Annotated in this window: 68 protein-coding genes and 11 pseudogenes (2 of these 79 cut by a window edge); 20 read left to right on the forward strand and 59 right to left on the reverse strand. The window is 41.7% G+C overall.

Annotated features, from left to right (window positions below):
* Nucleotides 1–744: pseudogene (locus JNUCC21_RS10515) on the forward strand (recombinase family protein); it begins 941 nt to the left of the window's first position.
* Nucleotides 720–1,340, forward strand: a pseudogene (locus JNUCC21_RS10520) (polysaccharide biosynthesis protein); the annotation flags it as partial. The pseudogenes JNUCC21_RS10515 and JNUCC21_RS10520, both read left to right, overlap by 25 nt.
* Nucleotides 1,341–1,380: 40 nt before the next feature.
* On the opposite strand, the gene msrB reads toward JNUCC21_RS10520, so the two are convergent.
* The gene (gene msrB / locus JNUCC21_RS10525; RefSeq protein ID WP_369878100.1) at nt 1,381–1,815 is read right to left on the reverse strand and encodes a peptide-methionine (R)-S-oxide reductase MsrB; all 435 of its coding nucleotides are present in this window, start codon (nt 1,813–1,815) and stop codon (nt 1,381–1,383) included.
* Between the two features lies 1 nt (nt 1,816).
* Nucleotides 1,817–2,350 carry a peptide-methionine (S)-S-oxide reductase MsrA gene (gene msrA / locus JNUCC21_RS10530; protein WP_003153641.1) on the reverse strand — a complete coding sequence of 178 codons (534 nt, stop codon included), beginning with the start codon at nt 2,348–2,350 and terminating at the stop codon, nt 1,817–1,819.
* A gap of 128 nt (nt 2,351–2,478) precedes the next feature.
* Here msrA and JNUCC21_RS10535 point away from each other — a divergent pair, with 128 nt between their 5' ends.
* Nucleotides 2,479–2,904, forward strand: a complete 426-nt coding sequence (locus JNUCC21_RS10535; RefSeq protein WP_012117803.1) for a MarR family transcriptional regulator — start codon at nt 2,479–2,481, stop codon at nt 2,902–2,904.
* 52 nt (nt 2,905–2,956) lie between these two features.
* Here JNUCC21_RS10535 and JNUCC21_RS10540 read toward each other — a convergent pair whose 3' ends face one another.
* The 5 genes from JNUCC21_RS10540 to ilvA form a co-directional block, all read right to left on the reverse strand.
* Entirely contained in the window at nt 2,957–3,520 is a 564-nt protein-coding gene (locus JNUCC21_RS10540; RefSeq protein WP_369878101.1) for a YpmS family protein, read from the reverse strand.
* A 9-nt stretch (nt 3,521–3,529) separates the two neighbouring features.
* Complete coding sequence (locus JNUCC21_RS10545; RefSeq protein WP_369878102.1) at nt 3,530–4,285, reverse strand: SGNH/GDSL hydrolase family protein; 756 nt, start codon at nt 4,283–4,285, stop codon at nt 3,530–3,532.
* 77 nt (nt 4,286–4,362) lie between these two features.
* On the reverse strand, nt 4,363–4,944 hold the full coding sequence (locus JNUCC21_RS10550) for an SCO family protein (RefSeq protein WP_369878103.1): 582 nt from the start codon (nt 4,942–4,944) through the stop codon (nt 4,363–4,365).
* Between the two features lie 98 nt (nt 4,945–5,042).
* Nucleotides 5,043–5,294 (reverse strand): DUF2535 family protein, encoded by a 252-nt coding sequence (locus JNUCC21_RS10555; protein WP_007409532.1) that lies wholly within the window; start codon nt 5,292–5,294, stop codon nt 5,043–5,045.
* Between the two features lie 91 nt (nt 5,295–5,385).
* On the reverse strand, nt 5,386–6,654 hold the full coding sequence (gene ilvA, locus JNUCC21_RS10560) for a threonine ammonia-lyase IlvA (protein WP_007612085.1): 1,269 nt from the start codon (nt 6,652–6,654) through the stop codon (nt 5,386–5,388).
* 184 nt (nt 6,655–6,838) lie between these two features.
* Here ilvA and JNUCC21_RS10565 point away from each other — a divergent pair, with 184 nt between their 5' ends.
* Both JNUCC21_RS10565 and JNUCC21_RS10570 read left to right on the forward strand, forming a co-directional pair.
* Complete coding sequence (locus JNUCC21_RS10565; RefSeq protein WP_369878104.1) at nt 6,839–7,831, forward strand: sigma-54-dependent transcriptional regulator; 993 nt, start codon at nt 6,839–6,841, stop codon at nt 7,829–7,831.
* A 16-nt stretch (nt 7,832–7,847) separates the two neighbouring features.
* Entirely contained in the window at nt 7,848–8,486 is a 639-nt protein-coding gene (locus tag JNUCC21_RS10570; protein WP_007409529.1) for a hemolysin III family protein, read from the forward strand.
* Between the two features lie 39 nt (nt 8,487–8,525).
* Here the strand turns inward: JNUCC21_RS10570 and JNUCC21_RS10575 are convergent, their stop codons facing one another.
* From JNUCC21_RS10575 to JNUCC21_RS10620, 10 genes are all read right to left on the reverse strand, one after another.
* On the reverse strand, nt 8,526–9,149 hold the full coding sequence (locus JNUCC21_RS10575; protein ID WP_369878105.1) for a lysophospholipid acyltransferase family protein: 624 nt from the start codon (nt 9,147–9,149) through the stop codon (nt 8,526–8,528).
* A 21-nt stretch (nt 9,150–9,170) separates the two neighbouring features.
* Nucleotides 9,171–9,656 carry a dihydrofolate reductase gene (locus JNUCC21_RS10580; protein ID WP_007409527.1) on the reverse strand — a complete coding sequence of 162 codons (486 nt, stop codon included), beginning with the start codon at nt 9,654–9,656 and terminating at the stop codon, nt 9,171–9,173.
* A complete protein-coding gene (locus JNUCC21_RS10585) occupies nt 9,653–10,447 on the reverse strand; it encodes a thymidylate synthase (RefSeq protein WP_003153622.1) in 795 nt (264 codons plus the stop codon). The genes JNUCC21_RS10580 and JNUCC21_RS10585 overlap by 4 nt, the downstream gene beginning before the upstream one ends.
* Before the next feature lie 99 nt (nt 10,448–10,546).
* Entirely contained in the window at nt 10,547–11,155 is a 609-nt protein-coding gene (locus JNUCC21_RS10590; RefSeq protein WP_007409526.1) for a YpjP family protein, read from the reverse strand.
* Nucleotides 11,156–11,417: 262 nt separating this feature from the next.
* A complete protein-coding gene (locus JNUCC21_RS10595; RefSeq protein WP_015417678.1) occupies nt 11,418–12,188 on the reverse strand; it encodes a class I SAM-dependent methyltransferase in 771 nt (256 codons plus the stop codon).
* A gap of 39 nt (nt 12,189–12,227) precedes the next feature.
* The gene (locus JNUCC21_RS10600; RefSeq protein WP_003153619.1) at nt 12,228–12,662 is read right to left on the reverse strand and encodes a BrxA/BrxB family bacilliredoxin; all 435 of its coding nucleotides are present in this window, start codon (nt 12,660–12,662) and stop codon (nt 12,228–12,230) included.
* An 81-nt stretch (nt 12,663–12,743) separates the two neighbouring features.
* Nucleotides 12,744–14,420 (reverse strand): dihydroxy-acid dehydratase, encoded by a 1,677-nt coding sequence (gene ilvD / locus JNUCC21_RS10605; protein ID WP_007409524.1) that lies wholly within the window; start codon nt 14,418–14,420, stop codon nt 12,744–12,746.
* 252 nt (nt 14,421–14,672) lie between these two features.
* Nucleotides 14,673–15,806, reverse strand: a complete 1,134-nt coding sequence (locus tag JNUCC21_RS10610) for a conserved virulence factor C family protein (RefSeq protein ID WP_015240059.1) — start codon at nt 15,804–15,806, stop codon at nt 14,673–14,675.
* Between the two features lie 68 nt (nt 15,807–15,874).
* The gene (locus tag JNUCC21_RS10615) at nt 15,875–16,483 is read right to left on the reverse strand and encodes an HD domain-containing protein (RefSeq protein ID WP_015240060.1); all 609 of its coding nucleotides are present in this window, start codon (nt 16,481–16,483) and stop codon (nt 15,875–15,877) included.
* A 4-nt stretch (nt 16,484–16,487) separates the two neighbouring features.
* Nucleotides 16,488–16,976 carry a glutathione peroxidase gene (locus JNUCC21_RS10620; RefSeq protein ID WP_012117811.1) on the reverse strand — a complete coding sequence of 163 codons (489 nt, stop codon included), beginning with the start codon at nt 16,974–16,976 and terminating at the stop codon, nt 16,488–16,490.
* Between the two features lie 283 nt (nt 16,977–17,259).
* Between JNUCC21_RS10620 and metA the strand changes: the two genes are divergently transcribed.
* From metA to cspD, 4 genes and pseudogenes are all read left to right on the forward strand, one after another.
* Nucleotides 17,260–18,165, forward strand: a complete 906-nt coding sequence (gene metA / locus JNUCC21_RS10625) for a homoserine O-succinyltransferase (protein WP_015417682.1) — start codon at nt 17,260–17,262, stop codon at nt 18,163–18,165.
* Between the two features lie 224 nt (nt 18,166–18,389).
* Nucleotides 18,390–19,532: a diglucosyl diacylglycerol synthase gene (locus tag JNUCC21_RS10630; RefSeq protein ID WP_015417683.1), complete on the forward strand. Its 1,143-nt coding sequence runs from the start codon at nt 18,390–18,392 to the stop codon at nt 19,530–19,532.
* Nucleotides 19,533–19,625: 93 nt separating this feature from the next.
* A pseudogene (locus tag JNUCC21_RS10635) lies at nt 19,626–19,737 on the forward strand (hypothetical protein); the annotation flags it as partial.
* Between the two features lie 15 nt (nt 19,738–19,752).
* Nucleotides 19,753–19,953 carry a cold-shock protein CspD gene (gene cspD, locus JNUCC21_RS10640; protein ID WP_003153604.1) on the forward strand — a complete coding sequence of 67 codons (201 nt, stop codon included), beginning with the start codon at nt 19,753–19,755 and terminating at the stop codon, nt 19,951–19,953.
* A 51-nt stretch (nt 19,954–20,004) separates the two neighbouring features.
* Here cspD and JNUCC21_RS10645 read toward each other — a convergent pair whose 3' ends face one another.
* Nucleotides 20,005–20,187, reverse strand: a complete 183-nt coding sequence (locus tag JNUCC21_RS10645; protein ID WP_012117812.1) for a hypothetical protein — start codon at nt 20,185–20,187, stop codon at nt 20,005–20,007.
* A gap of 161 nt (nt 20,188–20,348) precedes the next feature.
* Between JNUCC21_RS10645 and JNUCC21_RS10650 the strand changes: the two genes are divergently transcribed.
* Nucleotides 20,349–20,606 (forward strand): DUF2564 family protein, encoded by a 258-nt coding sequence (locus tag JNUCC21_RS10650; RefSeq protein ID WP_007409519.1) that lies wholly within the window; start codon nt 20,349–20,351, stop codon nt 20,604–20,606.
* Between the two features lie 26 nt (nt 20,607–20,632).
* On the opposite strand, the gene JNUCC21_RS10655 is transcribed toward JNUCC21_RS10650, so the two are convergent.
* Complete coding sequence (locus tag JNUCC21_RS10655; RefSeq protein WP_003153581.1) at nt 20,633–20,815, reverse strand: zinc-finger domain-containing protein; 183 nt, start codon at nt 20,813–20,815, stop codon at nt 20,633–20,635.
* Between the two features lie 2 nt (nt 20,816–20,817).
* Complete coding sequence (locus tag JNUCC21_RS10660) at nt 20,818–21,489, reverse strand: ribonuclease H family protein (RefSeq protein WP_094032304.1); 672 nt, start codon at nt 21,487–21,489, stop codon at nt 20,818–20,820.
* 81 nt (nt 21,490–21,570) lie between these two features.
* Here JNUCC21_RS10660 and JNUCC21_RS10665 point away from each other — a divergent pair, with 81 nt between their 5' ends.
* Genes JNUCC21_RS10665 through sspL form a run of 3 tightly spaced genes read left to right on the forward strand, consistent with a single transcriptional unit; the run spans nt 21,571 to nt 22,830 of the window.
* Complete coding sequence (locus JNUCC21_RS10665) at nt 21,571–22,251, forward strand: queuosine precursor transporter (protein WP_369878106.1); 681 nt, start codon at nt 21,571–21,573, stop codon at nt 22,249–22,251.
* 6 nt (nt 22,252–22,257) lie between these two features.
* Nucleotides 22,258–22,650, forward strand: a complete 393-nt coding sequence (locus JNUCC21_RS10670; RefSeq protein WP_039255083.1) for a reverse transcriptase-like protein — start codon at nt 22,258–22,260, stop codon at nt 22,648–22,650.
* Between the two features lie 51 nt (nt 22,651–22,701).
* On the forward strand, nt 22,702–22,830 hold the full coding sequence (gene sspL, locus JNUCC21_RS10675; RefSeq protein ID WP_003153575.1) for a small, acid-soluble spore protein L: 129 nt from the start codon (nt 22,702–22,704) through the stop codon (nt 22,828–22,830).
* 5 nt (nt 22,831–22,835) lie between these two features.
* On the opposite strand, the gene JNUCC21_RS10680 is transcribed toward sspL, so the two are convergent.
* From JNUCC21_RS10680 to JNUCC21_RS10710, 7 genes are all read right to left on the reverse strand, one after another.
* The gene (locus JNUCC21_RS10680) at nt 22,836–23,723 is read right to left on the reverse strand and encodes a 5'-3' exonuclease (protein ID WP_025284902.1); all 888 of its coding nucleotides are present in this window, start codon (nt 23,721–23,723) and stop codon (nt 22,836–22,838) included.
* 93 nt (nt 23,724–23,816) lie between these two features.
* On the reverse strand, nt 23,817–23,960 hold the full coding sequence (locus JNUCC21_RS10685) for a hypothetical protein (RefSeq protein ID WP_003153570.1): 144 nt from the start codon (nt 23,958–23,960) through the stop codon (nt 23,817–23,819).
* Between the two features lie 76 nt (nt 23,961–24,036).
* The gene (locus tag JNUCC21_RS10690) at nt 24,037–24,294 is read right to left on the reverse strand and encodes a YpbS family protein (protein ID WP_012117818.1); all 258 of its coding nucleotides are present in this window, start codon (nt 24,292–24,294) and stop codon (nt 24,037–24,039) included.
* 68 nt (nt 24,295–24,362) lie between these two features.
* The gene (locus JNUCC21_RS10695) at nt 24,363–27,941 is read right to left on the reverse strand and encodes a dynamin family protein (RefSeq protein ID WP_072589188.1); all 3,579 of its coding nucleotides are present in this window, start codon (nt 27,939–27,941) and stop codon (nt 24,363–24,365) included.
* 183 nt (nt 27,942–28,124) lie between these two features.
* The gene (gene fbpC / locus JNUCC21_RS10700) at nt 28,125–28,220 is read right to left on the reverse strand and encodes a Fur-regulated basic protein FbpC (protein WP_025284905.1); all 96 of its coding nucleotides are present in this window, start codon (nt 28,218–28,220) and stop codon (nt 28,125–28,127) included.
* 72 nt (nt 28,221–28,292) lie between these two features.
* A complete protein-coding gene (locus tag JNUCC21_RS10705) occupies nt 28,293–28,799 on the reverse strand; it encodes an isoprenylcysteine carboxyl methyltransferase family protein (protein WP_060562806.1) in 507 nt (168 codons plus the stop codon).
* Complete coding sequence (locus JNUCC21_RS10710; protein WP_369878107.1) at nt 28,799–29,899, reverse strand: type III polyketide synthase; 1,101 nt, start codon at nt 29,897–29,899, stop codon at nt 28,799–28,801. Before JNUCC21_RS10710 ends, JNUCC21_RS10705 begins: the two co-directional genes overlap by 1 nt.
* A 165-nt stretch (nt 29,900–30,064) precedes the next feature.
* Here JNUCC21_RS10710 and JNUCC21_RS10715 point away from each other — a divergent pair, with 165 nt between their 5' ends.
* On the forward strand, nt 30,065–30,673 hold the full coding sequence (locus tag JNUCC21_RS10715; RefSeq protein WP_015240071.1) for a GNAT family N-acetyltransferase: 609 nt from the start codon (nt 30,065–30,067) through the stop codon (nt 30,671–30,673).
* Nucleotides 30,674–30,701: 28 nt separating this feature from the next.
* Here the strand turns inward: JNUCC21_RS10715 and JNUCC21_RS10720 are convergent, their stop codons facing one another.
* Nucleotides 30,702–31,010, reverse strand: coding sequence for an MGMT family protein (locus JNUCC21_RS10720; RefSeq protein WP_369878108.1), 309 nt, complete (start codon nt 31,008–31,010; stop codon nt 30,702–30,704).
* A 231-nt stretch (nt 31,011–31,241) separates the two neighbouring features.
* Here JNUCC21_RS10720 and JNUCC21_RS10725 point away from each other — a divergent pair, with 231 nt between their 5' ends.
* Nucleotides 31,242–31,511 carry a hypothetical protein gene (locus JNUCC21_RS10725; RefSeq protein WP_015240073.1) on the forward strand — a complete coding sequence of 90 codons (270 nt, stop codon included), beginning with the start codon at nt 31,242–31,244 and terminating at the stop codon, nt 31,509–31,511.
* 513 nt (nt 31,512–32,024) lie between these two features.
* Nucleotides 32,025–32,609 carry a DUF421 domain-containing protein gene (locus JNUCC21_RS10730; RefSeq protein ID WP_025284908.1) on the forward strand — a complete coding sequence of 195 codons (585 nt, stop codon included), beginning with the start codon at nt 32,025–32,027 and terminating at the stop codon, nt 32,607–32,609.
* A 245-nt stretch (nt 32,610–32,854) separates the two neighbouring features.
* Here JNUCC21_RS10730 and JNUCC21_RS10735 read toward each other — a convergent pair whose 3' ends face one another.
* Complete coding sequence (locus JNUCC21_RS10735) at nt 32,855–33,421, reverse strand: cysteine hydrolase family protein (protein WP_012117823.1); 567 nt, start codon at nt 33,419–33,421, stop codon at nt 32,855–32,857.
* Between the two features lie 348 nt (nt 33,422–33,769).
* On the opposite strand from JNUCC21_RS10735, the gene JNUCC21_RS10740 reads away from it, so the two are divergent.
* Nucleotides 33,770–34,045, forward strand: coding sequence for a hypothetical protein (locus tag JNUCC21_RS10740; RefSeq protein WP_015417694.1), 276 nt, complete (start codon nt 33,770–33,772; stop codon nt 34,043–34,045).
* 246 nt (nt 34,046–34,291) lie between these two features.
* Here JNUCC21_RS10740 and JNUCC21_RS10745 read toward each other — a convergent pair.
* The 8 genes and pseudogenes from JNUCC21_RS10745 to JNUCC21_RS10780 form a co-directional block, all read right to left on the reverse strand.
* Nucleotides 34,292–35,212 (reverse strand): annotated as a pseudogene (locus JNUCC21_RS10745) (nucleobase:cation symporter-2 family protein); the annotation flags it as partial.
* A 196-nt stretch (nt 35,213–35,408) separates the two neighbouring features.
* Nucleotides 35,409–35,963 (reverse strand): Holliday junction resolvase RecU, encoded by a 555-nt coding sequence (locus tag JNUCC21_RS10750; protein ID WP_125122771.1) that lies wholly within the window; start codon nt 35,961–35,963, stop codon nt 35,409–35,411.
* 366 nt (nt 35,964–36,329) lie between these two features.
* Nucleotides 36,330–36,761 carry a hypothetical protein gene (locus JNUCC21_RS10755; RefSeq protein ID WP_160342484.1) on the reverse strand — a complete coding sequence of 144 codons (432 nt, stop codon included), beginning with the start codon at nt 36,759–36,761 and terminating at the stop codon, nt 36,330–36,332.
* Nucleotides 36,762–36,929: 168 nt separating this feature from the next.
* Nucleotides 36,930–37,349, reverse strand: coding sequence for a hypothetical protein (locus JNUCC21_RS10760; RefSeq protein ID WP_197200288.1), 420 nt, complete (start codon nt 37,347–37,349; stop codon nt 36,930–36,932).
* On the reverse strand, nt 37,324–37,875 hold the full coding sequence (locus JNUCC21_RS10765) for a hypothetical protein (protein WP_197200289.1): 552 nt from the start codon (nt 37,873–37,875) through the stop codon (nt 37,324–37,326). The genes JNUCC21_RS10760 and JNUCC21_RS10765 overlap by 26 nt, the downstream gene beginning before the upstream one ends.
* Nucleotides 37,872–38,018, reverse strand: a complete 147-nt coding sequence (locus JNUCC21_RS10770) for a hypothetical protein (RefSeq protein ID WP_094246823.1) — start codon at nt 38,016–38,018, stop codon at nt 37,872–37,874. The genes JNUCC21_RS10765 and JNUCC21_RS10770 overlap by 4 nt, the downstream gene beginning before the upstream one ends.
* Before the next feature lie 33 nt (nt 38,019–38,051).
* Entirely contained in the window at nt 38,052–38,225 is a 174-nt protein-coding gene (locus JNUCC21_RS10775) for a hypothetical protein (RefSeq protein WP_181816560.1), read from the reverse strand.
* A gap of 205 nt (nt 38,226–38,430) precedes the next feature.
* Nucleotides 38,431–38,766 carry a hypothetical protein gene (locus JNUCC21_RS10780; protein ID WP_068947578.1) on the reverse strand — a complete coding sequence of 112 codons (336 nt, stop codon included), beginning with the start codon at nt 38,764–38,766 and terminating at the stop codon, nt 38,431–38,433.
* A 167-nt stretch (nt 38,767–38,933) separates the two neighbouring features.
* On the opposite strand from JNUCC21_RS10780, the gene JNUCC21_RS10785 reads away from it, so the two are divergent.
* Nucleotides 38,934–39,146, forward strand: a complete 213-nt coding sequence (locus JNUCC21_RS10785) for an alpha/beta-type small acid-soluble spore protein (protein ID WP_042976081.1) — start codon at nt 38,934–38,936, stop codon at nt 39,144–39,146.
* An 82-nt stretch (nt 39,147–39,228) separates the two neighbouring features.
* On the opposite strand, the gene JNUCC21_RS10790 is transcribed toward JNUCC21_RS10785, so the two are convergent.
* The 10 genes and pseudogenes from JNUCC21_RS10790 to JNUCC21_RS10835 form a co-directional block, all read right to left on the reverse strand.
* On the reverse strand, nt 39,229–39,417 hold the full coding sequence (locus JNUCC21_RS10790) for a hypothetical protein (RefSeq protein WP_038458499.1): 189 nt from the start codon (nt 39,415–39,417) through the stop codon (nt 39,229–39,231).
* Nucleotide 39,418: 1 nt separating this feature from the next.
* Entirely contained in the window at nt 39,419–39,541 is a 123-nt protein-coding gene (locus JNUCC21_RS10795; protein WP_257784844.1) for a hypothetical protein, read from the reverse strand.
* A 388-nt stretch (nt 39,542–39,929) separates the two neighbouring features.
* Nucleotides 39,930–40,067 (reverse strand): hypothetical protein, encoded by a 138-nt coding sequence (locus tag JNUCC21_RS10800; protein WP_369878109.1) that lies wholly within the window; start codon nt 40,065–40,067, stop codon nt 39,930–39,932.
* 277 nt (nt 40,068–40,344) lie between these two features.
* Nucleotides 40,345–41,079, reverse strand: a complete 735-nt coding sequence (locus tag JNUCC21_RS10805; protein ID WP_369878110.1) for a hypothetical protein — start codon at nt 41,077–41,079, stop codon at nt 40,345–40,347.
* Nucleotides 41,080–41,096: 17 nt separating this feature from the next.
* On the reverse strand, nt 41,097–41,423 hold the full coding sequence (locus JNUCC21_RS10810) for a hypothetical protein (RefSeq protein ID WP_369878111.1): 327 nt from the start codon (nt 41,421–41,423) through the stop codon (nt 41,097–41,099).
* 59 nt (nt 41,424–41,482) lie between these two features.
* Nucleotides 41,483–41,848, reverse strand: a complete 366-nt coding sequence (locus JNUCC21_RS10815) for a hypothetical protein (protein WP_369878112.1) — start codon at nt 41,846–41,848, stop codon at nt 41,483–41,485.
* A gap of 128 nt (nt 41,849–41,976) precedes the next feature.
* Nucleotides 41,977–42,483, reverse strand: coding sequence for a dihydrofolate reductase (locus JNUCC21_RS10820; RefSeq protein WP_369878113.1), 507 nt, complete (start codon nt 42,481–42,483; stop codon nt 41,977–41,979).
* Nucleotides 42,483–42,779: pseudogene (locus JNUCC21_RS10825) on the reverse strand (thymidylate synthase); the annotation flags it as partial. The pseudogene JNUCC21_RS10825 and the gene JNUCC21_RS10820, both read right to left, overlap by 1 nt.
* An 82-nt stretch (nt 42,780–42,861) precedes the next feature.
* Nucleotides 42,862–43,662 (reverse strand): NUMOD3 domain-containing DNA-binding protein, encoded by an 801-nt coding sequence (locus tag JNUCC21_RS10830; RefSeq protein WP_261801496.1) that lies wholly within the window; start codon nt 43,660–43,662, stop codon nt 42,862–42,864.
* Between the two features lie 237 nt (nt 43,663–43,899).
* Nucleotides 43,900–44,442: pseudogene (locus JNUCC21_RS10835) on the reverse strand (thymidylate synthase); the annotation flags it as partial.
* Between the two features lie 70 nt (nt 44,443–44,512).
* Here JNUCC21_RS10835 and JNUCC21_RS10840 point away from each other — a divergent pair.
* A complete protein-coding gene (locus JNUCC21_RS10840) occupies nt 44,513–45,121 on the forward strand; it encodes a DUF1643 domain-containing protein (RefSeq protein ID WP_369878114.1) in 609 nt (202 codons plus the stop codon).
* A 453-nt stretch (nt 45,122–45,574) separates the two neighbouring features.
* Here the strand turns inward: JNUCC21_RS10840 and JNUCC21_RS10845 are convergent, their stop codons facing one another.
* From JNUCC21_RS10845 to JNUCC21_RS10885, 9 genes and pseudogenes are all read right to left on the reverse strand, one after another.
* A complete protein-coding gene (locus JNUCC21_RS10845) occupies nt 45,575–45,874 on the reverse strand; it encodes a hypothetical protein (RefSeq protein WP_046559727.1) in 300 nt (99 codons plus the stop codon).
* Nucleotides 45,867–46,175, reverse strand: coding sequence for a hypothetical protein (locus JNUCC21_RS10850; RefSeq protein WP_369878115.1), 309 nt, complete (start codon nt 46,173–46,175; stop codon nt 45,867–45,869). The genes JNUCC21_RS10845 and JNUCC21_RS10850 overlap by 8 nt, the downstream gene beginning before the upstream one ends.
* 374 nt (nt 46,176–46,549) lie before the next feature.
* The gene (locus JNUCC21_RS10855) at nt 46,550–46,714 is read right to left on the reverse strand and encodes a hypothetical protein (protein ID WP_162992616.1); all 165 of its coding nucleotides are present in this window, start codon (nt 46,712–46,714) and stop codon (nt 46,550–46,552) included.
* Between the two features lie 109 nt (nt 46,715–46,823).
* Nucleotides 46,824–47,252, reverse strand: a complete 429-nt coding sequence (locus JNUCC21_RS10860) for a dUTP diphosphatase (RefSeq protein WP_072589209.1) — start codon at nt 47,250–47,252, stop codon at nt 46,824–46,826.
* 243 nt (nt 47,253–47,495) lie between these two features.
* On the reverse strand, nt 47,496–47,732 hold the full coding sequence (locus JNUCC21_RS10865; protein ID WP_072589210.1) for a co-chaperone YbbN: 237 nt from the start codon (nt 47,730–47,732) through the stop codon (nt 47,496–47,498).
* Nucleotides 47,733–48,452, reverse strand: coding sequence for a hypothetical protein (locus JNUCC21_RS10870; protein ID WP_072589211.1), 720 nt, complete (start codon nt 48,450–48,452; stop codon nt 47,733–47,735).
* Nucleotides 48,445–48,834: pseudogene (locus JNUCC21_RS10875) on the reverse strand (ribonucleotide-diphosphate reductase subunit beta); the annotation flags it as partial. The pseudogene JNUCC21_RS10875 and the gene JNUCC21_RS10870, both read right to left, overlap by 8 nt.
* A gap of 176 nt (nt 48,835–49,010) precedes the next feature.
* Nucleotides 49,011–49,532: an HNH endonuclease signature motif containing protein gene (locus JNUCC21_RS10880; protein ID WP_072589213.1), complete on the reverse strand. Its 522-nt coding sequence runs from the start codon at nt 49,530–49,532 to the stop codon at nt 49,011–49,013.
* Nucleotides 49,533–49,639: 107 nt separating this feature from the next.
* Nucleotides 49,640–50,239, reverse strand: a pseudogene (locus tag JNUCC21_RS10885) (ribonucleotide-diphosphate reductase subunit beta); the annotation flags it as partial.
* Between the two features lie 116 nt (nt 50,240–50,355).
* Here JNUCC21_RS10885 and JNUCC21_RS10890 point away from each other — a divergent pair.
* A complete protein-coding gene (locus JNUCC21_RS10890; RefSeq protein WP_072589214.1) occupies nt 50,356–50,790 on the forward strand; it encodes a hypothetical protein in 435 nt (144 codons plus the stop codon).
* A 42-nt stretch (nt 50,791–50,832) separates the two neighbouring features.
* Here JNUCC21_RS10890 and JNUCC21_RS10895 read toward each other — a convergent pair.
* From JNUCC21_RS10895 to JNUCC21_RS10905, 3 pseudogenes are all read right to left on the reverse strand, one after another.
* A pseudogene (locus JNUCC21_RS10895) lies at nt 50,833–51,789 on the reverse strand (ribonucleotide-diphosphate reductase subunit alpha); the annotation flags it as partial.
* Nucleotides 51,790–52,069: 280 nt separating this feature from the next.
* Nucleotides 52,070–52,492, reverse strand: a pseudogene (locus JNUCC21_RS10900) (ribonucleotide-diphosphate reductase subunit alpha); the annotation flags it as partial.
* Between the two features lie 253 nt (nt 52,493–52,745).
* Nucleotides 52,746–53,137: pseudogene (locus JNUCC21_RS10905) on the reverse strand (ribonucleotide reductase N-terminal alpha domain-containing protein) (its annotated part continues 328 nt past the right edge of the window); the annotation flags it as partial.

Genomic DNA, 53,137 nt, shown 5'->3' on the forward strand with positions numbered 1-53,137 from the left:
GGCAGGCGTATGCACTTGTTCTAAGTGCGGTGAACCATTATCTAAATACGAAACTAGACGAACGCGAGAAAACAAAAACGGCACGAAAAGTGTGTATCACGTTAAATCACTCACTTGCAAAAAGAATAAATGCACTTATGTAAGATATAACGATGTTGAAAATGCCATTTTGGATTACCTCTCTTCTTTAAGCAACTTAGATAATAAGACTTTAACAAAACATATCACTTCAATGATTTCTAAATACGAAGACGTAAATAGTAATGTGAAAACAAAAAAGCAAATGTCTGAACATCTTTCACAAAAAGAACAAGAGTTAATAAATAAAGAGAATTTTATCTTCGAGAAATATGAGAGCGGCATTTACACTGATGAACTTTTTTTGAAAAGAAAAGCTGTTTTAGATGAAGAATTTAAAGAACTCCAGATTGCCAAGCATGAGCTCAATGGAACTCAAGAAGCGCAATCAGAAATAGACAGTAATACAGTCAGAAACAACATAAATAGGATAATTGATCAATATCACATTGAATCAAGCACAGAGAAAAAGAACGCGCTATTAAGAATGGTCTTCAAAGAAGTTATCGTTACGATGACACAAAAAAGAAAAGGGCCAATTCCGGCTCAGTTTGAAATTACCCCTATCCTAAGGTTTAATTTTTCGTTTTCGACCTCACCGTCACTGATAGTCCCTCAAAATGCAGTACATATCTTAAAAAACCGATAAAGCTGTTTCCCCGGTAAACACAATGGGAGCTACGAAGCTGTTGTCCGAAAAGCTGTTTCATCAGGCGAATCATCATGTTCAAAACCGCGGTACGGTATTTTGTTCGGTCCGCTTCGGCAATGTTCTAGGTTCACGCGGTTCCGTTATTCCTATTTTATTTGAGCAGTTGATGGCAGGCGGTCCGCTCACCATTACGGATAAAAACATGACGAGGTTTTTTATGTCGATTGATGATGCCGCAACGCTCACCCTGCAATCTGCGGCGATTACAAAGGGCGGAGAAACATTTATTTTTAAAATGGAGTCCCTGAGGCTTGAAGAACTGCTTCACGGATTTGAAGAATATGCGTTCAGGCACGGACTGCCTCGCCCCGCCGCTGTTGAAGTAGGAAAACGCCCCGGTGAAAAGCTTCATGAAGAACTGACCTCTCCGCATGAGACGGAATCTTTATATGAATGGGGCAATCTTTACGCAATATTGCCGGAACCCGCCAAACATCCGGAATTTCGGAAGGTCAATCTCCCCAGATATCAATCCGATCAGGCGCCGCTCATCACAAAAGACACAATCGTAAAGATTATTGAACGATTACATGAAGAAAAAAAAACATAGAAAAAAGGCCTGTCTGATAGGCAGGCCTCATTGCTGAGCTCTATTTTTCAAATAAATGCAGACAGGCTTCATAGCCCTCTACCTTCAGCTTGTCTTTCGGAATAAACCGGAGTGCCGCAGAGTTAATGCAATAACGAAGACCGCTTGGCCCCGGACCGTCATTAAATACGTGGCCTAAGTGGGAATCAGCTGTTTTGCTTCTCACTTCCGTCCGGATCATCCCGTGGCTTGTGTCCAGTTTTTCGTCAACCTCTTCTTCCTCAATCGGTTTTGTAAAACTGGGCCAGCCGCAATGAGAATCGAATTTATCCAGAGAAGTAAACAAGGGCTTTCCCGATACGATATCAACATACAGCCCCTCTTCTTTGTGATCCCAGAATTCATTTTGAAACGGCGGCTCCGTTCCGTTATTTTGTGTGACTTCGTATTGCATGCGGTTTAATGATTTGATTTTTTCTTCTTTATTAAAAGCCATCTTATCTGTCCCTCCAATGCTCATCCAGAAAGCCTTGACGTCCGGAACCTACACGGTAGCGCCCGTAGTGATCAGGATTTTTCTTATAAAAGTGCTGATGATAGCCTTCCGCTTCATAAAAAGGCTCAGCCTTCAAGATGTCTGTCACGATCGGCTTTTTAAATATGCCGCTTTCTTCAAGCTGTTTTTTTGAGGCTTCAGCGATTTGTTTTTGTTCATCATTATGGTAATATATCGCCGCCCGATATGAACTTCCGCGGTCTGCAAACTGGCCGCCTGCATCAGTCGGGTCAATCTGCTGCCAAAACAGCTCGACAAGCTTTTCATACGGATAAATGTCAGGTTGAAATGTGATTTGAACGGCTTCTCTGTGTCCGGTCGTTTCACTGCACACTTCTTCGTAAGTCGGATTCTCAGTATGACCTCCTGTATAGCCGGACACCACCTTTTCAATCCCGGGCTGTTCGTCAAACGGCTTCACCATGCACCAAAAACAGCCGCCTGCAAATGTGGCGATTTCTTTTTTTTCTGACATACGGGTGCCCTCCTTTGTTCATACGTGGTATTATTATATTATAGCATGTATAAACAGAATAAAAATAATTCTGCTTTCAGGGGAAGCTGAACGAATGCCACGCTGACTACATATTGGAGGTTCATGATTTGAAAGTAAGGACACAAATGATGTATGATATGGAAGCTTTGCTTCGAAAAGTGTTTAAACAAATCAGAAATGAAGTTAATGAAATTCTAGATAAAGAGCTGTCCAGGAATGAATTTATCATTTTGCGGATTCTCAGTGAACAAGGACCTAAAAAAGTAACGGAATTCGCCCCCATTCTTGAGGTCTCCGCAAGCCACATTACCGCAGTGACCGACGCTTTAGTAGAAAAGGAATGGATCACCCGCATCCGTTCCAAAGAGGACAGACGAATTATCAGAATCCATATTACGGAAGCCGGGGAGAAAATTGTCGATCATTTCAACCAGAAAAAAACAGAATACTTTTTTAAACGGTTTGACTGCTACTCTGATGAAGAGCTCGCAACGTTAATCAAACTGTTCAGCAAGCTGGACAAAAAACGCTGACACGAAAAAACACAAATCCCTGAAAGGATCTGTGTTTTTTTTTTATGAAAACTTATTGTTTCGGATGATAATAGGAAAATTCAATTTCATCCGTGTCGAGATTGATTTTATCCGCTTTTACATACATGCCGTTGTCTAAAGGCATTTCCGACAGACGGATCTCGATGCTTTTATCCCCGGGATGAACGTGCACAAATGACGGGAGTTCATAAAAGCTGTCCATATAATTCAGCACAAAGCTGATCGGCAGGCTTAATTCGCCTAAGGAAAACTTCGTCACTTTCAAAACCACATCTCCGTTCTCCTCTACGGACGGTTCAAATGTGACGACCGCATTAATGGAGGTTGAGAATGCTTTGATTTTACCTGCCACGTGCACATCGTTATTGATGTCCACTTTGTAGTCAAGCTGATTCGATGCCTTCTCATTTAAGTACGCATTCACAAACCTGGCAAGAGATTCTTTGGAGCTTGTGATATGAAAGCCGTACTCACTTTTTGTCTGATCTTGTATTTTCGCCTGCTCTCCCGACATAACCAATAATGTCACAATTACCGCGGCGGCAATCACATTGAGTGCGAGAAGAACAAAAAACAGCGATTTCCACTTTTTCATCATTTCACCCTATTCTGCTGGTAACCCTTGTTTTTCAATGATGCCGTACAATCGATCGGCGATGAGTGCATACCCTTTTGCGTTCGGATGAAAATCATCATCCTTTGAAATCCGTCTGCTGCCGCTTTTTTGACTGAACAAGTCTTCAACATTCACCGCGGCGGTGTGAGGATCTTTTTCCAGCTCTTTTGCGGCGATCTTGTTCCAATCCGTTACAACCCCATTAATTTCTTTTAATTCAGGCAGCGTAAACGTGAATGGATTATACATGCTGACATACACCAGCTCTGCGTTTTCATTATATTTGCGGATTTTTGAAACGATCGCCTTGAATCGTTTTTCAAAAGGTTTCTCTTCCTTTTGGAACGGCTGAACCGTCAGCTGCATCATATTCTGGCGGAGCACCTTCATTAAGTCATTACCGCCGATGGTAAAAAAGATATAGTCGGCGCTCTTTAATGATTTCTGCACTTTTTTATTATCAAGCTTTTCCAGCAGGTCCGACGTTTTGTCACCCTGCACCGCATAATTTTTAATATCTACCGTTTTCACATGTCCCTTTTTCTTAAGAGACTCCGCTGTCCTGCCGACGTATCCTGAACCGTCAGGATCTCCTACTCCTTCAGTCAATGAATCACCGACCGCAGCTATGACAATATGATCTTTCGTTTTCGGTTCTTCAGCGTCAGAACCGGTGCGCTGGACAGAACAAGCTGATAAAAGCAAAGCCAGTCCGGCGATCAATGAGAACATTCGCAGCTTCAATCTGGTTGCTCCTTCCCCGTCTACTAGTGGAAAGTGTAACATGTTTTTTCAGATTTGAAAATGTCTAATCTGCCAGTTTACTTGAGCTCCTCAGCCGCTCTGACATCTGAGAGGATGTCATCATACGGAACCTTCTGCACGCCGTCATAATCTTTAAGCACCGTCCCGTCAGGTCCGACTAAATAAAAAGAGGTTTGATGTATGACCTGGTCCTCTCCCTCCGGCTTTTTGACGATTGCTTTAAAGCTGTTCAGGGCAAAATCTTCAATGTCCTTTTGGCTGTAACCGGTCAGAAAATCCCAGTTGCGAAGCGAAAGCGGATATTTGGAAGCAAATGCTTTCAGCTGTTTCGGCGTATCCTTTTCAGGATCTACACTGAACGACACAATCCGCACGTCCAGATTCTCAGCCTTCAGTTTTTTTTGCAGTTCGGTCATGTGGGCCGTCATCGGCGGACAGACCGTATTACAATTTGTAAACATAAAGTCGGCAATCCAGACATGCCCCTTCAGGCTTTTCAGTGACACTGTTTTTCCATCTTGGTTTTGATATGAAAACGGTTCAATCTGATAGTTCAGCGGGTCTTTTATCGTTTTCCCCCCGCAGGCGCACAAGAGCAGCAAACAAAAGACGGCAGCGAAGATTTTCATTTTTTTCATTTCCATTCCCCCCATGGATAAAACGCTTACAGCATTCATCATAAAAAAATTCCCGCACCCTCCCTTATCAAAAGGAAGGCGCTAAGGAATATGCACCGTTATGCGTTATGTTTTAAAATCTCTTGGTTGAAAACGGCCTCGTAATCTTTCCACTTCATACGGCGCTTGACATATTGTCGGAATGAATACACTGTTCTCACACTTTGTGAAGCAAAAACCTCTCTCAAATAAAGCTCAAGGTGCTGATGAATTTGAAAAAAATAATGTTCACCTTCCGTGACAACCGGTATTTCTGTCACTTTTACCTGAATCCCGTCCTGTCGTTTGAACTCTAGGCTTTTGAGTAACAAGATATCAATCCTTCTTTTTCGATTGTTTTCTTTTTATTATATACAATCTGAGAAAGCGTGTCTGTCATTTTGCGCGTCGTTCTAAAAAAAGTCAGATTAACAGGTGGAACAGATCCTGATCTTTATTCACCTCTACGTAATGAAATCCTTTTTGATTCATCCGGGCAATGAGCGCGCCGTAATCTTCCCGATGCTTAAGCTCAATGCCGACCAATGCGGGGCCGCTGCTTTTGTTATTTTTTTTCGTGTATTCAAACCGGGTGATGTCATCATCAGGCCCAAGCACTTCATCTAGGTATTCGCGAAGCGCTCCCGCCCTTTGCGGGAAATTAACGATAAAATAATGCTGCAGCCCCTCATAAATCATGGAGCGTTCCTTCATCTCCTGCATTCTGCCGATGTCGTTATTCCCTCCGCTGACCATGCAGATGACGTTTTTCCCTTTAATCTCTTCCTTATACAAATCAAGTGCTGACACGGACAATGCCCCCGCCGGCTCCGCTACGATGGCGCATTGATTATATAATTCGAGAATCGTGCTGCACACTTTTCCTTCCGGGACAAGCACAACGTCATCGACGACGGTTTCGAGCGTTTGAAAGGTTTCCGCGCCGATTTTTTTTACGGCCGCCCCATCGACAAATTTATCGATTTTCTCAAGTTCAACCACTTGTCCGGCTTTTTTCGATTCAAAATAGGAGGCTGCGCCCTTCGGCTCTACCGCTATGATTTTTGTATCCGGCGATATGTTTTTCATGTACGTGCCGAGCCCGGACAGGAGTCCTCCTCCCCCTACGCTTGCAAAAAGAAAATGCGGTTCAACGTCAATGTCATTTAAAATTTCGATGGCAGCCGTTCCCTGTCCGGCCATGACATCGGGATCGTCAAACGGATGAATAAACGTGCGGTTTTCTTTTTCACAGCATTCCGCAGAACTCTTATACGCATCATCGAAAGTGTCACCCGTCAATATGATTTCAACAAATTCTTTTCCGAACAGTTCCACTTGGGATACTTTCTGTCTCGGTGTAGTTGACGGCATAAAAATCTTGCCGTGAATGCCGAGGTGTTTGCATGAAAACGCAACCCCCTGCGCATGGTTTCCCGCACTTGCGCATACAATTCCGTTTTCAGTCTGCTCTTTTGAGAGCTGCCTCATTTTATTATAAGCCCCTCTGAGCTTAAATGATCTGACCACCTGCAGGTCTTCCCTTTTCAAATAGATGTTGCAGCCATACCTCTCAGAAAGTCTGTCATTCCTCTGCAAAGGCGTATGTATCACAACGTCCTTTACATTTTGGTGCGCTTTTAAAATGTCTTTTACCTGGATGAGAGAGTCTTCTTTAAGCAACGGTTTCATTTACAGAGTCCTTTCTTATTTAAATCCCTATTTAATATGCCATTATAACATGAATATTCAAATAATAAGACAATTATTTTAATTTTGTAAATAAAATTAAATGAACCGATACAAGAGAAAAAGATATTTTCGATCGCATAAACGTGTTATACTTAAACCAATTAGAACCAAAAGGAGCCAATTCATGAGTGTAATTGAACAAACTGATCCTTTTTATCAGCTGGCCGGCGAACATCACACCTTTTCAGAAGCGAAACGATTGGCCTCGCAATTTGCCTTATCTGATTTGCCGGTCTTCATAACGGGTGAAGTCGGAACCGGAAAAAAACAAATGGCCAAAGCGATCCACCATAAATCCCGCAGAAACAGCGAACTATTTATTACCGTTCACTGCAGCCAAAGCGAAGAGCGGCTCGAATATGAACTGTTCGGCGCTGAAGGCGCATTAAACAGGGCCCGCCGCGGAACATTATTCTTATATGAAATCGGAGACATGCCGCTCTCGGTACAGGCCCGCCTTCTTTACGAGCTGGATGCCGGGCTTTCCGCCCGCATCATTGCAAGCAGCACGGCGGATCTTGGTGATACCGGCGCAGAAAATACGTTCAGCCAAGATTTATTTTACAGGCTTCACGTGTTATGCCTTCCGCTCCCTGCTTTATCTGAACGAAAAAGCGATATACCGCTTCTTCTGCAGCATATGCTGACAGCCTCGGGGCAGCATGTTCATATCGATCCGTCCGTTTATCCGCTGTTTGAGCGGCACACCTTTAACGGCAACATCAGAGAACTTCAAAATGCGGCGTACTATATGGCCGCGGCAGCATCCGGCAACACGATTTATCCCGATGATGTCCCGCTGTATATCAAAAACAGCCAGAAAGCGAAAACAACTAAGAAAAAAGAAAAACGGCTGACATTGATGGAGAAAGAAGAGTTTTTGTTTATTTTGGAATCAATTAAAGACTTAAATACAAAAGGCGAACCCGCCAGCAGACGGAGCATATCCGAATTAAGCGAAAACAGCACAATGACATTATCGCCCCAGCAGGTCAGAAACAGGCTTGATTACTTAGAAAAGATGAACTATGTGACAAAAGGCCGTGGACGCGCTGGAACAAAAATTACATTAGAAGGGTTGAGCTTTTTGCAGTCACTGCAAAAACAAATCCTTTAAAAAGGAGGACATTTGATTGTTCACAATAAAAGAAGAAATCGCAAATGCCGTCACACACGGAATCGGTGTATTGCTGTCGATTCCGGCGCTTATTTTTCTCATTATCTTCGCGGTGAAATACGGCTCGCCGACAGACATCGTCAGCTTTTCAATCTTCGGCGCTTCAATGCTGCTGCTGTATCTCAGCTCGACTCTTTTGCACAGCATTCAGCATAAAAAAACGAAAGACATTCTTGAAATTGTGGATCATTCCGCGATATACGTATTAATAGCCGGAACATATACGCCATTTTTATTAGGACCCCTTAAAGGGGCGCTCGGTCTGACCCTTTTAATTATTGTTTGGTCGCTTGCCATCGGAGGCATCGTGTTTAAAATCTTTTTCGTGAAGCGGTTTATCATTTTTTCAACGCTTGTCTATTTAATGATGGGCTGGCTGATCATCGTCGCCATTAAACCGCTGTACGCTTCGCTGTCAGGCCCCGGTTTCGGCCTTCTTCTTTTCGGCGGCTTATTGTATTCCGCCGGCACAATATTTTATATTTGGAGAAAGGTTCCGTATCATCACGCCATTTGGCACAGTTTTGTTTTAGGCGGCAGCGCCTCGATGTTTTTCTGTATTTTATTTTATTGCGTCAAAGTCCCCTTTATCTGAAATAAAAAGCACAGCCTCTCTATAGAGACTGTGCTTTTTTTATGCACGGAGCCGTTTCTGACCGGCCGGATAATAAGCGGGCTTTATATGTAATTCAATGTCAGCCGGTTTCAGCCGTTTCAGTAATCTGCCCCGCAGCAGCCGGTCTGTTCCCGAAGTGCTGACAGGCACAATCGGGAGATCGAAACGAAGGGCCAGTTCCTCCGGATTGATTTTGCCGTCTTCGGACAGAATCAGACTTTGCCCTTTTTGCAGACGGACTTCTGCCTCCTGCAACACGGCATCCCGGCTGTCTCCGTCACAAATGACACCCATCAGCCGCAGCCAATTTCCGAGAAACGGCATCCGGAAAGCTTTCTCGCCAGCGATAAAACCAGCCGGCGCTTCAAGATGTCCCGCAAGCAGCAGAAGATCAGCCGGGCGCAATCTGGGATGCACATACAATACGGGGCCGTCCGGTATCGGCTGATCATGATGAATGCCGATTGCCGATCCCGACACGTCAATGCAGCCTCTCATAAAGGCTTTCGGCCGCTCATACACCAGCCTCATCTGTTTTTGAAAAGAAAGCCGCGGGTCAAGCTCTTTTTGATTGATATATTCCTGAATATTTTTCATGAACATAAATACAACGTACATCACAAGGCAGCCGTAACGAATCAATTCTTGTCCCCCTGCTTAAACTCAATTCTTTTTCTCGTATACAAGGTACTCATAATCGTAAGGGTTTTTTTCATCTTTTACTCCCTGTTTGCGGGATGTCAATTCCCATTCAGCTTCATTAAATTCCGGAAAAAAACGGTCTCCTTCAAAGACATGGTGAATTTTTGTCATGTAGAGTCTGTCCGCGTAAGGAAAGAGCGCACTGTACAGCTGGGCGCCGCCGATCACAAAGCATTCTTCATCCGCCGGGATCAGCTTGAGCACTTCCTCAGCCGAGTCGGCGGTAATACAGCCCGGGAATAAAGATTCGTCCCGTGAGGTTACAACGATGTTACGCCGGTTCGGAAGCGGGCGTCCGATTGATTCAAATGTTTTCCGCCCCATTACAATGGTGTGGCCCGTCGTCACTTTTTTGAAATATGCGAGATCATCGGGAAGGTGCCAAGGCAGATCGTTATCTTTTCCGATCAGCCGGTTTTCATCCATCGCAAAAATAAACGAAATCATACGCTGACAGCTCCTTTTATGTGCGGATGCGGGTCATAATCCTCAATGATAAAGTCTTCAAACGTAAAATCAAAAATAGAATCAACATTTCGCGCAAACCGCAGTTTCGGCAGCGGACGGACATCCCTTGTCAGCTGCAAATTCACCTGCTCCACATGGTTTTGGTAAATGTGGACGTCTCCGAATGTATGAACAAACTCACCCGGTTCAAGCCCCGTCACATGCGCGATCATCATTGTTAAAAGCGCATAAGACGCAATATTAAACGGCACGCCGAGAAAGACATCCGCTGAGCGCTGATAAAGCTGACACGACAGTTTTCCGTCCGCGACATAAAACTGAAACAGGCAGTGGCAAGGCGGAAGCGCCATATGATCAATTTCGCCGACATTCCAGGCGCTGACGATTAAACGTCTGGAATTCGGGTTTGTCTTGATGTCATGAATCAGCCGGGAGATTTGATCGATGGTCTCGCCGTCCGCTCCGCGCCATGAACGCCATTGAGAACCGTAAACCGGTCCGAGCTCTCCGTTTTCATCCGCCCATTCGTTCCAGATGCGGACTCCGTTTTCCTGAAGGTAGCGGACATTCGTATCTCCTTTTAAAAACCAAAGCAGCTCATGCGCGATGGATTTAAAATGGAGCTTTTTCGTCGTAAGCATCGGGAAACCTTCCTGAAGGTTAAACCGCATTTGGTAGCCGAACGTGCTGATCGTACCCGTTCCCGTACGGTCTCCTTTTTTTTCTCCGTTTTCTAACACATGACGGCACAAATCTTTATATTGTTTCATTTTTTTCATCCTTTTAAAGTAGTCTTTTAGTAGTGTAACACAATAAAAAATCATTTCTGCAAAATTTCTCAGAAATGATTTTTTTATTTCTTCTCGCTATTACACGCTCATCCAGTCAGGCGGCGTATTGCGGTCCCAGTAAATGCTGCCGAGCTCATGATGTGACTGAAATCCGTCTTCAGCGGTATGGTAATGAAAATTAAACCAGTAGCCGTCTTGCGGGGGATGATCCCGGCGGACGTGGAACCTTAAAAGATCTTCACCCGTCAGCCTGTTATACACATGAAAAATTTTTTCAGTTTTTCCGGCCGACGGTTTGCTGGAAATAACCACATCCTGATACGCTTCATCATCTTGAAACTTGGCTAAATGTCCTGTGATCACATCTTCGATTTTCGGCAGAATTTCACTTCTGTAATCATCTTCAATGACCGGAGAAATTTTGCTGCCGAATTTTAAAAATGATTGATTTTCAGCATCACCGAGAAGCTGCTGCTGATACGATTGAAACAGTAATTCAGGCTCCCGCCCTGCCTTCTCTTCTCCCGGCAGGGCGTGTTCATCATAAAAAGCGGTGTAATCATTCTGCTCAAGACTGCTCGACTGTCCTGAAGGCTTGTCTGTCATCAAAGCAGCCGGAGGAGACACGAGTCCGAATGTTACAATGGTAAACAGAACCACAAGGGTCTTTTTCATCCACAATTTCATGACAGATTGTTCCCCTCTGTTTTATTGTCCTCTTTTCCTTTATTTTAGCATAGATGAAAGCGCGGCGTCATGTCCGGCAGCGTATTATCATGCAATATGGGAAATTGGTAACTGTGACCGAGCGGATAAACCGCTTACAATAAGAAGGAGAAAAAGGAGGGGATGAGATGATTAACGCTTTATTTGCGACAGTATCACTTCTCACGCTGCTTTATTTTGTCGTTATGGAAATCACTGATTAACGAAAAAGAAGCCCATGATATCATGAGCTTACATGGATGACACCGAAGTGGAAAAGCGCCGTCTTTCTTTTCAGCACCTTGAAGCCGTATCGTTCAAACCGCGGGCTTTTCCAATGGTCTTTAAGCACTACGCATTTTTTCGCCGCCCGGACGGCTTGCGTGATGCACTCTTCGTTAAAACCCTCTTCTGCCAGCGCGCGGAGCGGTGCAATGCCGTCTGACGTTTCAACAGGTTCGTGAAACATCGGGTCAAAATAAATGACATCTACCGATGAATCAGGAAGCTCCCGCAAATAATCGGCGCAGTCGGCATGTTTGACCTGAATGCGTTTCATGGCGATTTGGAGCTGCTCCATTCCGGTTTCCCACGTTTGAAGTCCTGTTTCAACAAGCAATGAGACAAGCTTGTTTTTCTCCAGGCCGATGACTTGTCCGCTTTTTCCGACTGCCAGGCTTGCCAAAATCGCATCGGATGCCAGGCCGAGCGTACAATCTAAAAAGGAATCCCCTTCGCGTAATCCGGCTGCTTTTAACAACGGCTCGGCTTCCCCTCTCAAAAACCGCTTTGCGCGGAACATCGCTGTATTCGGGTGAAAAAAGAACTTCTCCCCTTGCTTCGTGTAAAGTTCGAACCGTTCCTTTCCGATGACTAAAAGATCGCCAGCCGCTCGTTCCAGCATTTTTTCAATTGGCTGTTTATTGCGGCTGCAGTAAGTGTCACCCAGCCTGACACTGAGTGACTGCGCTGTGTGTATCGTATATTCGCTTGGTCGGTAACTCGTTGTGATCATCTTTTTCTCCAAAAAGAAAATGCCCGGAATTCGGGCATTTCAGCAGTGCGCATCGAAGGCATCCGTCAGATTTTTCATAATTTCCTCCATGTCATGCCCTTCGATTTCGTGACGGGGAATAAAATGAACGACCTCTTTACCTTTTAACAGCGCCATTGATGGCGAGGAAGGTTCCTGCCCTGTAAAGTATTCACGCATTTTTGCAGTTGCGTCTTTATCTTGACCGGCAAATACGGTAACCGTATGATCAGGCGCTTTTTCATGCTGTAAAACAGCCTGAGTCGCAGCCGGACGGGCAAGACCGGCTGCACAGCCGCACACGGAGTTGACAACGACCAATGTCGTGCCCTCTGCCTGTTCCATAAAGCTTTCTACTTCTTCAGCAGTCGTTAATTCCTGAAAACCCGCACCCGTCAGCTCACGGCGCATCGGCACGACCAGCTGGCGCATATATTCTTCATAAGCCATTGACATAAAAAAGCCCCCTCTAAAATCCTTATATGAAGTCAAGGATACTATAGAGGGGTCCGGAATTCAATTGTTCAGGCCTCTGTTTTATATTTTCATGATTCCGCCCGTATTGGCGCTTGTTACGAGTTTGGAATACCGGGCCAGATATCCTGTTTTTACTTTCGGCTCGAAGCCTTTCCATTCGGCCTTGCGTTTTTCCCATTCTTCTTCAGGCACTTGTACGTCCAAAATCCGTTTTTCTATGTCAACGATGACATGGTCGCCGTTTTCTACGAATGCGAGCGGGCCGCCTTCAGCCGCTTCAGGCGATACGTGCCCGATTGAAAGGCCCCGGGACGCTCCTGAAAAACGGCCGTCTGTAATAAGCGCCACTTTCGGGCCAAGCCCCATTCCGACAATCTGAGACGTCGGAGCGAGCATCTCCGGCATGCCCGGGCCGCCCTTTGGCCCTTCATAACGGATAATGACAACATCTCCTTCTTTTACTTTGCGGTTTATAATGCCTTCAAGCGCGGCATCCTGGGAATCAAAGACGACAGCGGGACCTTCATGTCTTGTAATCCCGTCCTGTACGCCGCCTGTTTTGATAATGGCGCCGTCCGGAGCCAGATTCCCAAACAGGACGGCCAAACCGCCTTTTTCGGTAAACGGATTGTCAAGCGGATGAATCACGTCATAATCCTTTACTTCATGACCCGCAATTGTTTCTCCGAGTGTGCGGCCTGTTACAGTCAGCGCGTCAAGATGAAGCGCCCCTTCTTTTTTCGCTAATTCATTAAGGGCCGCCGAGACTCCGCCCGCTTCGTGCAGATCTTCAATGAAGACGTCCGAGGCCGGCGCCAATTTCGATAAGTGAGGCACTCGTTCAGCCACTTCGTTAATGCGTTCTAAAGAGTACTCAACCCCAGCTTCATTGGCAAGCGCAAGCGTATGTAGCACTGTGTTGGTTGAGCCGCCGAGAGCCATGTCTAACGCAAATGCGTTGTCAATCGCTTTTTCGGTGACGATATCGCGCGGCTTAATGTCTTTTTTGATGGTCTCCATCAATTGGGCCGCTGATTTTCTCACAAACTCTCTTCTTTCCGGTGAAGTTGCAAGAATTGTTCCGTTGCCCGGAAGCGCCAGACCGAGCGCTTCAGACAGACAGTTCATGGAGTTTGCCGTAAACATGCCCGAACAAGATCCGCACGTCGGGCAGCCGAACTGTTCCAGCTCCTGCAGGTCGCTTTCACCGATTTTCCCGGCTTGATATGCGCCGACGCCTTCAAATACTGAAGAAAGCGAAATTTTGCGGCCGTCGCTTGTGCGGCCGGCTGCCATCGGCCCCCCGCTGACAAAAATGGTCGGAATATTAATCCGCATAGCCGCCATCAGCATTCCCGGCGTAATTTTGTCGCAGTTCGGAATGCAGACCATTCCGTCAAACCAGTGCGCCGAGACGACCGTTTCAACTGAATCGGCAATGATTTCGCGGCTCGGCAGCGAATATCTCATGCCGATATGCCCCATTGCGATTCCGTCATCTACTCCGATCGTGTTAAATTCAAAAGGCACACCGCCCGCTTCCCTGATTGCTTCTTTTACGATTTTTCCAAATTCCTGCAGGTGAACATGCCCGGGAACGATATCGATGTATGAATTACAGACCGCGATAAACGGCTTGCCGAAGTCCTCTTCTTTTACGCCGGCAGCGCGAAGAAGGCTGCGGTGCGGCGCTCTGTCAATTCCCTGTGTGATCATGTTGCTGCGTAATTCTGCCATGGTGATCCCCCTACTGTTTTTAGACTGTGCACTATTTTTAAAATTTTCAGTTTATTCTAGGGCGCGTTCTGCAAATTTTACAGTGTCTTTGCCCTGTCTCGCTTTTCTATTCTTTCTGTATTTCGATAAAAACCCTCCAACAATTAATATTGTACTTACTATATAGAGTTTTGAATCATTTTTCAACAATATTCTAAATAATTTTTATAAAAAGTGAATTCAAATAAAAAAGGTGCATGGCGCACCTTTTTGTTATAACTGTTCTTTTTTTCTGCTTTCAGTCATCTGTTTCCAGACTGAACCTTTCGCCTCTTCTCCGTGCTCAATCCGTTCAATCGCCATTTTGACTTGCAGGCTGACTTCGAATTCCGGATCGTCTTCCGCCGCTTTTAATGCTTCCAGCGCGCTTTCATCGCCGACTTCATATAAAAACATGGCCGCGCGCCAGCGCACAAGCTTACTTGAGTCACTGAGCGATTTCATCATGGCCGGGATGGCGCTCGCGTCGCCGAGATCCGACAGACAGTCACCCGCCGTCCTTCTGACCGTCACCGTTTTGTCTTCAAGCGCTTTGTATAACAGCGGAAGCACAGACGGATTTTCGATCATTCCCAAATAAACGACGGCTTGTCTTCTGATCGAAGTCTTCGGATCATGCAGCGCCTTTTCCAATACTGGTAAATCGTCTTCATCCGGATCCATTTGCTCAAGATGGGCATAGCGCTGTTTCCAGTCTTCATCATCAAGCATGTCCAGTGTCACTTTATAAGCTTTCCGCTGCACTGCCGGTCTGGCCTCACCCTTTTGCTGTGCGGCTGCTTCTGTCAGACGTTTGAGCCGCTCATCACTGTAGGCGGCCTGAAGCTCTTCTGTGACATCGTGTCCGATTTCGGTAAAATCCCCGAAGCGCACGCCTTGTTCTTTCCAAGTCCGCTCAAATACAACATTTGAAGCTTCGGAACGCAGCTTTAAAATGGCTTCTTGGAAACGTTCCGGAAGGCCGAAGCGCTCTTCACGTTCGCCGTCCGTCAATTTGACCTGCATCGGGATTCCGCTGAACATTTGTACGAAAACCTTCACTTCACCGAACGATTCCTGTTCAGAACGGCTCTCAGACTGCTCCGTATGTTCCATTCCGAAAGCGGAACGGACCTGAGGCAGAATTTCCTTCCAGTCAAAACGTGCGTTTCTCTCCACAGCCAGGAAATCGGCAACGTGATAAACGCCCTTTACTCCTTCAATGTTTAAAATATCACGTACGACAACCGGAGCATCATCTGCCTGATCGGGCTTGTAATTGTTGCTTTTCCCTGCCGGAAGCTCTTCAGTCAAAATCACTTTCATCGTGTTCGGACTCGGCGTCGGTTCTATTGATTTAATCTTCATATTGGTCCTCCTATGCGCAATCTGACACTTATTCTAACATAGTCGGCACAAGCGTTCTATTGCGCCGCTTAGCTTTTGCAAATGCCGGCCTCTTTTTGGATACGGGCGGCGAACTGCAAAAGAAATTGATGCCGCTCCTCTGCTAAACCGGCCCCCGCTTTTGTATTCATTAAGCCTTTAAGCTTGATTAATTTATCCTCTATATGGGCCAGCACACTTGTTTGAGTTCCGTACATCGGGTGCCCCTTCGCCCCGGCAAACATAAAAGCCCTGCCGATGCCCGCTGCGCCGATCGCATCAAGCATGTCTGCATCCTGAACAACTTTCCCCTCCAATGAAAGCGGCCGCTTTATCAGCAGTTCCCTGTGTCTGAATGACATTCTCGTGATAATATCCGCGATCTCCTGAATGGAGCCAGCCGCAATGTTGAAAGCAGCCAGCCGTTCTGTCACTTCGCCTGCCGTCAGCCTTTCGCTTTTTTCGAGCTTGGCGTCAATCAGATCATGAACCAGCGCGGCCGTCTCAGTGATAAATAAGTCGGCGCCTTCTTCTTTTGCCATATAAACAGAAAGTGTTGCGACCCGGGAAATATGAAGCCAGTCATGGCCCGTTCGTTCATTGATAAGCTTTTCTTTGACCCAATTCCTGACGCTTTCCAGCTGCTCTTTTTCGTTCACCGTATCACCTCTTATCGGCCAAAAGCCTCTGTACCGTATCTTCAAGCTCTTTTGGGTTGACGTTCGGTGAAAAACGCCCGGTGACTTTACCGTTTCGGTCCACGATAAACTTAGTGAAATTCCATTTGACCGCTTTTGTGCCGAGCATCCCCTTCGCCTGTTCCGTCAGATATGTGAAGAGAGGATGAGCGTCTGCTCCATTGACATCAACTTTCGCAAACATCGGGAATGTGACTCCGTAGTTTTTCACACAGAACTCTTGAATTTCCGCTTCGTTTCCAGGTTCTTGGTTCATGAATTGGTTGCAGGGAAATCCCAATATTTCAAGACCTTCCTCCCGATATGTATCATAGAGCTCCTGAAGCTGCTTGAGCTGGGATGTGAATCCGCATTTGCTTGCTGTATTCACAATGATCATCACCTTGCCTCTGTAAGCCGATAGCGTCATGTCTTCGCCTGTTATGGTCCGTACGTTTATATCGTAAATTGTCATCTGCGGCCCTCCTTTTTACATTCTTCATTTATTTTACCTGTTTTACACTGCAAAACAAACGGCAACCGCTTTTTCCTTCCACTTAACGGAAAACGTTTTTTTCGAGGAACCAAACGGCTCTTTACCCGTCATAATAAAGAGCCGCTCCGAATTTATGCCCATTTGCCGCTTTTATCCCTGTCATTATGCGTTAAATGCGGTTTATTACGCCGGGATGGATTGAAAAATGGCTTAAAAATTTCTATAATGAAGAAAATTAACGGGGAATAACGGAGGTGGCATGTTGCCTATTAATATACCAAATCACCTGCCCGCTAAGCAGGTGCTTGAAAGTGAACACATCTTTGTAATGGATGAAAGCCGGGCTTTTCATCAGGATATCCGGCCGCAGAAGATCGTGATTTTAAATCTGATGCCGAAAAAAATCCAAACGGAAACCCAGCTCCTCAGGATGCTTGGGAATTCACCTTTACAAGTTCACTTTACGTTCTTAATTCCGAGCACACATACTCCAAAAAATACGGCAAGGCAGCATCTGGATGAATTTTATACGGATTTTTCCAGCATCCGCCACAAACGGTTTGACGGAATGATTATTACCGGGGCTCCGATTGAGCACCTGCCGTTTGAAGATGTTTCTTACTGGGAAGAATTGAAGGAAATCATGGAATGGAGCAAAACGAATGTCACTTCAACCCTCCATATCTGCTGGGGCGCTCAAGCCGGTTTATACTATCATTACGGCATTGAGAAAGTGGAGCTGCCGAAAAAAATCTTCGGTGTGTTTGAGCATACCGTTCTTAAAAAACATGAGAGATTGGTAAGAGGATTTGACGAGCTATACTATGTGCCCCACTCACGGCATACAGATATTAATAAGGAGCAGCTGCAATCGGCTTCGGATCTGGATGTGCTCAGCGTTTCAGAGGAAGCGGGGGTCTGTTTAATCGTTTCAAAAGACGAAAAACAGATTTTCTTAACGGGTCATCCGGAATATGATACCGATACGCTACTTCAGGAGTATGAGAGAGACATAGAGAGAAATCTTTCAAACGTAGAAGCTCCTAAGCACTATTTTGCGCCCGGCGGGAAAGAACCTGTTAACCGCTGGAAAGCTCATGCAACGTTATTGTTTATGAATTGGCTGAATTATTACGTATATCAGGAAACCCCGTATGAATGGGATTAATTTTTGTTTTGAGTGATACGGTGACAAAAATATGATAAAATACTCTTGATTCAGTATGCGTATAACAAAACTTTAAAATAATGGAACATATCAATTAAATTTAGTTTAAATATGTTGCCGCGCTTATTATAAAATGATGCACTTGTGTTATGTTTATCTATAGACAATAACTCCTTACGATGCATGAAGCTTGCTTGTTGTTGATTACATTGAGGTGAATTTACTTGAATACCAATAAAAAAGTATTAATTTTGACTGCAAATTACGGAAACGGGCATGTTCAAGTGGCCAAAACGCTCTACGAACAATGTCTGCGTCTCGGCTTAGATGTGACGGTTTCCAATTTGTATCAAGAGTCAAATCCGATTGTTTCAGAGGTTACTCAATACCTTTATTTAAAAAGCTTCTCAATCGGGAAACAGTTTTATCGTTTGTTTTATTACGGAGTTGACAAAATCTATAATAAACGCAAATTCAATATTTATTTTAAAATGGGAAATAAACGTTTAGGCCAGCTCGTCGAAGAGCATAAGCCGGACATTATTATCAATACATTTCCGATGATTGTCGTACCGGAATACAGACGGAGAACCGGAAAAGTGATCCCGACGTTCAACGTTATGACCGATTTCTGCCTTCACAAAATCTGGGTTCATGAAAATGTTGATAAATATTATGTCGCCACAGATTACGTGAAGGAAAAACTGATTGAAATCGGCACTCACCCGAACAACGTAAAGATCACGGGCATTCCCATCAGGCCTCAATTCGAGGAATCGATGCCGAAAGAGCCGATTTATAAAAAATACAATCTCTCTCCCGACAAAAAAGTTCTTCTTATTATGGCGGGAGCGCATGGTGTGCTGAAAAACGTAAAAGAACTGTGCGAAAATCTCGTTCATGACGATCAGGTGCAGGTTGTGGTGGTATGCGGCAAAAACAGCTCGCTGAAAGAATCCCTCAGCAGCTTGGAAGGTGACAATGCCGACCGGCTGAAAGTTCTGGGCTATGTAGAAAGAATTGACGAGCTGTTCCGTATTACGGACTGTATGATCACGAAACCGGGCGGCATCACACTGACGGAAGCGACGGCGATCGGAGTACCCGTTATTTTGTACAAACCGGTTCCCGGGCAGGAAAAAGAAAATGCCATTTTCTTTGAAGATCGCGGTGCGGCTGTCGTGGTCAACCGCCACGAAGAAATTTTAGAGTCTGTCACCTCCCTTCTCGCGGATGAGGAGAAGCTGAACCGGATGAAGGACAATATTAAAAGCCTGCACCTCCCTAACTCCTCTGAAGTCATTTTGCAGGACATTATAAAAGAATCTGAAATGATGGCCGAAAAGGCGGATATGGCATTATCGTAAGAGAAAAGCACACGAACGATTCGTGTGCTTTTTGTTTTTTTCGGTTAAGCTTTGTGACTGGAAAAATAAAGATAAAAAATAGGGAGCGGCCGCTTGACGTCCGCTCCCATATGGTGTATAGTTGAACCATCATTTAACAACGTTTACATACGTACGGTTGGATGATGACAAAATTTTTTTTAGCACGAAGGTGCTACAGTACTAGGAGGAATTAAGCAATATGCAAAACGGTAAAGTAAAATGGTTCAATAACGAAAAAGGATTCGGCTTCATCGAAGTTGAAGGCGGAGACGACGTATTTGTTCACTTCACTGCTATCGAAGGAGAAGGATACAAATCATTAGAAGAAGGACAAGAAGTTTCTTTTGAAATTGTCGAAGGTAATCGTGGACCTCAAGCTTCTAATGTTGTAAAACTCTAAACTCAATACATGTTGATCAGATGACAAATAGAGGAGAGGCGTATGCCTCTCCTATTTGATTGCCGTCTGAATCTCAATTGCGACAAGATTCTGCTTGCAGCGCTGCTCAATTTCTTCAATTTGTTTCTCCATTGACGGCATTCCTTTTTTTGCCATTTCCGCTAAACTTCCCAAATCACCGTATATTTCTTTAAATGTCTGCTGAAGGATTGTTTTTAAATCTTTATCATTCACGGCTGGTTTTTCCCTTCTCTCCCAAGATACCCTGAATAATAGTAAATAAGCCCTAATTAATCAGGTTCAATAGTTATATCGGCTTATTTTCTATATTTTTTTCTATTTTCCGTACATATTTCTAAAAAAAATCTCCAAACTATTTGCGGAGGTGTTTTTTAATGGACTCTGAATTTTTCCCAAACGGACTGACGGATAAACGCCAGCTTGAATTAGCGGTGGAAACGGCCCAGAAAACAACGGGAGCGGCTACCCGGGGCCAAAATTCAACTTTGGTGGAATCTGCTTACCAGGCGATTCAGGATGCCAGAACAATGTCACAATCCAGTGAACTGCAAGCTCTCGACCAGGATTTTCTGCAAAAGCAGCGAATGCTTCTCGACGATTGCCAGCATCAGCTCGATGAATTCGAAAAATAAAACCGCAGAAGCTGCGGTTTTATTTTTTATTGATTTGTCAGCACCTTGCCGTAGGCTTTCAGCTTCTCCCCCACTGTGCATTGGTTGATGCAGAAAGAATGAGCGTGCGTTTTTCCAAACTCTTTGCGGAAATGCTTTTTTACGAAACAGTCTTTGCAATATTCATCCTGAAGCTCTGTCAATTCTTTATAAATGCTTTTTTTATCCAATATCAGTCATCTCCGTTACCTTCTAATGTTATGCGGCTTTCAATCTGCCGGTCCGAGAGAATTTTTCTGGCAAGGTCATCCGCTTCTTGATTTTCCTTTCGGTTTACGGCTTCATATGTCGGTGTCAGCTTTAAGGATTCGAGCAGCGCTTCAATTTTATCCAGCCATTCGTTTTGCGTTTCATCATAACACGGCCAGCTGCCGTCAAGCTGATGCAAAACGACGAGGGAATCCCCTCTTATCGTGATTGAATTTCTGCTTGCGCCAAGTTCCTGCACTTCCTTAAGCGCTTCGTATAAAGCGGCATATTCCGCCTCATTGTTCGTCTGAAGCGTTAAGCTTTTGTTTTTTCGTATGCGGTGCCGCTTGCCGCCGAGAGAATAATACACGACAATTCCGAGTCCGGCGCGTCCGCTTGTTTTGTCAAAGCCGCCGTCGAAATACACTGTAATGTCGTCAGGTTCGTGCGCAAGCTCTTCAGTAAGCTTTTCTAATTCTTTAAGCGTCCAGCTCGCGCCTTTTTCATCCTCAAAATGAATGTCTTTTATATAAGGAAAGCGGCTGACTTCTCTTGCAAGCATGCGCGCTTTCGGAACGGTCAGCCAATCTTCGGAAAAAAACGCGACAGGGCCTGTTCCTTTTGCTTCTATTTCGATATACGGCTTAAGATTCATTGAAATCACCTTACCATTCATTAGTTGACGGGCGTGTGCTATAATCAAACCATTCTCAAATTGAAAGGAAGTCAGCAGGTTTTGTTTAACGATGTGTTATGGATCTTATTTGCGGTCATTCATTTTATCATTGTTCTTCTGTTTTATAAAGGATTTGGCAAAACGGGCCTATTCGTATGGATCGGTTTCGCCACGGTGTGCGCCAACTTGCAGGTTGTCAAAACAGTCGAGCTGTTCGGGCTTACGGCGACACTGGGAAATATCATGTACGGCACCGTTTTCTTCGCAACGGATGTGCTGAATGAAAAATACGGTCCCAAGGAAGCGCGCAAAGCCGTCTGGCTCGGGTTTTCCACTCTGCTCGCTTTGACATGCGCCATGCAGGGGGCTCTTTTATATAAACCGGCTGCGTCAGATATCGCACAGCCTGCCCTTGAGACGATTTTCGGTTTTCTGCCGCGTGTTGCGCTCGGGAGCCTCTTGGCTTTTATTTTCAGCCAAACGATAGATGTTTATGTATATTCAGCCATTCGGAGAATCTTTCCTTCAGACAGGCTTCTCTGGCTCAGAAACAGCGGAAGCACGGCGCTCAGCCAGCTGCTGGATACATTTATCTTCACTGCCGTGGCCTTTATCGGCGTTTATTCCGCGGGAGTATGGTTCAGCATCTTCATTTCAACTTACCTGATTAAATTTGCGGTATCACTCATTTCTGTCCCTTATGCGTATGCGGCAAAACGAATGACACCGAATGGAGAGTGACGGATGATGCCCGCTGAAATTTATGTAGACGGTGCAAGCGCCGGAAACCCGGGCCCGTCCGGTATCGGTATTTTTATTAAACATGACGGGAAAACAGAATCTTTCTCAATTCCGATCGGCGACCAATCAAATCAGGAAGCTGAATTTCTCGCTTTAATTGAAGGAATGAAGCTGTGTGCCGCCCGCGGATTTGAGTCCGTGTCATTCCGGACGGATTCGGATATCGTGGAGCGGGCCGCAGATCTTGAAGCGGTTAAAAACAAGGCTTTCCAGCCGTTTGTTGACGAAATCATCCGCTTAAAGGCCGAATTTCCATTGTTTTTCATTAAGTGGATTCCCGGCAGACAAAACCAAACAGCCGATCAGCTCGCAAAAAAAGCGATTCGGCTGAATAAATAACCGGAATGAAATTGCGTCTCACTGTTCATCCTACAAATGAGGTGAACAGCTATGAGAAAGGAAAATAAAGGCCGGCTGACCGGGGGCGTGAATCCTCAGGGAAATATGGAAGGAAATGCGCATAAAGACCCGAAATCAGCCCTTGAAAACAACGCAAAAAAAAGCAATACAAAACGCTAGAGGGATCAGCTGATCTCTCTGGCGTTCAGCTTTTCGAGCATCCTTTCAATTCCTTTTATCTGATGACGTCTGAGCATTAATGCCGCCTCTTCCATCTTTAATGAAAAAAGCGCTTCTTCAAGCGTACAGACTAACGGCACCTCGCAATGTATTTCAGCAAGCTGCCTTGACAGCTCCAATTCTTTCAAGCTTTGCTGAATTTTCGTTTGCTGGCCCTTCGGCAAGAGAGCGAGGCTTTCTAATAACCGGTCTATGTTTTGGTATTCACGGATCAGCTTGTACGCCGTTTTTTCCCCTATCCCTTTAACGCCGGGATAGTTATCGCTCGTGTCTCCCATCAGCGCCTTAATGTCAATCAGCGCTTTTGGCGGAACTCCCGTTTCTTCTCTAAATATCTCATCTGTATATACCTTATAATTGCCGATACCCTTTTGCAGCAGCGCTACTCGAACTTGATGATTCAGCAATTGAAGCAGATCTTTATCACCCGTTACAATCGTAATTTCCGCTTCCCCGGAAAATAGGGCAGAAAGCGTACCGATACAGTCATCCGCCTCATAGCCTTTTATGCCGATGTTTAAAAAACCGAGCTCTCGCGCTGCTTCTTTCGCTAGATCAAATTGCGGAATCAGCTCTAGCGGCGGTTCACTTCTGTTGGCCTTATAATCTTGAAACAAATCATTGCGGTACGTTTTGCTTCCCATATCCCAGCAGCAGACGACATGTGTGGGCTGAAACGTATCAACCGCCGTAATAAGATGCTTTAAAAAACCGTTGACGCCGTTTGTGGGAATTCCGTTTTCATTTATCATAAAATTGCGATGAACGGCCGTCGCGAAAAACGAGCGGAACAAAAGCGCCATGCCGTCAACGAGCAGTAATTTGTTATTCATATATCGAAACTCCTTTTTATTCAATGTTCCTATTTTACCAAAGAAGGCGGTAAAAAAACAGCATCCCCCCATTTGGAAGATGCTGCCGTCACGTTATTCACCGTGTCTTTTATTGCTTGCCATCAGCTTTTCAGCTTCACGGCCGGCATAAGAATCAAATTTCTGTCCGAAGCCGTTTTTCTTTTTGGCATTGTTATTCTGCTGAGCATTTCTGTTTCCCAGTTTTGTTCTGCCCATGGTCATATCCCCCTTTAGAGAAGATACGGATAGTATGTACAGCAAGCGCTGATGACACACGCGGCAGGTTCATCCATTACTGTCTGCTGACGAATTCTTTCACCATCTCTTCACTTACGAATCGTCTTTGCGGCACGATGCCCTTTTTCGCCAGCTGGTTCATTTTTGCGGTGATGCCATTGATGGCATCTGTCGTGAACGGTTTATTCTGTCTGCATTTTACAATGGCTTCTTCAATGGCCTGTTCACGCTCATAATCAAGCTGTACAAATGTTTTGACGTGCTGATGCTGTTTTGCGGAATGTGCTGAAATTGCTTTATGGACTTCTGACATAAAAGGTTTCATCTCGCTTTTTTTCATTTTAGTCTACCATGACTGTTATCTGCCCGCCAACCGGATTTTTAAATTTTCAGCATTTCATCTTTCTTTTTCCATGCTTTTTCGGCTTCGTAAAGGTGTTCAATTTCCCTTGCACTCGTATTTTCCGCAAGACCTTGTAAATAAGTGTCCCGCTGCTCGCGGATCTGGGACAGGCTTTTATCCGCCATGTCTTCTTGCAGACGGCGCACCTGCTCAGCATATCGCTCTGAAAGGCTTTCTTTCTCCTGCTCAAGCCACTTTTCTGTCACTTTTTGCAGGCTGAGCCTTAGCCCTTCTACAAACGCTGCTTTTCCGTTCTGTTCAAAAAACTGCTTCGGTGATTTAACTTCCTTTACGTGATGTGAGAATGCCGAGACGTCAATGACCGGAGCGACCTCTTTCAGCTGAACGGCAAATTCGTTTTCACCGCTCACATAAATGGAGAAATCTCCGTCTTCCATAAGCTTCTTCTGACAGTTTTCCATCCATTCCTCAGTCATATGGCGCTCAATAAAACCGGTCATCCGGATATCGAGCGTTTTCAGCTCTTGAATATATTCAAAACGGAATTCCTTGAGCGCCTCATTCAGCGCCGCTGATATATTTCGTTTCCAATCACCGTTTTGAAGACCCGGATGGAAGGCGTTTTTCAGCATATCATTCGCATAAAACGTCAGGCGGTGTTTAATGTGATAGAGCTGTTCTTCCGTATCTTTCATCACTTTTCGAATGATGACCTCAGACGTACGGCGCTTTGAAATGTCAGCGAGAGCTTTTTCATAGGAAGACTCCAGACGCTGTTTCTTTTTCTCTTTTTCTTCTGCCGACTGGTGAAGAGATTCGTGAAGCTGTTCCACCATATCGCACAATTTGTCCGCTTCTGTTTTCAGCTGGGCGCAGCTGGCCCTCATTACATCTTCCTCAATAAAGTGCTCAAGCCCGGTTCTTACATCAGAGAACCTGTTATAAAAAGTTGCTTTTTTGCCCGCAAGCTCTTCTTTACTTGAGACATGATATAATTTCGGCCGGTTAATTCCCTCTTTTGAGAGTTCTGAGCGGACATAGTCTTTGACGGTTTCCAGCTCGCTTTCGGTTTTGGCCAGATCGGCGGCGTTAATGACAAAAAACATTTTATCCATGCCGAATGATTCTTTGACGAGGCCGAGTTTCTTCAGAAAAGACCTGTCTCCTTTTGAAAAAGAATGCTGATAGTACGTCATATAAAAGAACGCGTCAGCATCTTTTATATATTGAAAGGCAAGCTCCGTATGGCGCTTGTTTATACTGCTTGCTCCTGGCGTATCAACAATGGTGATGCCTTTTTGCGTGAGAGGCGAATCATAATACACGGTGACTTCTTTTACGCAGCAGGCCGTTTTTTCTTCGGCTGCGTACGGTTTTAAATCTTCAACCGGCACCGTCAGTGTCAGCCTTTGACGGATCTGTTCTTCATACGCATCAAACGCCTGCAGCATCGTCTGAATCACCGGGATGAGTTCATCCGGAACTTTTCCCTTTTTAATGGCATAATTCCATCTCTCTTTCAGTGAACGCCCCTTTACATCAGCATCTTTCAGCTCAGTCAGCTGAAGCATTTCAGCGTCCAGCTCCTCCTCCGTTTTAAAAACGATCTCCGCAGATTTATGCGGTTTGCCGTCTTGCGGTTTCGTTATTTTGTTGATCGTAGCCGTTGTGGGCGTCGGTGATGACGGAAGCACGTATTCACCGACAAGCGCATTTGCAAATGATGATTTACCGGAACTGAATCCGCCGAATAACGCCAAGGTAAACTGGCGGTTTTCAAGCCGCTCAATCCTGCTTCGAAAGGCTTCTGCCTGTTTTCCTAAAATGCTTGAGGATTCAAGAATCCCGGCAAGCTCATAGAACCGATCAGTCTGCTCTTTTATAGGAAGTTCCTTCATCGCATTTTTTTCGGGCTTGCTTACTTCATGCTGTACAGCCTCTTTTGGTTTCTTTTGGACGGGCGCTTTTGCAAGGCGTTTTTTTCGCGTATACCAGTCGCCGCTTCCCGTATCACAGGTTAATTCTTCTTCCCACAAAGCGCGGACGCGGGCTGCTTTTTCCAAGGCATTGCGTTCTTCTTTTGCCGATTGCGCGAGCTCATCCCTTATTTTCTTTTCTTTTTCGAGCCGGTTTTTCAAGTTCTCAATGAGCGGTCCGTTTTTTGTCTGAACATAAGCGGTCAGCTCCTCAATGAGTTCCGCTGTCTGTCTTTTGGCTTCCCTTCTGATCATTTCAGCGAGGTCTTTCGTATAAGTTAATACATATTCAGATGAAAAGGCCGCTCCCTGCTTAAGGGCCTGAGCGGTGATATCATCAGAAAGCGGTGTGCGGTACGCCTGGATTTTCTTGATCAGTTCGTCCGAATCCGCTTCATACCGCTTGGCCGCTTTCGTAAATGTGTCGATAATATGCCAATCCGCTTCCCCTTCCGTTCTTTTTTTAATATCGGCAAAAAATTCAGCACGCCTTCTTTCTTTTTCCGAAGCTGTTTTCGCTTTTGAAAAGAATAATCCGGTTTTAAATGAGGGCTGCTGTGATTCAATATAAGCAGATGCAAGCTCCCTCATCTCAAAGGGTGTCAGATTAGCGTTTTGCAGTATGTTCTGCACGTCTTTTCTGATGTCTTTCTCTGCTGTTTCAGCCTGTTGAACGGCTTTTTTAAGCTCATCTTCAACAGAACGGACAAGTGCTTCTTGTTTGTCAAACTGCTCTCCGCTGCCGTTTTTATCATCTTTTACGAGCAACTCTGTATGCTCTTTGACTAAGTGTGCAACTTTTCTCTCCGTTAAGGACCATAAATTTGTTTTTGCCTGCTGTTTCAGCTTCTGCAGATGTTTTTTCAGCTGTTCCATGCCGTTTAAAGGATGGTCAGGCTCAGTGACAGACGTAAAGAAAAGCGATTCTTTCGGTATTCCCGCGCCTTCAAGCATGTCTTCCACCTGCCTGCGGTACTCTTCAAACTTCGTTTCAGTTTCATCATGTCTGTCAATTTGGTTGACGATCAGAAATAAATTCGGAATACGGTCTTTGATGGAGCTGAGAAACAGCATATTTTCTTCTGAATGGACGTGATTATAATGAACGACGTAAAATAAAGCGTCAGCCTGATGCAGAACCGAAGCGGCAGATAAAAAATGCGCTTCGTCCGTCGAATCAATTCCCGGTGTGTCAATGTAGGCCGCATAAGGCTCTGACTCCTTAAAGCCGGCATAGACTTCCACCGTTTCAATTTGCTCACCGTCTTTACAGAATTGCTGCACTTGTTCTTTATCGTAACTTCCTTTAATTTCTGCATAAGCCCCGTCCGTCGTATGAAGCACGACTTTATCTTCACCGTGCCGGATGACAACGAGGTTGGCGCTTGTGGGAATCGGGCTTGTCGGCAGTATGTCTTCACCGAGCAATGTGTTTAATAAAGAGGACTTTCCGGCCGAATAATGCCCGGTAAACGCGATATAAACCTCTTCATCAGCCGCTTTTTTCATAATGGCCGCGAGCTGATCGGCCCGTTTTTCATCCTGATGATCCAAAAATTGTGCGTATAAGGCACCCGTTCTGCTGAAAATCTCCCTGTTATGGCGTTCTTCTTCTGTCATGTGTCTTTACCCCTTTGTGTCTGTCGCATCAAATGACGTTTTTCATTTTTAGAAAGCTCTGAAAAAAACCTCTCCCCCATTTTACACAAGAATGGCTCACTTTTCTTCAGGAAACGCAAAAAAGCCGCCGATATCGGCAGCTGATAAAGAAAAAACACCCGCGGCAGGAAAAACCGCAGATGTTTAAGAAGACATCGATTTATTCGAAACTTTTTTCAATACGAAACCAATTAAAACACTGTATGTACAAACGGCTGCAAATAAAAATAACATTGTCATTTTCGGCACCACCTTGAATGAGAATCATTTTCATATTTATATCTTATCATGAGTGAGAATGATTTTCAATCTCTATTTTGCGGTGTTTTCTTCTAGCGCTTTCTCTTCGGCGCGAATCCTCACAGTGAGCATGCAGGCATTGAGAATCGAAAAGAGAAACAGTGTCCAATACGCTCCGTATAACAGCGGCAGAAAAATAAATTCTAAGATGACGACCGCGTAGTTCGGGTGCTTCATCCACCTGTACGGCCCCTTTCTGACAAGCTCCGCATCCGGCACGACAAGGATTTTCGTATTCCAATACCGCCCTAATGATAATAGCGCCCAATACCTGATCCCCTGTACAAATAAAATGATACATATAATGGCGGCCCACCTTGGAGAAAGCGTTTTTTGAAACGCCGCCACCTCAGCTGTAAGAGAGACAAAAAAGAGCACGTGCATCAGGACGAGAAAGGGATAATGTCCTTCTCCGTATTCGACTGCGCCTAGCTTTTTCACCTTTTGCTCATTGCGCCGGGCCACGATCATCTCCGCAATCCGCTGGGCCGCAAGCAGCATGATAAACAGCCAAAACATTAAGAAGCCCCCTTGTCCCAGCTGAACAGCAAAAGCTCAGACGAAAATCCCGGCCCGAGAGCGCCGATCAGCCCTTTCTCGTTTTCTTTCTGCCGTCCGCGGAGCAACTGTTCTTTTATCACATGAAAAATAGTTGCGGAAGACATGTTCCCGTGTTTTTGCAGCACCTTCCGAGATGCCGCAAGCTGACCGGTGTCCATTGAAAGACTCGTTAAATAGGCGTCAATGACCTTTTTCCCGCCTGGATGGGCAAGAAAGGTTTTAATGTCGTGAGGACTGACACCATATTCAAATAAAAATTCATCAACATTGTCCTTCAGCCACTGTGAAACCAGGGTGGGAATATCTCTTGAAAAAATGACTTGAAAACCGCTGTCCGTGAATTCCCAGCCCATCACATCTTCCGCATCCGGCATCATCACCGATTGGGTGGCGAATATCCGCGGAAGAAGCGGCTGTTTGACGTCGTTTCGGCTCGCCTTTTCTCCTCCGATTAGTAATGCGGCAATCCCGTCCGCAAACAGGGAGGTTCCGATTAAGTTGCTTTTTGACTTGTCGTTCGGCTGAAACGTTAAACTGCAAAGTTCAGCCGCGATGACAAGCACGTATGCTTCAGGATACGCGCGGCAGTATTCGTACGCCCTGGACAGGCCGGCCGCTCCGCCCGCGCATCCTAAGCCCCAGATCGGTATCCGTTTTGTTTTCGCAGAAAACGGTAGCTGATTCATCACTTTCGCTTCAATGCTGGGTGTTGAAAGCCCGGTGCTGGAAATAAAAAAGATCGCATTGACTTTTTCATATGGAAAGGGATTTGTTAAACAATCCGGGTTTGTTAAACAATCAAGTGCCGCATCCGCACTGTGCTTAACGGTTTCTTCCGTATACAGCCGGTTTTTTTCTGAAAAACCCCGTGCCGTTTTATACCATTCAATCGGCCGGACAAACTGCCTTGATTCAATTTCGCCGTTTTGAAAGGCTTTTAACAGCCGGTCAATATCCTTAAATGAATCGGCAAACATCCCTCTCGCAAAATCCGCCGCCGTTTCTTGCGAGACATGATACTTCGGAATGCTCGTTCCGACAGATAACACATATGCCATGCCCATCACCTCTTTACATAAAGGTTCCCGCTTTTTTCCTGAATGTATGCATAAGTTTGAATCGAGGATTTCACTGACATGCCATTTTAATAGGAAATTGGCCCTTTTGAATAAGAAACCCTTCGACTATACTTGACCCATTCATAAAAAAAGGTTGTGATTGGGATGCTGACACCTGTCATTCTTAGAGGGTCACTCGTTCAGTTAGAGCCGATGACGATTGATCACACTCAGGCACTTTGTGACGCTGCTTCAGAAAATAGGACGACTTACGCTTACACCCATGTCCCTGACGGAATCGAAGAAACAAAGCGTTATATTGAGCGCGCGCTTTCCGATTATGAAAAAAGACTTGCATTGCCTTTTGCAGTACGGAGTCTTGAAACAGACCGAATCGTCGGAAGCACGCGGTTTATGGATGCGGAAGTGTTTACGCGGCCGGCGGACGCAGCTCCGGAAGTGTGTGAGATTGGCAGCACATGGTATGCCTCTGCCGTGCAGCGGACTGGTGTCAATACGGAATGTAAACTTCTGATGCTGACTCATGCGTTTGACGTGTGGCAAGCTGTCAGGGTTACGCTGAAAACCGACGTTCGCAACCAGCGCTCACGGACTGCGATTTTGCGGATCGGAGCCCAATTTGAAGGGATCCGCCGCGCACACATTCCGGCTGTCGACGGCGGTCTCAGAGATACCGCCTACTACTCCATCCTTCGGGAGGAATGGCCTTATATCCGGCAAAACCTTTCTGGCCGGCTCAAAGCATATAACTGAAAAACCTGCCGATATACGGCAGGTTTTTTTACATATTCGGATCATGGACGTATAAATTGAGATCGATCCGTCCGTCTGACGTGACCGCTACCCCCTCAGCTTCAAGAGACAGCTTCTGTACAGAAAACATCTCTTCGTCTCTCAATCCGATTTCGCCCTTTGCATTGATGACCCTGTGCCAAGGAAGACAATGCTTTTTACTCATGGAGTGAAGAATCCTCACAACCTGCCTCGCTCCCCGCGGACTTCCCGCAAGATCGGCAATTTGACCATACGTCATCACTTTTCCTTCAGGAATCTGTTTGATAATGGCTACCGTCCGTTCCGTAAATGTCATGCAACTCCTCATTTCGACTAAAAATGATTTCCCTAGTATCATACAACAGTTTTGACGTCATATGATGATGCCTTACTCTGGAGGCTTAAAATAAGATGGTACGAGTTAATAAAACTCATGGGGGAAAATACTTTCTTATATTCACAAAAAGTTAACATAAGTTTATATGGACAAATTTTACATACAGTTATATAATACAGTTGTATCAAATAAAAAAAGGGAGTGTTTTAAATGAAATTTAAAAAAGTTTTAACCGGTTCAGCTCTATCACTTGCTTTACTTGTTTCTGCTGCTCCTGCTTTTGCAGCAAGCCCGGCTGCAGATGGCGGGAGTCATAAAACTGCAGCTCCTCAGGCAGTGTTAAAAACTATATACATCAATGCTAATACACGTGGAGAACTTCTTAATGTAACAGTATTTGCTGGAGTTAAATACTATTTAAAAGATGCCAAGCAGAACAGTGATGGTACATGGACTGGTGAATACCAAGGTTGGTTTTAAGATTATCTAAGGGATAAGAGATTTTTCTCTCATCCCTTTTTTCATAGTTGTTTTCCCTACTAACCTCCTAAAAACCACGATCATCGAAGAGCGTTGTGCGGCGATCCTAAGCAACCGTATGTCAAGCTCTGTCTCAGCAGCAGACCGTTGTTCCTCAATGCATTTTAGCAGAATGTCTCAGTATGCATCCTTTTTTGTTCCCAACCATGCCGCTTTTCCTATGACTTAATTGTGTTAATTGACAACTCGTATTTCTTGGCAAGGTTCTTCTATTTCATGCCTTACGCACTCCTTATACTCCTTGGTGTGCTTTTCAGCCACCAATATTCACCGCCGCCTCTTGTATTGGAGATTCCGAAATGAATTCACCCTCGCAGAATAGTTTCTCCAGTTAGGAAAACACCTAAAATGAATAAAATTAAATGTAAGGGCAATAATTTTTCGTGAGCAAGTACACATAAAACCTCTTACTTGCTCTTTTATTTTTGATAAAACACAATCCAGGGTGATAACATGAGATTTGCTTGGGAAGAATTAATTATAATTGCATTCGGAATGATTTTACTGAGAATTTCAGGGAGAAAATCCATTGCACAAATGACCATTGCACAGACAATGGTCATGATTTCAATCGGTACGATTATCGTTCACCCCATTTTAGAAACCAGTTTATTGAAAACATTAATCGCTGCGTCTATCCTTTTTAGCGCTTTGATTTTGATGGAATGGTTTCAAGTAAAAGTAAACTGGATTGAATCTTTTTTAACTGGAAAATCTAAATTCGTTATAGAAGACGGCCAACTCAATATAGAAAACTTAAAGAAGCTGAGACTGACAGCAGATCAACTCGAAATGCGTTTAAGACTTCTTGGCATTTCAAACATAAACACAATTAAATATGCCACTTTAGAAGCTAATGGACAATTAGGTTACGAATTAAAAGATGACTGTAAGCCTTTAACCATCAAAGACCTTAAAAATGTGATCGATCCAAAATGTCTTAACAAAGAGCCTCAGCCTCAAAAAGATGATCAAGCCAATATATTCAAGGAAATCAAAAAACACCAGACTCAGCACAAGCCAAAAAATCTTGAATAATTCGCTGATTAGTAAAGCCTTTTGTTATTCAAAACCGAAGCCGAATCAGACCGTTAACCGCCAATTTTTACCGAAACCGGTTTACAAGAAACAAAAAAAGCATCTGAAGCAGATGCCTTTTTTAAATTGATATTGCGACGATGAAAAGAGTCGGCAACCCCCGTATTTTTCGAGAGGTCCTTGTATGCGCCTGAATATGCTTTTCAGCCGCCTATATCCACCGCCGCCCTTAGCCATAATGTTAGTCAGTTTGTTTTTATAAAATCATTGATTAATTGATCAGTCGTTAATATTGTGGCAAATTCATCATGCAATGTTGCCAGAGATATATTGTGAATAGTCTCTGCATCATAATATGTATCATTTTGATCTCTCATTCCGAAGGCTGCTGTTGCATCTGAAATCAGGTATGTATCAAATCCTAAATTACCGCTCATCCTTGTGGTTGTTGAAACACAGTGCGGCGTAGTCAAGCCAGTGATTACGACAGTTGTTATATCATTTGCTTTTAAAAGCTCTTCTAGATTAGTCCCAATAAAGCTGCTGTTTACTTTTTTGGTTATAATGACTTCTTTTTCCATAGGTTTAACGATTTCCTTTATAGCAACCCCCTCATTTTTTGGATAAAATAAAGAACCAGGTTTATCAGAAGTATGTTGTATGTATATGACTGTCCATCCTTTTTCTCTCCATAATTTCAGTATTTTGCTGATATTTTCTTCCGCCTTTACGTTATTTCGTTCTCCCCACTTTTTATCATCAAAGGCTTTTTGTACATCCACAATGATTAAAGCTTTTTTCTTTTCTGCCATCAGATAACCTCCTATATTGAAAATTCGTATTTATAACATTTTAAATAAAGATTTTACTTTTGTACAATTGTTTCAGTGTTAAATTTCATATCGCACCTTCCCCGTTGGAAAAGCATTGAAATATCTAAAGCTAGCACTCACTCAAAAGCTGCAGATCACCAGAGGCCAGCAATATTCAACTCTTTTTCTCTATATACTTATCAATATCCTGAAATAAGCCGCAACAGTGAATGAAAAGATTGCCCCTAACTAAATTCACGCTCGCAAAATATTAACAAAAAAACCCTTGGTTATTTTTGTATTGTATGTAATAATACAAGTGTATTAAAAAACAAAGGAGTGTTCAAAATGAAATTAAAAAAAGTTTTAACTGGTTCTGCCTTGTCTCTCGCTTTACTCGTTTCCGCTGCCCCTGCTTTTGCATCTAGCCCTGGTCATACAAATAGCGACTCAACTCAAACAAAAATTTCGACACAAGCGACCAAAGATTCTTTTACAATGGATTACCTTCATAGATGGGATATCCCAAATACAACTGTTAAGAATGGTGTTACATATTACCTTAAGAAAGTAGAGATAATCGAAGGGTTCTATCGCGCAACTTTTGAAGGATGGATTAATTAAAAGAAGGGGCTTTCCCTTCTTTTCACTCTCATTTGTAAGGATCCGTGCACAAGATACTCGTTCACGTACATATAGTCCGGGACGGTTTTTCGGCAAAAAAAGTGGATGCCTCATCACTCAATTTGTTTCTTTTCAAACAATGAAAATAATAAATGAAAGAGGATGCCTCGCAAAAAGTTCAGCAAACTTTCGGAAGCATCCTCGATCTGGATAAAATAAGATGTTATTTTAAAGAAAAACGGGTGACTAACCCTCTTGAACCCTTGTCACATCAAGGTTTTTTTTCGTTTTAGGAATCATATTATAAATAATATTCAAAAGGACGGCGGTAAAGCTTCCGGCGACGATTCCGTTTGTGGTCAGTAGATTTAAGTAAGACGGCAGGTGCTTAAACATATCGGGAACGACGGTTACACCGAGTCCCAATCCGACCGAACACGCGACAATCAGAAGGTTTTCCTGCTTTTTAAAGTCAATTTGACTGAGCATTTTAATGCCGTAGGAGATGACCATGCCGAACATGGCCACCATCGCGCCTCCCAGTACGGAAGACGGGATGATGGTCGTGAAGGCTGCGATTTTCGGAAAAAGGCCGAAGAGCATTAAAAGTGCGCCCGTGACACCGATAACCGCGTTTTTCTTAATTCCTGTCAGCTGCACGAGGCCGACGTTTTGGGAATAAGCCGTGTACGGAAAAGCATTAAAAATGCCGCTGATGAATACCGCCAGGCCTTCCGCGCGGTAGCCTTTTGCTAAATCACGTTCAGACAGGCGCCGGTTTGTCAGGTCACCGAGAGCGAAATAGACGCCGGTTGACTCAACAAGGCTGACAATGGCAACGATGGACATCGTAATAATCGGTGCCGCATGAAATGTCGGCGTCCCGAAGTAAAACGGTTTAATCATTTGAATTGCGTCAGCATTCGCCACATTGTCAAATTGCACTTTTCCCATAAAATATGCGATGGCCGTCCCGATGACAATGCCGATTAAAATCGAAATAGATTTCAAAAATCCTTTTGTAAACCGATAAAGCAGCACGATGATGACGAGCACCGTAAATCCGAGGGCAAGGTTAGCCGGATCACCGAAATCCTTGCTGCCTTCCCCGCCGGCAATATGATTCATCGCGACCGGCATTAAGGTCATCCCGATAATCGTCACAAGCATTATAGTTTAAGTACAACAAAAAAAGAGCCGGCTTAATGGCTCTTTTCTTTTGCTAATAAATTAGACATTACTTCATTCACTTTTAGATTCACTTTCTTAATTGCATCAGCCGATGGTTGATTCATGCTTTCAATCGTTATACGATATTTTTCTATTTCAAACGATTGCTTTGACGATGATTTAACGAATTCACTCATACAGCGCTCACACTCTGCTGTTCTTTTTTAATCAAATCATCGCAAAGCTTATTCAAGTAATATGTATAGTTAACTTTTTTCTTCATCGAACGGACTTCTGTGCCGATCTCTTCACAAATTGCAATTGGAATGCTGGCTTTGTTTACTTTATTCTTATATGTATGTTTCAATTGTTTTTCAGCTATGTTCTTATATGTAAGGAAATCATTGATATGTACGAAATAAACTTTATTTTCTGGCTCTCTAAATTGAAACAGAAACCCAGGGATTACGTTTGGATATTGAGTGGCCTCTTTTAAGTGTTTAATCTGTTGTGGCTTGATGATCTTTTCACTGAAGGATACAGACTTATCCTTTGTTGATTTAAGCTCAAAGGGGAACAAGTATCCCTTAAAGAACAGAAAGCAATCATATTTGTTTTTTGATACTGCAGCTCCCCTTTTTAAAAACACGGGATTTACATCTTTAATTCTGTAAAAGAACAGCTTTTGATCTGCTGCTGATTTTTCTATATTTGCTTCAAAAACCTTGCCCTGATTTGTACCTGCCAATCAATCACTCTCCTAAAATATTGAAACCAAAATTAATTGATATCAAAATAAACCTTTGCTACACTGTTTTATGTTAATTAATATTGAAGAGCTATGCGAATGGAACCACGAAGAAAGAAGAAAAGTTAAATCTTAATCCCTTTCCGAGCCCATCTGATTTCCTGCATCAATTCTTCATTATTATCCGAAAGGTTGATTAGGTTACGGTGAGCTCTTTCGTATTCTTTGTTCTTGATAGCTTCCTTAGCCGTGACCATTTGCCTTTCCATTTTGTTGTACAGTGTTTGAATTGTATTATTTACTTCAGCTATTATCCTCCACCTCTAATCATCTAATTTTATTTTTAATCTAAATAAAAGACCGATTTTATTTAATCCTTAATTGCTTAACTTCATTTTCCAGCCATTCAACATACGACATGTCTTGAGTGTTTTTTGCATATTCATTTAATAAAGAATCCTCTTCTATAAAATCAAATGCGATTTCTGTTTTTTCATCAATAGGCAAGTAAATAGCTGCAATTCCGTTTTTCGGATAGAAAGAAGTCTCAAACCATGATAAAACATTATTCCCTTCATCATCTCTCCAATCATGCCGCGCAACGCTTCGATTGTATGCTTCAAAAGGATTCAAATCTAATAAAAATTTAATCTCATCATGCTCAATTGATGCCCCAACTATTTTCCCCATCATCATGGGATCGACTGATTCTTCAATCCATTCATATACATTATCGTTAAATTTAATAATCGGTTTTTTGCCTTCTAATACAAGTTCATATAATTTGATAGTCTTCATTGAAATAACCCTCCCCAAATCACTCCTGCTGCAATTGCAACAATAAATACTGAAATAAATTTAATTACACCAATATACACTGCAAATTTAATATCCCCTTGAGAATCCATGTTTGCTAACAACACAAGCCCAAATGCAACGAACAAAATCCAAGCTGTAACGATCAGATCATTCGCCCCCTTTGATTAACTGTTTGCAAATATTAGTATATTCCTGAATACTATTAATGATCGTGATGATGCAACCCCTTACCTCTTCTGGCTCTTTAAAATCCATCTCACATTTAAGACAATATTCATCGATCTCAATCATTGCAAGAAATTGGTCATTGCTTGGTAAATTTTCGAAATTAATTTTCTTTAATCTTGGGATGCCCTTTCCCCTAATCCATTCAATGAAGGAATAATCAACATTGCTCTTTGTTGCAGCGATTTTTAAAAACTCATGAATATCAGAAGAGTTCTCAATATTGAAATAAATATGAAGGCTTTTCTTCATGAGATCAAACAACCGCATAAGAGCTCCATCAATTTTATTGTCTGTTTTAGTCTCGAAGTTTATATCAAACCAGGACATTGCGTTCTTCATTCATTCCCTCCTTGTGCAAATCGATTATTTCTGGTACCCGTTGAAAGAAAGTAATAATGCAATCCCTAGCATCATGTGGATATTCGCAATCAATTTCGGCATCGGATATGTAAATTTCATATTCTATGCTGGATATTAGTTGAAGATTATAAGGTAGCTCGAACTGTAAGCACACCCTCAGATTAGGCATCTGCTCATTGACAAACTTCAAAAACTTCTTCTCATACTCAGGAACCTGTTCATATAATTTGTTTACATGTTCTTCAATTGTGTTTGCGTGCACTTTGTACAGATTTTCGAACAGTGTTTTGTTGATGTCCATTAACTCACTTAGAGCTTTAACAGCTCTCTGATTTCCAGTTAGAGTGACTCCCCACCATTTAAGCTCCTTTGTAGTACTCTCTTGCATTTGTCCCCATAAGAAATTACTATTGTATCCCCTTAGTGTATTGGGGAGTTGTTTAGACTCGATATGTGAGCCATTACTGAAATGAATACTAATCTTACTCTCTAAACTATTACTCACTTGACTAACCCCCTTAAGCGTTCGACTTCTGCAACTAACCATTCAGCATAACTAATGTGAATTTTCATCATCTTTGTTGATCTAAATTCTCTAGACATTACTTCAACAAATTTCTTAACTTCATCAAATTCAATTTCTTTCATTGAGATTTATCCCTTCTAAATGAAATCAACATTTTATTCATTTATAATTGTATTAATACTGTTCAAATGGTCATGTGTCACAGAAATTACTCTTCCTTCTTCGTCGGTTTTGACTACTGCATAAATAGGAACTAAAAATCCACCATCTCTTTCAGCTATCCCTTTTGCTCTTTCTTTAGACTTCTCAGTAACTTCATTGATTTTCATGAGCATCATTTCCTTTCTGTATAAAATTAGAATTTTATTTTCCTTAAATTGAATAGCCGCCGCATGCAACACACAAAACAAAAACGACTGTAATAGACAGGAAAGCTAGTATAAAAATACAACCGTATAAAAACCCATTTAAAAACCCATGTGTATACTCTTTTAACTTAATCACCTTCTTTTTTTAGAGCTTACTCACCTCTACCTAACTCAGATTAATAATTTTGATTGTAGGAATATCTTTTAATCTTGTCATGTTGTCATGATAAATAACTCCTACAGTCTCATCATGGAATTGCTTTTCGATAAATTGCTCAACTTTTCCGAGAGCTTCCACGAATTTTTGACTATTTAAAAAGCGAAAGTCAATTTGTCTTGAACTTATAGTTAGAAATAAACCAAGGTCTTCGTGTACCCCAGAGGAGAATCCCATTACTTGTTTATGTCTATCTAATTGTATATTGAAGTCGATTTCACAACGTTTAATCAACATTCGTAAGGGAAGCTTCTTGCTAAGAACTATTGAAAATGAATGTGACAATATGTATCCCCCTATCTAAACCCATGGTAAAGTGTGTGTTAATTCATCCTCCACGACCAATAGTCATTTAAATCACCTCTATTCAAATTAATGTGTATATTTTCAAAACATCTCCACACAATACAATTGAACAAGCTTGTTTACATACAACTTTAGGAGATGATCATATGGCTCAACAAAACAGATCAAACAACAGCAATGAATTACTTGTGCCTCAAGCTGCTGGTGCCCTTGAACAAATGAAGTATGAAATTGCTTCTGAGTTCGGTGTGAACTTAGGGCCTGAGACAACTAGCCGAGCAAACGGTTCAGTAGGTGGAGAAATTACAAAACGTTTGGTTCGCTTAGCTCAACAAAGCATGAATGGCCAATTTCATTAATGTATGAGGGGAACGTTCCCCTCTCTTTTTATGCTCCTCTTCCAAATCCATAAAGTACTACTGGCATTGTATTCACCTCCCTTTAGTGAACAAATGTACTTCGTCTAATCAGCTCGTCTAAAACAATTTGAAGTTTTCTTCTCTGGTCTTTTATGTATGCATTGTTATCGGTACTCAATCCATCATTAATTCTATTTTGTATGTCTGTTTTCAGTCTCTCTAAGCTTTCAATTGGTAATTTTTCTAGACTAACTTTATATGATTGATTCATTTTAATAGCCCCCAGCAAAAACAAGTGAAATTATCAATAACCAAAAGACTGCTCCAGAAACAGCAAGAAAGCTTTTTGCAATACTCATAAACTCTTGAAAATCATTCTTCAACGACTCTTTCACTGCAACACCTTCTCTTTAAAATACAGATTTCATAAAGAATTAAGTGCAGCACAGCAATTGCAAAACGCTATTCCGTTGTTGACCGACCAGTCCTCCCCTAATTCGTCGCCGCACTCAGCGCATCGGCAGCTCGATATTACTTCGTTTAGAAAAGAAATTTGATCAAGAAGTTTAGGAATGTCTTGATGTGCGTTTGCGATGAAGTCTGCGTCCTCTTTGTTCTCCAATTTATGAATGAGGAATGTAACCTCGCTATATTCCGTTTCAATATCTGAAAATATGCGATAGTAAGTTCGGTGATCCATCAGTCCGTCGTTTTCCTCTGCGACCCATTTACCGCCTGTCGCTTTTGTCGCACGCTGACGGATTTCTTCGAGTTGACCTTTCGCTAGTTTACCGCTTCAATCACACTACGGAAATTACTTTCTTCCTCGTAGCTAAGTGCGCGATCCATATCACAAACTAATGATCGGTGATACTCCTGCACCTTATCCTCTGCCTGTTTCTTCGTGCTTGTCGGGTTCATTTACTCGCCCTCCTCTAAGGTTGTTAATTCCCTTTTTAATTCGTGGAGCTCTTCGTAAAGATCATTGATCTCCGCTTCAGTCTGTCTAATATCCTCAATTATTTCGTCTTTCCTGCTCACTTTAGTACCTCCCTTAATTCTTTAATATATTAAACAACGTATAAACAGTAAGAAATAAAAGTTGTATCCCCCATATCCACCAAAGCCATTCCAATCTGTATCTCCTCTCTCATACTAATAATGATGTGCATATCTCATGTTTCTTTTGATATCGTTTTTATTCAGACTGCTCTGCCTCTTCGCGTGAATCGTCAATGATCCTTCCATATTTAGCGGCCATTGACGAAAGACCTGCCATACCATCGCACCATGCTTTCTCGCCTTTTGCTATTACGTACTCTTTCGATTTATCCACTGTCGATCTAACAACGTCGCCCACACGAACATCAGTCGGCTGCGGCGCGTTCAAGTATTGGTTTGGCACCGCCAAGCCTAACGCACGTCTTAACGCAATCGCCTTTCCGATGTGAACGTTGAAGCAGTCGTCAGGTACGGCTTTTGCGATTCCTCTTGCGTAGACCTCTCGGGTACGAATCCCTTTCAACAAGACGACAACAGTTCGCTTATGGCGATTTACTACGAATTCAACTTCACAGGATGCGTGGTAGAATGCGTTTAATTTATATCTGACTCCATCACCGTTTTTCGTTAATTCCCAAACGTCTGCCTTCACCTGCTTAACGATTTCATCACGGCGGGCTTGGGCGGTTTTCTCTGGCTTCCATAAACGTTCCTCTAACGTCGTACAGACCGGAGTCGCTACTGTATTCACATCGCCAGGCATAATAACAACGTCTTGGTTCGTTTTTGCGTAGTGAACTACGAACCTATACGAATATGCTCCACCAATAACGACATCTCCAAAGCGAGATTTATAGCCGAAATATTTATCGTCCTTCTTTTCAAATACCGTATTCGCATTATTGATCACCGTTTGATTTACGTTTTTCATTCCTCATCTCCTCCAATTTATATTAATTTAATTTGATTCTCAATTTCCTCAATAAATCCCTGTAAAGCTTCTTCATCAACAATTACTTGTCCATGATGGACTCTAATGATTTCTTCCATTCGATCATCCATATTTCTAAACTCTTCTGCTTGCTGCAAAGTAAACATTGCTCTGTATTTCTTTATGTATAAAAGAAAATCTTTAAGTACTCCGATCTCCCCAATTTTGTGGAGATTGAAATCTTCTTGTTCCACTTCTAGCCGGAGTAAAGTTGCTTCCTTTTCTAAAACATCAATTTCAAGCTGTTCTTTCTTTGACAACAATTCTCGCTCTTTTTGTTGCAATTAATCACCTCCTTATAAGGATTTAATATGTATTCACAATGTGAATGTGGATTATGGTTTTAAACTGATTCATACTGTAAATGCTTGTTTTTCTTTTTGCTAATTTTATACTCTGCAATTTTTAGTGATTCAAGAGTCCATCCGTTATTATTCAAACTCCCGAAAAGTGTGTTCATTAATTGGAGCTCTTGTTTTAAGTTTCTTCTCTTTCTCAATATCTTTTGACCTTTTAACGAAAGATGATATCCCTCTGATGCATTAAATTTGTCCTCTTCTAGCTTGTGATAAAATTCATTGAGTTCTTTGTCAACTTTCCCTAGCTCTTTATAAAGGTTTTCAATTTCATTTTGAAGTCGTTGTTTAGTCTCCTCAATTGCAACAAGAGGCTTGGAAATGGAAACAAGATAATCTTTTACAGTTTTCATACCATCACTCCTTTTAATTATTTTATTTTTATTCTAAAAGTATGTAAAAAAAGACAAGCTTTTAACTTGTCTTTATCTTATCATTCAACTTTTCAAAAGTCTATAACTATTTTATTTTTATCCTTAAATTATTTTGAGTAAGTCACAAATGAATAATTAAATGTGGTATTGTTTTCTGCTTTTCTGTGATCCTTTTCAATTGCTCTCCAATCGTCATTTAACCTAGGAAAATATGAATCTGCCTTCTCTGCAACTGAATCAACAATCGTCAAATAAACCTTATCAGCATGTGGCAAGAATGCCTCGTATATAGCACCTCCTCCAATGACCATTACCTCTTCATTTGTATCCAGTTGACCACGTATAAGCTTCAACACATCGTCAACCGAATGATAAACGAATGAAGAGTGATCAGGCTTGAAATCTTTGTTTTTGGTTAATATGATATTCCTTCGGTTCTGAAGTGTTTTTCCTGTTATGTTTATGATTGATTCATATGTAAACCTTCCCTGAATACACAACTTTCCTGTAGTGAGTTCTTTAAAACGTTTCATGTCTTCAGGAATATGGTAAAGCAAATTATTTTCATACCCAATGGCCATTGATTTATCGCAGCAAGCAATAAGAGATAGCATTATACTGCTACCTCAAAGTAAAGCTTGTCTCCATGCTTATAATTAATCAATTTGAAATCATCAATTGTGAAATCATAAAAATCTTTTACATCTGGATTAATCCATAACTCAGGTGCTTCATACTGCTCTCTGTCCATTTGAATCTTTAAATTGTCTATATGACGAGTATATACATGACAGTCTCCGATATTGAAGATATACTCACCTAGCTCATAGCCAGTAACTTGAGCAATCATACGTTGCAATACATTGTACTGAAACACATTAAACGGATTCCCTAAAGCCATATCGTTACTCACTTATGTTCAGTAGAAGTCGCTACTTTCTACCCGCTTTCGCAGCTTTATGTTTCCATAAAGGTCAGACTATATCATTATCCTATTTGTAAAAGTATCCACTGTATTTGTCATTTTTGCTTTTGATTCTATGGAGGATAGTAGCAGGAACTACATTTAACTGCCTTGAAGCTTCTGTAGCACTTTCATATTCTGTTCCATCTATGATAACTGGTCTTGAATTTTTCGGCTTTCTGCCTTTAAACTTTTTAGACATATAAGTCTTAAATTCATCACTGTGTGTTTTTCCATAGAACGGATTTTTTTCACCCACTCTTTGAGAAGCATATTCTGACAACTTGGCCTTACTCTCCTCACTATGTTTTTTACCTTTAAAAGGGTTATCGTGAGTTGAGTAATAAAGCTTATTATGATTTGATATCTTTAGCTTTGTCGTTTCAGTATGCTTTCTTCCAAACATCGGATTATTTTCTCCTTGAACATATTGCCATCGCTTAGCCTTTTCTTCAGGCGACATCTTCAAATAGACTTTCTTCAAACTGTCGGCTCTTTTGAGGATGATATTTGTTTTATCTGGGTGATAGCTTGTTAGGTCACCGCCACGGTAAGCTGATTTACTTATGTTGTACATTTCTTCATAAAAATTATCAATATACCATTGCTCCTTGGCCATAGCCTCTTCTTTGGGTAAAATATGTACTACCTCTCCAATAAATACCTGCTCTCCATGTTTATTAAACGAGTTATTTAAATATCTATTAATATGTCTATTGTTTTTTAGATTTCTAAAATGTACTTTTAGCCTCTTTTCACAGTCTTCTGAACTGCCAATATAAAACTTTCCTGTATTTTTATTTGTTATTTTATAAACGCCTGATTTTATTTAATCACCCTCTACTTTAAATTATAATACAGGATCAAATAGGATACTCTGCTTTTCCATCACCAATAGCTTGTGATGTACTCTACTCCCTCCAACAGATGGGGTTTCGATAGTCGTTGAACCTTCACCCTTTTAGGTGCTTGGCTGCTGATTACCCTCGGCTACATTCACGTTAGGGCTTCCCAGCAATTAACAGAGTTAACAATGCGTATTACTACGCAAAGCCGCTAGTAATTAACGGGCTCTTACCTCTAAATGAAGCTTACCTTGTTTTATGTACCATTGCGTCTCATACACACAAGGCGGTAAAGCCATAGAGTCTAAATCATCCGGATTCCAAAGCGTTGTAATATGTCTACGTGAAGATGGGTTGTTTTTCAACTGATGGAGAAGATAATCAACCTGGTCAACTTTCTCACCGTTTAGCATTCTGTTCTTTTTACCAAGCTGATAGCCATATGCATTGCCTATCGTGTTGTCTTCTTGTTTCCATTGATCCCAAATATGTACGCCCATCTTGTTTAATTCGTTAACATCATTTGATTTAAGCTGCCAGATCCAAAGCAATTCCTTGATTGCTGTTTTCCAGGCGACTTTTTTAGTCGTTAAAATCGGTACTTCGGAATTATCAAACCGCATTTGCTTACTGATTACACTGAGTGTATGTGCCAGTGTCCCATCTGTATCCCATTTGGTTCTGACATCGAATTCTTTGTCTGATACTCCATTATTAATTATGTCATTTATGATTGTGTTGTACTGCTTATCAAATTGACTCATAATTTCCTTCCTTTCAAATCCATCGTTTGGTAAAATATTCTTGCCCACATAATGGAAAGAGGTGATCTTTTTGTCTGTTTACAAATACAAGCCAGCGGTGGTTAAAGAAGTACTGGAATGTAAAACTGAAAGATTAACAGACTCAATTGAAGCAAGATATTGTTTATCAATAAAGCTTAATAATAATTTAGACTCTTCATATGTGTTTATTATGTTAAATCCCAGTATTGCTGACAAAGAAGTATCCGACCTCACTATAACTAAGTTATGTAATTTTAGCCACTCATTAAATGAAGTTGGATCCATTCATATTGTCAATCTATATCCTTTTTACGAAACAAATTCAGAAGAATTGTCCTCAATAATTCAGAAGCTTCAAAAAGAGGACAGTAGCCTGTATGAAGCTACTGTTAAGACTAATCATCAAATTATAGCCAATTTAGCTAAAGAATCTAAAAAAGTAATCTTTGCTTGGGGCGATTGTCCAAAACGATTCGATAAACGAAGTTTTAATAAACAATGTCAAGATGTTAAACAGCTCCTAAAAGGAATAAATAAAGACGAGGCATTTGTTATCAAAACCCATTACAACAGGTTGCTCACAGTTAAGAATTCACCAAGACATCCCTCTAGACCTGGGCTTAAATGGCTCGAACCGTTTCATGAATTAGACGCTTAAATGAAACGATAAATAATAAAGTTAACCACGAAGACAATATTACCGCAAACAAAAAGCATATATACGAACTTGTTTTGTTTATTGTTTGAGTCACCGTCCAAAACATCAAGAATTTTAAACATTGTTAAACCGGTATATATTAAAGCAAAAGCTGTCCAAGCTAACATTAGCAAGTTACCGTGCGTGATCAGTCCGATAGTAGCCAAGGGGATAATGAACGAAATCCCCTTGAATAATGTCATGGTAAACACTAAGTTCTTATTTTTCTTCAGTTCTTTATAGGGTGTGTTAGAAAGCATATGCGTAACTTTAGCGTATACATTCTGTTCTCCTCGTGTAATTAATCTAATTTCATTTATGTTTAGTGCAAATAAGTATGCTGCAAGTAATAATGTAAAATATGTAATCCTAATACATCTCCTTATTTTATTTTTATTCTATAAATGACTATACTTAATCAAACAACTCTCCTGCTCTCTTCATGTCTTTAATTTCCTCACTTACACTTTCTTTGATTGCGTGAGGTAACTGATCAATTCCCCGTTGAATTCTTTTCTGACCTGTGTTTCTTATTTGTAATGTTAGTTCTTTAAACCCTTCCAATGATTCATCTGAAATTAAATCAAACTGATGTTGAATCTTAGCTAATAAGCTTATGTATTCTTCTTCATCTTCACTGAATAATTTTAGGCCATTTTTAAGGTTGTCTATTTCTTTTAGATGGTTTTTTATTTTCTTTATGTGATTATTCATATTTCTTCACATACTCTTTGAAAACATCGGCAATTTTATGAGTATTGTGGAATACAGTTTGCCCTAATGAAGTGGCATGAGAATAAAGAGGGTGATTATCAGTATTTTTAATTTCTTCTTGTAAACAATCAAGAAGGATTCTTTCTGTTTTCACTGACACTTGTTCTAACAGCCAACTGTTCCCGTTGTCCATAGAAAGCTGAATTCTTATTTCTGGCGGCAAGTTCTTAAATGCATTAATAAAGTCGTCAACCTTATATTGATCAGTCGGATGTAGCCTTGTTTTAATTGAAATTTTCATTTTCAAATCTCCTTTTTGTTTTAATTTGATTCTAATAAACTCAAAAAATTAACTGTTGCAACTCTATACCTTTGGTCTTCTTCATAAGCTGCAACTTGTTTCATATGCTCCAAAAACACATCTTCAAGCCCATGTTTTTGAATAAATCCTAAACACAGACCATTCCTGAAGAGCATGTCATCATATTTTGATTATGAATCTTTATGGCTGTTGTTTATGGCATATTTCCTCCTCATAATTTGGTTAAAAGTCTTCTTTTATAGAGATGTTCGTTCAATCGACATCCCTACATTAATGTGATAAATGTGAAAAAATAAACCCTTTGGTATCCCTAAGTTCTTTATAAACTTCAGTCATCATAATTTCGCTTTTTTCTAAATTTTAAACTTGTACATGTTCCCTTTTCTGTCTACATGATAGCGTCCTTTTGGATAATACACATATCCATCTGCATTTACCTTATCAATTACATTAAACATGAATTCGCCATGTTTTGTATTCCCTGTCATCCACGCCTTTTTACGTAATCTTTTTTTCATCCAGCATCTCCTTTGTAGGTATAATTGTTGAATTTTTTGAGTATTTTAAGTTGTACCCTGGCTAAGACCCTCCACTGGACAAACATCATGATCTAAGCCAGGGCTTGTATTACTTAGTTCCAGTCGATCCGTGTCCACCTCGATCATCGTTGCCTAGATGATCTACCTCGATCAATTCAACTGCAGGCATCTTCTTCATGATTCTGAACTGACAGATACGATCCCCTTTTTTAATTTCTGTATCCCGTAAGGCATAAGCCGGAAAGAACCAGAAATCATTGTCTCCCTTGTAGGACTCATCAATAACACCCATTGAGTTTGTCTCAATGATGCCAAAGTTTTTAAATGTGCTTGAACGCGGAACAACATGAGCCTCATATCCTTCTGGTAGCTCCATCGCTACTCCTAATGGAATGAGTTTAAATTCGTCCTTTTTGATTGCTACATCTTCAGCTGCTCGAAGATCAATCCAATCCCCTTGCTCAATTTTGCTAATTCTCGTTTGAGTTTCGTCTAGATATTTGATTTTAATTTTCATTATTTATTAGCTCCTTTTGTTTTATTATGTGAAAAAACTATCCAAAAATTAAATAGGCCGCCCAACATGAATATCGTTGAATAATCCTGTCAATATGCTTAATCTTACAGAAAGTTATCCAATCCATTATCAACAAAGGTATTAGAGTAATTAAAAAAATTAACAGCAGTATGTACTTCCACCATGAAATCTCGTTAATATTCCAACCGAATATGGTTAGCCCTCCCCTAAGGAAATTTTTTATTATAATCCCTTTAGTAGTTCATCAAGTTCTTCAGGCTTAAATCCAACACTACGCTTTACTTCTTCTTGCTCATTAAGCAGTATAGTTACCGGTACACCCATTACCTCAAATTGCGCTGCCACTTCTGGCTTCTGTGTAACATCAACTGTCTCATATTCAACTCCTGCATTATTTAAATAATTGGATACCATTTTGCAGGGATTACAATTCGGTTGCTCTAATTTAATTAATCTCATTTAAATCGCCTCTCTTTTATATTTGAATTTCCATCCTTTATGTGTTTTAGCCCTTCCAGATAAACACCGCATAATACCTTGTTTAATTAATCCATGGTCTCTTGCAAACTCCCTAATTCCTTTAGCTTCAATCAAAACTCCTTCAGGAGATAATGCGAATATTTCTTTTTTTATATTTTCTAAGTCTCTATAATTGTTGTTTTCTTTCTTAGTTAAGAAGCAACATGTTACAAGTGAGTATTTCCTTTTATTTATTGGCACATTTATTTGAATTTTATCTTTATCCAAATGAATCTTTCCTTGAGAAAACAGGATCTCATCATACCCTTTGATTAAAGGGAGATCCTCTAAAAAATTCTCGAAGCAATGCCACCTTCTTTCCACAGTCACTCCTTTGGCACCGTATCTTTCATAACCACATCCCCTTGGATGATAGCAACGCTCAAGCATTCCACTCCAAACACTGTACTCCTTTTTATGATCAGTCATTTTCACATTGCCCATGTACCCTACTCCGAATACAGACTTCTCAAACTTATCTTTTATCTTCCCGCGTTTCATTTCAACTTTTTCAACAACTCTTCCATACCCAGTTTTAAGAAAACGAATTCTATATTTATATCTGTTCATTTCTCTAAAAACTTGAACCACTTTGTACTTTTGGTTTGCGTTATTCACATAAACTTTACCGACAAGACTGTCTTTTTTAAGGTTAATCAAATATAAAATCCGTGTCCCTTAATGATTCTACTGTTGCTTTTTTATAGCCAACGCCCTTCATTGAAAAGAAGTCATGCGACTTAGTTTTAGTACTCAATCCATTAATAACGATTGGATTAACATCCTCTTCTTCAAACCAATGATCAAAGCCCAGATTGTTTAATGCTTTATTTGCGTTGTATCTGATGAATTTCTTTACATCTGGAGCTAAACCAACCTGATCATAAACATCTTCTGTATACTCTAATTCATTTTCATAAAGCTCTTGGAGCAAACTTAAAGCCCATTCATACATTTCTTTTTGCTTCTGAGGCGTTTGTTTCTTATATATCTCTTGAGCTAATAAACCGATGTATACGCCGTGTAGCGCCTCGTCTCTAATACCTTTAGTTCAACCGAGTTCGCTACTCTCGGCTCGTTGCCCTGTCGCAACCGCCTTACGTTACCGTAAGGAGCAGACTATATCATCATCCCTGTAGGATGCCTCCCGTTTCGATTTAAGGGGTTCTCACCCACGCCAATAGCTTGCGCCCTACTCGTTTTGCGGAATTTCGCCGCCTATGCGATAGTCGTTGAACGTTCTATGCGATCCCATAAAGTCTTCCATCTTCTTTTATGTCGAATCAGACTAACGTAACGGGGATGAAGGCTGTATTTTTCACCAGCTTCAACATTGTTCATTCCAGCAAGCAAATCATAGATTAAATTTGTTGCCTCTGAGTCTGTGAGTTTTGACATTGAATTACTTTCTCCAGGTTGTCCTGACATTAATCCAATTTTCATTGCATGTAGAGTATTTTCTTTAGGTGTAACTATCTCTAAGTTCCGAACGTGATTGTTTAGTTTATTTCCATCTATGTGGTTTACAAACATTCCTTTTGGTATTTCATGAATAAAATATTTTGCGACTAACCTATGTACTAAAAAGTTCTGTGTTCCTTTATTCGGATGCGTGTATCCTATCATTTCATAGCCATGTGGAGTAATAAATGTCTTTCTTGGTTTCTTTAATTTTTTTGATATGATAACTCCCGTTTCCGTTATCCACCAAGGTGCTTCTTCGACTTCTTTCCTTATCATTTTCACCTCCTTTGGGTTCGCATAGCTTCGCTGCTGATTGTCCTAAAAAGGATTTTCCAGCAATTAGAGAGGTTCACATTTGCCGTTGCCGACAAAAGGGACTATTAAATAATCAGGTTAATAATCTCTCCACTCTGCATGAGCTTCCCTTGTCCATAAAAGTAAAGTGGATAATAAAACCCTGAATAGAAAAGGAAACTCTCTAGAAACACAGATGCAACCATTGCTTTAAATAAGGAGATATCATCGTTTTTCTGAACTGCTTTATAAATTAAAACAATTGTTCTAGCCTTCTTTTGAAGAAACCTATTGTTTTTCACCCATTCGAAGACTTCATTGATCTTCTCGGTTGGAGCCAAAGTTAGAAATATGTTGCTGTAGGATTTTGCGTGCACCGCGTTTTCCATCATCGCCATGAAATTAAGAACCGCTTTTCGCTGATGACCTTCGACGTGCTCGGCCACAATCGGCATGCCAGTGTTCCCCTGCTCTGTGTCCAATAATGTAAGCCCGGCTAAAACTTTCATATAAGTGTCTTGCTCATTTTTACCCAAATACTTCCAAGTGAGAAGATCGCCGTTTAATGCGATCTCTTCCGGAAGCCAAAACTGCTTTACGTTTTGGTTGTAAAACATTTGGGTGAAATCATCTTCATGCTTTGACCAGTTTGCTGCAGTATACTGCTTGTTTTTCTTTAGTTGTGACAAAAATGTGACCTCCTAGATATATTTCCTCCCTTAACACTTGTAAAATGAAGGAAATATTTTATAAATGTTGTAAGTCTTATAATGCAACATATTCACTATTAAGGGAGGAATAAAAAATGAAAAAGAAACTGATTATTGGTGCTTTAGTTTTAGGGCTAATACCTACTATTGGTAGTACTGCTGCTTCAGCTAAGCCGCTTCAAAATCCTGTGAAAGTCATAAATCCTTTAGCAGATGATAGGTGTAAAGGCGGTGGCACTCTAATTTGTGAAACTGGTATATTTTCAGCTAAAGGAACCTTTTATTTCGATTATTATGGAAGTGAAGACGACCAAATCAGAATTTACATTGCGAATGATGGAGCCTACCCTTTTGAGTACAGAATTACGAACCCTGACGGCAAGAGAATAGCAGACGGTATTACAGTGAAACCAGGAAAGTTCAAAGAAACAACCTTTTACGTAAAAGATATAGAAGGTTCTTATAAAGTCCGTGTAACAAATGATGACGGTGAAGATATTAAGGCTTTTGTTAAAGCAAGGGGACTTTAATTAAAAACCCAGGGGTCAGACAGAGACTGACTCCTTTTTTGTTTAAACAACACATGACAAGCAACCTTCCTGCCCAGTATCCTTCGTTCGAGCATAATACAGCGTTTTAATTCCTTTGTGATGCGCGTATAAGTCAATCCGGTTTAGATCGCGCGTCGTCATCGTATCCTTTAAGAAAAGTGTAAATGAAATCCCTTGATCGACGTGCTGCTGTATAGTTGCAATAAGATCAACTACCTTAAACATGTCCATATCATAAGCTTCCTTATAGAAGAACCAATTTTGAGCCGATAAACCTGGCATTGGATAATATGTCTTACTGTTTCCGTATGTACGTTCCTCGATTCTCTCCATAATAGGCATTACACCGGCCGTAGATGATTGAACGTATGAGATGCTTCCTGTAGGTGCAATAGCCTGCCTATACGAATGATACAAGCCATATTTCATAACATCCTCTTTAAGCTTCATCCAATCTTCAATGTTAGGAATATGTTGATCTCCAAACAGGTTTTTAACCTTTTCATATTTAGGGCTATAATCATTTGTCACGTACTTATCAAAATACTTACCTGATTTGTAGGTCGACCCATCAAACTTGTAGTACGTCTCCCCTGTTTCTCGTGCAATTTCCATTGAACGCTGCAGGGAGTAGAAGTTAACCATCATAAAATATGTATTTGCAAAATCCTTAGCTTCTTCACTTTCATAAGCGATTTTATTTTGAGCTAGAAAACCATGCAGGTTCATCTGCCCTAGACCAATTGATCGCATTAGTATATTTGCTCTCGCAACAGCTGGGGCATTAACAATGTTTGTTTTTCTTGTAACAGTTGTCAATGAGTCAATTGCTATTCTAACCGTTGAAGCAATTGATCGATTATTCATTACATTTACAATGTTCATGGATCCAAGATTACATGAAATATCTAATCCAATTTCATCTTCCTGATCGTAATCTGTATAGACTGACACTTGTGATGCTTGGAGCACCTCTGACTTTAATATTCAACGAAAGGCGCAACACTCTCGTCCGTTCTCTTATGAACTGCTTACGATCACTCGTAAGAATAGACTATATCATCGACCTATAAGGCCGCCCGCCGTTTCCATCGCCATATGCTTGCGATGTACTCTACTTCCTTACGCTAGTGCGTGGTTTCGATAGTCGTTCGGCATTTCCGCAAGATGCGGTTTAGCACGGTATTGTCTATTGAATAGAGTTTCACCGTTTAGACGGGTTTGCTACGATCATTACTGACCGAAGGTGCTACAGTTAACACAAATTAGAAAACTTCACTTTTGAAATGTGTTCATTTGGATGCACTTTATTTACATTGTCTGCAAACATAATATACGGATAGCCAGATTCACTTCTTAGAATGGCCAATTGCTCCAACAGCTTTCGAGCATTCCCCTTTGTTTTCCTAACTTTAGGGTTTTCAACAAGCTCATCATACATTTTATTGATGTCCATCTCATCAAGATACTGCCCATATTCTTTGTAAACTGAATGAGGATAGAACATGTAAAAATCCTTATCTTCTCTTGCCAATTCAATAAATTTATCAGGAACAACTACTCCAATAGACAGTGTTTTAACTCGGACATCTTCATCTGCTGAGATTTTTTTGGTATCCAGGAACTCTGTAATATCTGGGTGGAATACACTTAGATAAGCCGCACCTGATCCTTGTCTTTGCAGACCATTCAGACGTGTTCGCTAAGCACGTCCCGCCATATGGCTGCTTCATGTTACCATGAAGGTTAGACTATATCTTCACCCACTAAGGGTGCCTCCTGTTTCGACTGCCAATAGCTTGCAGCCTACGCCTTTCGGCTAGTCGTTGCACGTTCAAGACTTTAGTCTAGCTTCGCTCATGATTGTCCTTGTAGGAGTTCCCATGAATTAAAGAGGTTTTCGATCGCCATTTCTGACGAAAGGGGCCAAATCAACCCATTTGATCGGCATATCTAAAAGCATTATCCAATAGCTTCATAACACCTACGACGCCTTTTGTTACATTTTCCACATCTTTAATGGCTTCGCCTTTGGCTCTTAATTTATTTAAGTTTAATGCTACGCCACCGCCTAACTTAGACAGTTGCATTGAAATATCAATAGCACGTGAAATATCATTCAAACTGTCACCTACTTCAAGTAGGAAGCAACTGACCATTTCACCCCTTCGCTTACGACCAGCATTAATGAAAGCCGGCGTAGCTGGTTGATACTCTTGTTTCATCATAGTACGCACATTCTTAACCGCTTTCTCATAGTCTCCACCTGCGAAAAATAAAGCTACAATTGAGACACGATCCTCGTATCTCTCCAGGATCTTTGTTT

Origin of the sequence: Bacillus sp. JNUCC-21 (genome assembly GCF_041222765.1) — a bacterium.
Classification (GTDB): domain Bacteria; phylum Bacillota; class Bacilli; order Bacillales; family Bacillaceae; genus Bacillus; species Bacillus velezensis.

Bases quoted from the DNA above. Each gene is read 5' to 3' on its own strand.
- msrB (WP_369878100.1), bottom strand. From the start codon at position 1,815: ATGGCTTTTAATAAAGAAGAAAAAATCAAATCATTAAACCGCATGCAA.
- msrA (WP_003153641.1), bottom strand. From the start codon at position 2,350: ATGTCAGAAAAAAAAGAAATCGCCACATTTGCAGGCGGCTGTTTTTGG.
- JNUCC21_RS10540 (WP_369878101.1), bottom strand. From the start codon at position 3,520: ATGAAAAAGTGGAAATCGCTGTTTTTTGTTCTTCTCGCACTCAATGTG.
- JNUCC21_RS10550 (WP_369878103.1), bottom strand. From the start codon at position 4,944: ATGAAAAAAATGAAAATCTTCGCTGCCGTCTTTTGTTTGCTGCTCTTG.
- ilvA (WP_007612085.1), bottom strand. From the start codon at position 6,654: ATGAAACCGTTGCTTAAAGAAGACTCTCTCATCCAGGTAAAAGACATT.
- JNUCC21_RS10565 (WP_369878104.1), top strand. From the start codon at position 6,839: ATGAGTGTAATTGAACAAACTGATCCTTTTTATCAGCTGGCCGGCGAA.
- JNUCC21_RS10580 (WP_007409527.1), bottom strand. From the start codon at position 9,656: ATGATTTCGTTTATTTTTGCGATGGATGAAAACCGGCTGATCGGAAAA.
- JNUCC21_RS10585 (WP_003153622.1), bottom strand. From the start codon at position 10,447: ATGAAACAATATAAAGATTTGTGCCGTCATGTGTTAGAAAACGGAGAA.
- JNUCC21_RS10590 (WP_007409526.1), bottom strand. From the start codon at position 11,155: ATGAAATTGTGGATGAAAAAGACCCTTGTGGTTCTGTTTACCATTGTA.
- JNUCC21_RS10595 (WP_015417678.1), bottom strand. From the start codon at position 12,188: ATGATCACAACGAGTTACCGACCAAGCGAATATACGATACACACAGCG.
- JNUCC21_RS10600 (WP_003153619.1), bottom strand. From the start codon at position 12,662: ATGTCAATGGCTTATGAAGAATATATGCGCCAGCTGGTCGTGCCGATG.
- ilvD (WP_007409524.1), bottom strand. From the start codon at position 14,420: ATGGCAGAATTACGCAGCAACATGATCACACAGGGAATTGACAGAGCG.
- JNUCC21_RS10610 (WP_015240059.1), bottom strand. From the start codon at position 15,806: ATGAAGATTAAATCAATAGAACCGACGCCGAGTCCGAACACGATGAAA.
- JNUCC21_RS10620 (WP_012117811.1), bottom strand. From the start codon at position 16,976: ATGACAATTTACGATATAAACGTACGGACCATAACAGGCGAAGACATG.
- cspD (WP_003153604.1), top strand. From the start codon at position 19,753: ATGCAAAACGGTAAAGTAAAATGGTTCAATAACGAAAAAGGATTCGGC.
- JNUCC21_RS10650 (WP_007409519.1), top strand. From the start codon at position 20,349: ATGGACTCTGAATTTTTCCCAAACGGACTGACGGATAAACGCCAGCTT.
- JNUCC21_RS10660 (WP_094032304.1), bottom strand. From the start codon at position 21,489: ATGAATCTTAAGCCGTATATCGAAATAGAAGCAAAAGGAACAGGCCCT.
- JNUCC21_RS10670 (WP_039255083.1), top strand. From the start codon at position 22,258: ATGCCCGCTGAAATTTATGTAGACGGTGCAAGCGCCGGAAACCCGGGC.
- sspL (WP_003153575.1), top strand. From the start codon at position 22,702: ATGAGAAAGGAAAATAAAGGCCGGCTGACCGGGGGCGTGAATCCTCAG.
- JNUCC21_RS10680 (WP_025284902.1), bottom strand. From the start codon at position 23,723: ATGAATAACAAATTACTGCTCGTTGACGGCATGGCGCTTTTGTTCCGC.
- JNUCC21_RS10685 (WP_003153570.1), bottom strand. From the start codon at position 23,960: ATGGGCAGAACAAAACTGGGAAACAGAAATGCTCAGCAGAATAACAAT.
- JNUCC21_RS10690 (WP_012117818.1), bottom strand. From the start codon at position 24,294: ATGTCAGAAGTCCATAAAGCAATTTCAGCACATTCCGCAAAACAGCAT.
- JNUCC21_RS10695 (WP_072589188.1), bottom strand. From the start codon at position 27,941: ATGACAGAAGAAGAACGCCATAACAGGGAGATTTTCAGCAGAACGGGT.
- fbpC (WP_025284905.1), bottom strand. From the start codon at position 28,220: ATGACAATGTTATTTTTATTTGCAGCCGTTTGTACATACAGTGTTTTA.
- JNUCC21_RS10705 (WP_060562806.1), bottom strand. From the start codon at position 28,799: ATGTTTTGGCTGTTTATCATGCTGCTTGCGGCCCAGCGGATTGCGGAG.
- JNUCC21_RS10710 (WP_369878107.1), bottom strand. From the start codon at position 29,899: ATGGCATATGTGTTATCTGTCGGAACGAGCATTCCGAAGTATCATGTC.
- JNUCC21_RS10715 (WP_015240071.1), top strand. From the start codon at position 30,065: ATGCTGACACCTGTCATTCTTAGAGGGTCACTCGTTCAGTTAGAGCCG.
- JNUCC21_RS10720 (WP_369878108.1), bottom strand. From the start codon at position 31,010: ATGACATTTACGGAACGGACGGTAGCCATTATCAAACAGATTCCTGAA.
- JNUCC21_RS10725 (WP_015240073.1), top strand. From the start codon at position 31,242: ATGAAATTTAAAAAAGTTTTAACCGGTTCAGCTCTATCACTTGCTTTA.
- JNUCC21_RS10730 (WP_025284908.1), top strand. From the start codon at position 32,025: ATGAGATTTGCTTGGGAAGAATTAATTATAATTGCATTCGGAATGATT.
- JNUCC21_RS10735 (WP_012117823.1), bottom strand. From the start codon at position 33,421: ATGGCAGAAAAGAAAAAAGCTTTAATCATTGTGGATGTACAAAAAGCC.
- JNUCC21_RS10740 (WP_015417694.1), top strand. From the start codon at position 33,770: ATGAAATTAAAAAAAGTTTTAACTGGTTCTGCCTTGTCTCTCGCTTTA.
- JNUCC21_RS10755 (WP_160342484.1), bottom strand. From the start codon at position 36,761: ATGAAGACTATCAAATTATATGAACTTGTATTAGAAGGCAAAAAACCG.
- JNUCC21_RS10760 (WP_197200288.1), bottom strand. From the start codon at position 37,349: ATGAAGAACGCAATGTCCTGGTTTGATATAAACTTCGAGACTAAAACA.
- JNUCC21_RS10770 (WP_094246823.1), bottom strand. From the start codon at position 38,018: ATGAAAGAAATTGAATTTGATGAAGTTAAGAAATTTGTTGAAGTAATG.
- JNUCC21_RS10775 (WP_181816560.1), bottom strand. From the start codon at position 38,225: ATGAAAATCAATGAAGTTACTGAGAAGTCTAAAGAAAGAGCAAAAGGG.
- JNUCC21_RS10785 (WP_042976081.1), top strand. From the start codon at position 38,934: ATGGCTCAACAAAACAGATCAAACAACAGCAATGAATTACTTGTGCCT.
- JNUCC21_RS10790 (WP_038458499.1), bottom strand. From the start codon at position 39,417: ATGAATCAATCATATAAAGTTAGTCTAGAAAAATTACCAATTGAAAGC.
- JNUCC21_RS10800 (WP_369878109.1), bottom strand. From the start codon at position 40,067: ATGAACCCGACAAGCACGAAGAAACAGGCAGAGGATAAGGTGCAGGAG.
- JNUCC21_RS10805 (WP_369878110.1), bottom strand. From the start codon at position 41,079: ATGAAAAACGTAAATCAAACGGTGATCAATAATGCGAATACGGTATTT.
- JNUCC21_RS10815 (WP_369878112.1), bottom strand. From the start codon at position 41,848: ATGAAAACTGTAAAAGATTATCTTGTTTCCATTTCCAAGCCTCTTGTT.
- JNUCC21_RS10820 (WP_369878113.1), bottom strand. From the start codon at position 42,483: ATGCTATCTCTTATTGCTTGCTGCGATAAATCAATGGCCATTGGGTAT.
- JNUCC21_RS10845 (WP_046559727.1), bottom strand. From the start codon at position 45,874: ATGAATAATCACATAAAGAAAATAAAAAACCATCTAAAAGAAATAGAC.
- JNUCC21_RS10850 (WP_369878115.1), bottom strand. From the start codon at position 46,175: ATGAAAATTTCAATTAAAACAAGGCTACATCCGACTGATCAATATAAG.
- JNUCC21_RS10855 (WP_162992616.1), bottom strand. From the start codon at position 46,714: ATGAAAAAAAGATTACGTAAAAAGGCGTGGATGACAGGGAATACAAAA.
- JNUCC21_RS10860 (WP_072589209.1), bottom strand. From the start codon at position 47,252: ATGAAAATTAAAATCAAATATCTAGACGAAACTCAAACGAGAATTAGC.
- JNUCC21_RS10865 (WP_072589210.1), bottom strand. From the start codon at position 47,732: ATGAGATTAATTAAATTAGAGCAACCGAATTGTAATCCCTGCAAAATG.
- JNUCC21_RS10880 (WP_072589213.1), bottom strand. From the start codon at position 49,532: ATGATAAGGAAAGAAGTCGAAGAAGCACCTTGGTGGATAACGGAAACG.
- JNUCC21_RS10890 (WP_072589214.1), top strand. From the start codon at position 50,356: ATGAAAAAGAAACTGATTATTGGTGCTTTAGTTTTAGGGCTAATACCT.